Source organism: Shewanella holmiensis (genome assembly GCF_025370255.1).
Taxonomy (GTDB): Bacteria; Pseudomonadota; Gammaproteobacteria; order Enterobacterales; family Shewanellaceae; genus Shewanella; species Shewanella holmiensis.
In genome coordinates, this window is record NZ_JAMTCD010000003.1 from 173015 (window position 1) to 230685 (window position 57671).

A 57671-nucleotide genomic window follows, 5' to 3' on the forward strand; every position below is an offset into this window, starting at 1 on the left:
GATGACAGAACTTGAGAGCATGCAAGTGCTGAAAGTGTTAGCCGATACCACAAACGTGCTTGCAGAAGGTGAAGTTTTACAATTAATGAATTGTAACGACCCAGACACCACAGAAGAAATCTATATGCGGGTCATTTATTGCAAAACGGCAAAACTTTTTGAAGCGGCAACTCTTTTAGCCGCTGTACTCGCCAATGTGACTCCCGAATGGCAACAAGCACTTGGTGATTATGGTAAATTTTTGGGAACGGCATTCCAGTTAACGGATGATTTACTGGATTACACCGCAGATACTGACGAGTTAGGAAAGAACATAGGTGACGATTTAGCTGAAGGAAAACCAACCTTACCGTTAATTTATGCCATGGAGCATGGTAATGAGCAGGCTAAAAAACTGATTAAAACTGCAATTGAAAACGCAGACGGGACTCAGGCGATTGATGAAATCGTTGCCGCATTGCATGCTTGCGGCGCACTTGATTACACCCAACAAAAAGCTGAACAAGAAGCGCAAAAAGCCATTGACTCACTTTCTGTACTGCCGGACACTGACTACAAACAAGCATTGATTTCATTAGCGCATTTATCGGTTAATCGTAAAAACTAACCAATAATTGCATAATAACTAAAAGCAGTCGCTAAGGTGGCTGCTTTTTTGTATCTTCCTAGTACTTGCCAAGCTATACCTGCCAATCAATTGGCGTGGTTCCATTTTTAATGAGCAATTCATTAATTTTAGAAAAGTGATGGCAGCCAAAAAAGCCTCGATATGCAGACAAAGGTGATGGATGAGGTCCTGACAAGACAGTATGCTGCTCAGCATTTATTAAACGCCCTTTCTTGATTGCATGACTCCCCCATAATACAAATACAATTGGTTTTTCTGAACGGTTTAACAAGTACAAAACATTATCTGTAAAGGTTTCCCATCCAGCTTTGGCGTGTGAATGCGCTAACGACTGCTCAACGGTTAGCACCGTATTTAACATTAATACTCCCTGCTCAGCCCATTTGGTTAAGTTGCCATGTGATGGCGTAACAAAATCATCTATATCTTGATTCAATTCTTTGTATATGTTGGCCAGCGACGGGGGGATTTTAACGCCTGTTTTAACAGAAAATGCCAACCCATGGGCTTGTCCCTCTCCGTGATAAGGATCTTGCCCGATGATCACCACGTTTACCTTGTCTATAGGGGTTAACTCAAAAGCACGAAAAATATCGCCTTTAGGAGGATAAATTATTTTACCTAAAGCATATTCCTGAGTTAAAAAATCATTTAACTCAACAAAATATGGCTGTTGCTGTTGATTTTGAATAAATGTCTGCCAATTTCCCAATCAAATTCCCCCTCGATAACTCATTGATAAATTGCTAATTATTTTCAGCTATTCTAATATAAAATCATTATAAAGATATTAACGGTAATTATAAAACTTATGCCCTTTTATCGTCTTAAACAAAATGGTTTTACCCTAATAGAATTAGTCGTAGTAATTATTATACTGGCAATTCTTGCCGTCATTGCTTTACCTAAATTTATCAACTTACAGCAGGATGCACATGTCTCCAATGTAAAAGGTACAGGTGGTGCATTCTCTTCAGGTATTGGCCTTGCGCATGTTAAGTGGGCTGCCATGGGAAATTCGGGCCCCGCTAACAATTTACAGATTTATGAAAACGCAGGTGTTAACGGTCAACTTGACATGAACTTATGGGGATATCCAGCACAAAATTATCCGCCATTCGAAAGCTCGCCTCGTCTTGATAATAGTGCCGACTGCATCTCGGTATGGACAACCATACTTCAAGATGCACCAAGTATCTCGACCAGCCCCAGCCCAGATACATCTGATTACAGAGCGACTTATATAAATCCTGATCAGTGTCGATATTTTTATAATCAACTCAACACACTTTCTATTTATTACGACTCTCGTAATGGGCAGGTCATCACAGATTCGGATCCTGATAGCTAAGTTTTAACTGAATTTTAACCCAAAACTCGGTACACTTAGCTTTTTTACTGATCATCTAAAGTGAGCATTATGTCTGAACAATCTGCACCTCAAGAAGCCCAAAGCGCAACGACAATTTATCAACTAGCCGATCAATTTATTGCATTAGCGAACCAGCTTGGTCAATCAGAAAATGATATTGGCAAAGTCGGCACAGCATTACGTTATGCTGCTGCACGCTATAATGCCTTTGAAGCGGCGATAAAATCATCTGATTTAGCGGCAGAAAAAGAAAATGCCTTGGCCTGGTTTTCGAATGAATTTAAAGAAATGCTCAATGAAAATTTAGACGACCACATTAAACATCCCCCAGTCAGTAACCCTGAGCAAGAACCAGTAAAAGATGACAGTGTTCAAGTATTCAAGAACTAGAATCATTTTATCTTTGAAACAAAAATGCCATCGTAATGATGGCTTTTTTGTTTCTTAAATCGACTCAAACAAAACTAACGCTAAAAAATAGTTATTATCACTCTGCAGGCCAATGCAATTAACACGACACCTGATAACCTGTCGATCCACAAGGCCTTTTCACGCAGTTTGGGTAATATAGCTGAATGGGATAACACAATAGCAATTAACGTATACCACAGCCCGTCTATAACTAAAGGGGTTAGTACAATTAACGTTTGCCCGGTTATATTTTCAGCAGCCAAAACAAACTGACTAAATAAAGCTAAAAAGAATAATAATATTTTTGGGTTGAATATTGAAATAGCTAGGCCATCTCGAGCTGCTGTCCATAAACTGGTTTTAGTGCCAGCTTGCAGTTTTTGCTGCATTCCACCTTTTGACCGCAAAGCTTGAATTCCTATCCAAGCAAGATATAAAGCGCCTACAAGCGCGATGCCATTAAATAATAATGGTGAGGCTTTCAGTACTACAGCTAAACCAAGTAATGTGACTAAGGCATAAACACCAATTCCAATAGAATGTGCCCAGGCACAAACAATACCGTGCAAGCGGCTACCACCAAGCGTGTGCCTCACAACCATAGCTAAACTCGGCCCTGGTGACATAGCTCCCAAACAACATATAGCCAGCAAACCTAGCCACGTAGTAAAACTCATACTTCCCCTTAGTTATTTTTCAATTTGTGAAAGTACAACAAACTCAATGCTGATTAATCAAAACATATTAAACAGCTATTTGTACCTTATATCAGTGAATTATTTACTTAAGAAAACTTACAACAGGTTCACTATTAACGCTTAACTTCGCATGATTATACCCGAGTTTAGCGTCTGATTTTCATCATATAAATACTCGCTTTTCATTTCGTTCATTCATCGATTAGTCACAATTGAGGTTAAAATAATAAATGACATTAACACCAAATTAAGTAAATCTTGATATGCTAACCCCTCTATTTACTCAATAAGTATTATTATGTCCATTATCGCGTCTTTATTGCTCATTTTATTAATGCTGGCTATAGCGGGTTTATTGTTTGCAAAATACAAAGGTAAAGCGATCCCAATGGCTGTGATTGTAGTACTTGGAGGGTTAGCCATCTGCCTTGCGAGTATCATTGCCTTTGTCCATAGAGGCGAAAATTATAATGCGTATCAAAAACTGCATTGGCAACCATTAACGCCGGAAAAAATTGCTCCCTATGTAGAACAAGGGTATACAGTTTTTGTGGATATTACGGCTGATTGGTGTGTCCCTTGTCAAGCCAATAAAGCTAACGTTCTGCATCGAGAGCAAGTGGTGAATACCCTATTGGCAGACAATATTGTGCTTATGCAAGGTAACTGGTCAGAAGCTGATAGTGTGATCGAACAGTACATGGGTATTCAGGGCGCTGCGGGCACTCCGTATAATAAAGTCTATGGCCCAGCCTACCCCCAAGGTATCGAACTCCCTAGAGAGCTTGCTATCACTCATGTTTATCAAGCGCTAGCTATGATGAACAAATAATATCAATCTTTTCACCAGAGTTCATATTGAGTGCAATGTCGAATTTGATACTTTCTTTGCGCAACACTGCAGGCCAAAAGATTAAAGGTTTGTTCATTATTCATTGAATGAGTGAACCTTTAAAGCTCTGCCTACCATCCAAAAGGTGATTAAACGTCTCTTTTGCCACACCTAAAGTTACCTTGTAAAGTGACCTTGTTATCTGCCGTTAGAATTAACGCAACGGTAAAATTAGCTTTGATATTACTCCTCTACGCTTTGATCATGATATTTAACCTCAACTCGGGGAAATAAACGCCAACAAAACAGCAGATTGCCTTGCTAGCTGCGTTTCATTAACGTGCAATAGGCCAGCTATTGAGGTGTTAATGTGTCTTGATTCCAAAAATGAAAAGTTTGCTACAAAATTAGCTAAATCTATTGAATTCAGCTTATTTAGCCCATCTATTAAGCGAGTTGAGGTTTTTTACAGAACAATGAAATCTACTTTGATTGACCAAATTATTGATTAACACTTGTCATCAGCAGCAATAAAAAAGACTGCCTCAGCAGTCTTTTTATTCAAACATTGAACGATTTCTAGAAACGGTAGTTTACTTTACCGTAGTAGTAGCCACCATTGTAATCAAATGGACCACTTTCATAGTAAACAGCACCTAACTCACCTAATGTACCATCTTTTAGCTTCTGAGCTTCTTGGTCGAATATATTATTCGCACCAACCGAGAAGGTTAAACTATCCATAACTGTGTAGCTCACTTCAAGGTCAAAGGTCACTGCTGAGTCAGCCATTTCAGACCCCCAATCAGAAGTGTCATCAGCGTGGGTGGCATAATATTCACCGAAATAATTAGCACGTAAGTTCATGCTTAAATCATCCCAATTTTGACCCCATGTCAAAGTACCACGATGTGCAGGAATACCATCCTCTAAACGGCGTACTTTACCTGGGTCTGTCGTTTCTTCATTGAACTTATCAACGCTAGTATCAGTCCAGCCATATGCTAGGCTAAATTTAGTGTCACCTGCGAACAACTCAGTATCATAAGAACCTACAATATCCACACCTTGAGTTGTAGTATCAAAGTCATTGGTATAGTAAGTGACTGCAGAAATCAGTTCAGGGAACTCAACACCTGCAGCTCGTAGAGCATCGTAATCTTTAGCTTCTACTTCAATCTGACTTGATTGAGCAAGACGACCTGTTACTTCAATATTATAATAATCAACGGTTAAGAAGAAATCACCACTTTGATAAACAGCACCTAAAGCATAGTTAATTGACTCTTCAGGCTTTAACACTTCGCCACCATAAAATGCCGCTAGCGGATCGGTAGGTGGGGCAATAAATGTCTGAATTAAATCACCATTAACAATAGAGGTTTGGGTGTTAACGACGTTTTCTTGCCCAACAGTTGGCGCACGGAAACCGGTACTGTGTGACGCACGAAACGCTAAATCATCGGTAGCTGAGAACTGCGCGGTGATTTTATAGTTCAGTGTATCGCCAAAGGTTGAGAAGTCTTCATAACGAAGTGCTGCACCAAGCAACCATCTCTCACCTAAATAAGCTTCAACATCAGTATAAACAGCAATATTGTTACGATCATTTTTTCCAGCAGACTCAGGACCAAAACCTTTAAAGCCGTGTGAGCCAATGTTGAAACCTTGATCTGCATATGGACCAGCTATCCAAGAAGCTTCTTCACCTTGGGTGATTTCGAAAGATTCTTCGCGGTATTCAAAACCTGACGCAAAGTTAAGACCATTCATTACATCAAACAAGCGAGAAAAGTCTAAGTTAACAGTTGTTTCAACTTGCTCGTAGGCACCCGTTTCAAAATCTGTAGGCGTATCTAGACCCATAGAAGGGTTTAAAGAGTTACGTAAACTGAAGGTTGCTTTGTTCGAGCCAGTACCCGCACTGGCATCATAATCCCATTCTGCAATTTCACCTTTAACGCCGGCGAAGAAAGACATATCGTCAATCGTACCCGCAAATTGAGGAGTATACCCGCCAGGGCGAATTTGGTTCATAGAGAAACAGTTAGGATCTGCTACCATCGCTTTATAGGCATCGGTATCTAACACATTCGGTACATTAGCTGGAACTACAGCACAAGTAGATTGGTCGCCATTAACTGCACCGACAAGCAATGTTTCACCGCCATCAACAGAGTATACGTTGCCACGGTTATGTGGGTTTCGGTAATAGAAACCACCAATTGCTTCGCGCGATGACACGTTACCAAATGCATATATGCTGTGTTTATCGTTAATATCGAATCCAGCGTTAATGAAGACAGTGTAATCGTCTTTTAACTCTGGGTTACCCCAAATTTGCGCCGGATTTTGAATGAACTCATTACCACCAGCAGCAATAGCCGCGGCATCTGGACGTTGTACGCTGCGACTTGTCGAATCTGCGGTTTTATATTGAGCACTTAAATTAATAAAGCCGTCATCCGTTAATGGTAAACCGATATTGCCATCAATCGTTGTAGCTGCGCCGTCGCCTTCATAATACTCGCCTTGGCTTACTGAAATTGAGCCACCTTCAGCACTGTCTTTTAAAACAAAGTTCATTACACCTGCAATAGCATCTGAGCCATATTGCGCAGCAGCCCCATCACGTAATACTTCAACTTGCTTTAACGCTGCACTTGGGATTACTGAAATATCGGGGCCCTGTGCACCATCGTTTACACCACCACCTTGGAAAGCAATAACCGATGCACGATGACGGCGCTTACCGTTAACCAGTAATAGAGTACTGTCCGAAGGCAAGCCACGTAAGTTAACTGGACGCACTAATGTTGCGGCATCACTAATAGGTTGTGCACGGGAGTTAAAAGAAGGCACTGATGTCACCAACATGTCAATCATGTCAGTCGAACCATTTTTCTTTAAATCATCACTGCTAATAATATCAATCGGTACCGGTGACTCGCCCACTGAACGGGGGGCTGAGCGAGAACCAATTACCGCAATTTTTTCTACTTTCTCACTCACGGCCTCTTCTTCAGCGGCAAAGGCTTGTGAGCTTAACAAAGTACCAGATAGCGCTATCGAAACGGCTAAGCTTAATGAGCTTTTACCGAATTTACTTTTATGATTAATTGTCATTATATGTTCTCAGTCATTATTATTTTGTTTAATGCTTGATGACTATTTCCAAACACATCCTGTGTGAGAAATCGTCTCTCCCAAAGATAAAATCATCATTACAGCTACATTTTTATAACAATATTTACACAAATGCTAATACTTATTGGTGATTTATAGACAGAATTAATAATTAACAAAGAACAAAACACAACCAAATAGCAATTAATCACACAAAAATCAACAACCTAACAGAATAAAAAATAATTCAACTATTTTGAGTTAATTTCAACAGCAAACGTGCGTATTAAAATATTTACACATAAGTGTTACCTTATATTTATTTAAATATGCTCAATAAATCAACTATATAGTTGTATTAGTACAGGATGCTTTACTGGTCATTTGGCGATGACTTAGCCTAAATTCAAAGCGGAACCAAACGTCAATGAAACTCCATCTTAAATAGAGTAAATACTCTTAAATACAATGGCATACTTATCTCAAGACAATCACACAAAACAGCAGTTTTCCATTGACCTGAAACCTAAAAACACACTAATCTAAACACTCGTTTGATTTCTTAACACCCAAGATAATTACAATATAAAAGGTGATCTTTATGGCTTACGATGCAGATTCAACACTTGACCTAAACAATTATTCCTCAATTGTTGATTTAATAGAAAAAAGTTGTGCCAAATACGGCAATAAGACTGCTTATGCTTGCCTGGGCAAAGACACCACATTTAATGAAATAGAAACACTGTCACGAGATTTTGCCGCTTATCTTCAAAACTGCACTGATCTTAAACCGGGTGATCGTGTCGCGATCCAGTTACCTAACATCACTCAATTTGTTATTGCGGCTTATGGCGTTATTCGTGCAGGTTTAGTGATCGTCAATACGAACCCCCTCTATACCGAGCGCGAGTTAATCCATCAATTTAATGATTCGGGAGCAAAGGCATTAGTCGTGCTATCAGATCTATTACCATCATTAGCCAAAGTGGTTAAATCTACGCCGATTGAACATGTTATTTCTACCCATGCTTTAGACCTAATTTCACCACAAGTGCAACCTAAGACGGCGATGAACAATGTAGAGTTCAATACTGTGCTGAAGTTAGGTAAACAACACACCTTTGTACCTGTAAAACCAAACCATGAAGACTTAATTGCACTGCAATACACGGGGGGCACGACCGGGTTATCCAAAGGCGCTATGCTAACGCACCGTAATTTGTTGGCGAACTCAGGCCAGGTGAAATCAAGAATTGCAAGTACAATGACAGAGGGACAGGATATCTTTGTCGCGCCATTACCGATTTATCATATTTATGCTTTTATGGTGAATCTTGTATTGTATTTTGAATCTGGTGGTTGCTCGGTATTAATCCCTAATCCACGTGATGTTGGCGGTTTAATCAAAACGATGAAGTCTTATCCATTTACTGGATTTGCGGGGCTAAATACGCTCTTCATAGGTTTGTGTCACCAACCAGAATTTAAAGCACTCGATTTTAGCAAAATGACGATTACAATCTCAGGCGGCACCGCATTGACAAGTGCGGCGGCCAATTTATGGCAACAAACCACGGGTTGTATGATTTCTGAAGGTTATGGCTTATCTGAAACCTCACCGGTAGTGAGTTTAAATGCTCCGGGCCACCAGCGTCTTGGCACCATTGGCAAACCCGTGTTAGACACTAAAGTTAAAATCTTAGATATGGATGATAACGAAGTCGCTACGGGCACAGCGGGAGAACTGGCCGTCAGTGGTCCTCAAGTCATGTCTGGTTATTGGAATAAACCTGAAGAAACAGCCAAGGTTATGACGAAAGATGGTTATTTCAAAACTGGCGATATTGCGATAGCCTCTGAAGATGGTTACCACTCGATTGTCGATCGTAAAAAAGACATGATCATTGTTTCTGGTTTTAACGTTTATCCCAATGAAGTGGAAGATGTGCTTTCAGGGCATGAACTGATTATGGAATGTGCTGTGGTAGGTGTTGCTGATGATCATTCTGGAGAAGCGGTAAAAGCCGTAATTGTACTTAAAGATCCAGACCAAGATCAGGATGCAGCAAAGTCAGCCATTAACGCTTATTGCCGTACCCAGCTTACCGCTTATAAAGTACCGAGAATTATTGAGTTCACGCAGCAGTTACCTAAAAGCACCGTTGGAAAAATCCTTCGAAGAGAGCTAAGAAAATAGCCACTCGGTTTTTCTGGTTTCGGGATAGTCACACTTCAGTAATAGGCTGATGAAACGCCAAGCCCGTCACTCAAACCCATAAAAAAGATGCTTAGGCATCTTTTTTTATGGGTCAGTTACCTAGGGCAGGTTGATCTTTGCGGGTGGAGTGTTGTTCGAGATAAAAACGAATTAAGCACTCTATTGGTTTACAAAAAGTTCACTCAACAAAGCGTAATTAGGTTTCAGGCTGCTCTGACAATAATTGTAAATTAGCAAACTCGCGATAAAGCTCACTCGATTGCAAAAGTTGATTGTGGGTCCCCGCTGCAACTAACTGACCTTTGTCTAACACTAAAATACGATCAACGTTAATCACAGTGGCTAACCTGTGAGCAATAATCAATGTAGTACGCCCCTGCATTAATGTCTCTAGCGCTTGCTTTACCTTAACTTCACTCACCGCATCAAGTGCACTTGTGGCTTCATCTAACAATAAAACCGGCCTATCCGCCAAAATAGCTCTGGCAATCGCAATTCGTTGCTTTTGCCCTCCAGATAAACGCACTCCTCGCTCACCTAAATAGGTTTCGTAGCCCTGTGGGAAATCAACAATAAACTCATCAGCTTTTGCCGCAATACAGGCCTGCTTGACTTCCTCGGCTGTCGCATCAATTCGTCCATAACTGACATTTTCAAACACACTCGCAGCGAAAATTACCGACTCTTGAGGAACTAAAGCATATTGCTGACGCAATTGTGATAAAGACAAATTGGCAATATCAATCCCATCTAATGATATTAACCCCGACTTAGGTTGATAAAAGCGTAATAGCAACTCAAATAAGGTGCTTTTCCCTGCACCACTAGGGCCGACTAAAGCCACTCGTTCACCGGCTTTAATCTCCACATTTAAATGATTTATCACTGCATTACTGGGCTCTGATGGGTAAGCGAACACTAACTCAGATAGAGATAATGCACCATGTGTTTTACCCATTAACTGCTGCGGTTGTGCCAACTCAATAATATCTTTAGGTACCTGACTTAATTCAATTAAACGCTCGGTGGCGCCTGATGCCCGTTGAATTTCACTGAACACTTCACTAATTGTTGCCACAGCGCCTGCCACCATTACGGCATAAAACATAAAAGCAGAAAGCTCACCTGCAGAGATGTTTCCTAACATGACATCTTGCGCGCCAACCCATGTTACAAAAGCAATCGCCGAAATGCTTAACAGCATCACTGTTGAAATTAGCAATGCACGATACTTTATTCGCCCTTTAGCCACACTCATGACTGCCTCGACCCGAGTAGCAAAAGCCACGTTATCTTCAGCTTCATGGGTATAGGCTTGTACTGTATGTATTTCATGAAGCGTTTCATCAATATAAGCACCAAGATCACCAACCTTATCTTGGCTTTCTCGTGAAAAACGCCTCACCTTATTACCAAAAAAAGCCACAGGCCCTAATACTAGCGGCACCGCCAACAATACTAATCCGGTCAGTTTTACCGAGGTAAACCCCATCATGATAATACCGCCCAACACGGTAACAGACGAACGTAATGCCATTGATAAACTTGAGCCAACAACACTTTGAAGCAAGGTACTGTCTGCAGTAAAACGAGAAATAACCTCACCCGTACGTTGGGATGCAAAAAATGACGGTGATAACGTAAGCAAGTGTGAATAGACTTTTAATCGAATATCGGCGCTAACCCGTTCGCCCAACCAAGTCATCAAATAAAATCGACAAAATACTGCCGATGCACTGACGATAGTGATAGCAACAATGAGTAAAATAATTTCATTTAAGCGGGCGGCATTATCGGCAATAAATCCCTCATCAACCATCAACTTTACCCCTTGTCCCAGCGACAACCAGGCAAGCGACCCTATAAACAAAAACACAACAGCTGCGAAGACCTTCACTTTATAAGGACGCAGGAAACTCATAATCCAAGGGAGAACGCGATAGGATGAAGTGTGCGACGAAGCGTCAACCGACTGTGCCTTCGTGGTGATAAGAGTCAATTTAATAATCCGCTAAAAACTAAGTTAACCAGATAGTAACAACAAAACACCTTATTGTGGATGTATTATCAATAGCCCTCATTGAGTAAAGCTATGCAACCGCTGCTTATTGAATTAACGACCAAATAATGTGTTTGTTAACCTGGCAAGTTCTTATCGATTGCTTTTAACGAGCGTAAAAATATCCCTAAACCGCCCACACTCAAGACTAAAATAACGATCAAGTCGAATGCACTCATATGAGTAAAACGAAAATTAATTGAGCTTATAACGCCAAAAACAAGCCCAACTAAAGACCCAAAAGTGAGAATCCAGCCAAAAATATTTTTCGCATTATAAAACATCAACCCAACACCAAACATAAACGGGATCATAATCATCCCACTTGTTAGGTTCATGCCGCCAACACTATAAAGGCTATGACTAAAACCAAATGAGCTAGTGACCTTAATCGCTTTTAACAGCATATAAAAACCACCACACATCATAACCAAACCAATAAAAAATGACCCAATTCCACCGGATGTTCCACCTGCACCTTTCATATCAATCCTTTGTTTAATCTGTATTAATTTATTTATCTTACGCACAATTTACATAGACTAGCAAATAGTCATATCTGTATCCGCTGATTATCAGTTTTTCATCTAAGCCTATTTTATTAATGGCTAACCTCAGTAAGCACACGCCCTATTGCAAGGCTTGGTTGCATGAGGTTTGCCTTATTTAAAATTCTCGACGCAATATTAGAAAAGTAACCTCACTATCCATTCGCTGCCAAGATTATCGTAATCAGCTTAAGATATTTTGGCGTAAACAATAAAGTAGGCTCGTAGCTTGAATAAAATGAGCGCTAGCATTTAACCACGAAGATACGCTTAACTAACTAGGTTAACTTGAAACTTAACTGTCAGCATATCACTTTAAGATGGCATTAATTGATTTCAATCTTACGCTTGAACTGAGATAATTAGCGGCTTTAATGCTATAAACTTCTGGGTAAATTTATGACTGCTAGCCAATTCTCCTGCCAAGGTATCGTACTTTCACTATTTCGTTACCCTAAACAGCAAGAATCTAATCTGCAGGCATGGGATGCTGGCGACGAGCACCTTGTGAAACATCTGCTTGAGCTGCAGCTAGAACCTGTCAATACTGCGATTATTAATGACAGCTTCGGTGCCCTTCAGTGTGCATTAACTGCAATCAATCCAAATTGGCCGTTAATGGTTGAAACAGACGCAAAAACCAGTTTGTTAGGTGCGCAACAAAACTTACTCGCTAACCAACTCAGTAATGCCCATATCAACAACTTTAATAGCCGAGAATTACTGCCGAGCAATATTCAACTGGTGTTAATGAAGTTACCTAAAAACTTAAGTTACTTCGCCCATCAATTACAGCGCCTGTCACATGTATTGCCAAAGGGCGTACAAGTGTTAATTAGCGCTAAAGCCAAATCAATTAACAAAACAATTATTGAGTTGATTACCAAAAATTTAGGGCCGGCGTCAGCAAGTTTAACCTGGAAGAAAACGCGTATTATTACCTGTATTAGTGATGGGTTTGAGCGTGAATTACCTAAAAAGATAAGCTGGAATGTAGAAGAGTTAAACTTAACGATTGATAACCTTACTAACGTGTTTGCGGCTAACAAGCTCGATATTGGGGCGCGATTTATGTTAGATAATATGCCAAAAGGTGAATACCGTAATATCGTTGATTTAGGCTGTGGTAATGGCATTTTGGGTTTACGTGCTGCGCAGTTACACCCTAATGCAACTATCCACTTTGTTGATGACTCAGAAATGGCGGTAGAATCAAGTCGGATTAACTATCATGCAAATCAACTTCAAGCAAAAGCTGAGTTTCACTGGGATGATTGCTTAACCAATCTTGGTGATGAGACTCCCGACCTAGTGTTGTGCAATCCTCCTTTCCATCAAGGTGAAGCCATAACAGATCATATTGCCTGGCAGATGTTCTTAGATGCATATCGCAAACTGTCAACAGGCGGCGTGTTACACATAGTAGGTAATCGCCATTTAGCCTATCACGTTAAAATAAAACGTATTTTTAAAAATTGCACCACTATAGCATCAAACGGTAAGTTCGTTATTTTGCAGGCGATTAAACAATAAGCGACCGAGTAATTCACTCTTTCGCCTGTAAACGCTATACCTGTTGCTCTCTATCAGCAGGTTCATTTTCAAGTGAGCGAGCAGTTTGCGGCGGTGAAAACAACAGCTTAACTTTCTGCCTTCCACTTAATTTAGGATCTTTAAGGTCAGTCAGTAAATCTCGCCATTCTGCGAATGTTACTGTGATAGGGTTCAGGCTATTAACAGGCTTAGTGATGCCATATTCAACCGTGGCAACTTCTGGCTCAAATGTGCCAAATATCTTATCCCAAATGATTAACACACCAGCGTAATTTTTATCAATATACTGCGGATTACGCCCATGGTGCACCCTATGATGAGACGGGGTATTAAAAATGTACTCAATAACACCTAATGACTTAACGGCTTGAGTATGCACAAAAAATTGCAAACCTAAATTAAGCAATACCGCAAACACAACCCAGTTAGGGTCGAAGCCTATAATGACAAGTGGCAACCAAAACAGCCACATACCCGCTAATGGATACATTAGGCTTTGTCTAAACGCAGTGCTGAAATTCATGGTTTCTGAGCTGTGATGCACAACATGTGCTGCCCACATCCAGCGAATGCGATGACTTGCACGGTGAAACCAGTAATAACAAAAATCTTGTGCTATTAGCAAAACGATAAAACTCACCAATGTCATTTGTATATCAAACAAGCGCCAATCAAACAGCCACAAATACAGCTTGGCAATCAATAATCCGCTAAGCAGGTCGGCAAGTTGATGCATTGCCGCAAGTGCAAAGTTACACATTACTTCAACGCCATGGTATTGCGCGCTGGCAGGTAAACGATTTCGAACAAGCCATTCAAGCAAAATACACACAAAAAATAGCGGAGCAAGCACTAACAACAGCACTTCAGGGTGAGATATCAGCCAATCAAAATTCATTTAGTGTTCCGTTCATTATCCGTAAAGTAAAACTTCATTACCATTTTGCAAAATGGTCTTCCGCTAATCCGAGTTGATTATGCAATTGATATCTTTTACCGTTATTATCAGTCAACACACCGCTGTAATACCCGATATATTGGCGGAAGTTATTTTTTATAAATCCGAGGTTTAGTTTTTCTTTACGGCAATTAAGTGATCTAAAGGTTAAATCAACTTGGCCATCATTTGTGGTTATTTGCCAAAAATCATCACTAATATGACGATTAAACATAAAGTTAGCAGCACCTAAAAAATGCCGTTGACCATTCACCCACATCACATTTTCAGTATTTCCAGTTTCATTTACACCTGCCGCTAAGTTTAATCCTATAGTACCTTGCGGCGTCATAGCGTTTATCGAAGCCCACCGCCAGGCCGTTTTCGCCCGCATGTAACCTGCTGAAAAATCATAACTTGCCAAAGCATGTTGTAATGGTTGTGGCTCACTAAAAATGGTCAGCTCACCAGCAACTGTTAGTGCATTGTGTTTTTGGGTATAGGTCCAGCCGTTATAACCCGTTGGAGTTGATAAGCTCAGCGGTAAACTCAATGGCGGAGCAGACAAGGTCAGTTTGGCTTGAATATTAGTTAGCATAATATTGACGTGCCAATGACCCTCTTTAATTTCAAACTGGAAATGATGCAGCTTACTGCCAACCCTAGCTATCCCATTTTGAGGCGATGCACTTAACCGGCAACCTAAGCCAAATGGTCTTAACCACTCAGACTGCACTAAACGATTCGATTTAATGTCATAAAGATAACAAAAGCTCGACGCAGCATAACGAATATCCGCGATTGCCAAGCCTAAAATATACCGTTGAGTAACAATACTCACAAATTGAAACTGTTTAAAATCAAAATGCTTTGCCATTACCGATGCAGGTTTGTCCATTTCGTTATGGTACTTAAACGCCTTTACATTGAGGTTTTCAACGCTGCCATCAAATAAACCAAAAGTAGGTTGGCCATCAGGGCCGATTAAATTTACCGGAGCCAGTTGCGGTTGCACAAGCTGCATAATACATCCATACCATTAACATCATTATTGCTGTTAACTTGACCTGATCAATGCCGATTGTCAATCAACATAAAGCCAACCTAAGACAATTCCAGCCCTGTTAAAAAGAAAGATTTCTGGTATCCTTTAGGCATCTGTATTTGTTAACACAATGATTTTTAAACTCACCATGAAAAAAATAATTCCAACTGTATTGAGCATTCTGTTATTAAGCGCTTGTGCTAGCAACGAGCCCACTCACATTGCATTAAATCCCACTCTGGGCGCAGTAAGTTTGCATACCAACAATGACACGGCTATCAGTTTTGAAATGGTTGATACTCGCTCAAAAAACTTTATTGTTCAATTTGATCAAGCGCCAAAGCCACCTAGATTAGTCAGTGCCAGTGAACCTGTTCGAGTGCAACTTGATGCTTTGTTTCGTGCTGGCATGCGAAAAGCGGGTTATGTGATTGATCCCGCGGCAAGTAAGCAAGTGCAATTCCAGCTGGAATATTTACTGACAGATGTAACAGATAACACTATGAATTACGAAGCTAAAACGCGTCTGGTTATTAATGTGAAGGCGACTAATTCACGCCAAGAATTTACCAAAAGCTTTAGTGGAAATGGCTATCTCAAAGGTGCATTTAGTCCTGACTTCGCCACAATCGAATTAGACATTAACAAATTAATCGATAAATTAACTACAGAAATTCTAAATGATGATGAACTGCATCAGTTCTTAAATAATTAACGGATAAACATTCAATAGATAAACGCTGACATCAAATATAAGAAAAGGAATACCCATGTTTGCTAGATTAAATGCCATTATCGCAGTTGTCGCAATTGTGCTTATCAGCTTGAGTCATGCTCAAGCCGCCGTTGATATTCAACCCGATACGCTTTATCCCAAAGTAGCATTTGACACCTCTATGGGTAAAATTGTTGTTGAACTAGACCGTACTAGAGCTCCCAGAACAGTGGATAACTTTCTGACTTATGTGGTAAAAGGTGAGTATAACAACACTATTTTTCACCGAGTGATTGCTGAGTTTGTTGTACAAGGTGGTGGATTAACGCCTGCATTAGCAGAGCTTCCTTCCACTGATGCTGTTGTTAATGAGTCTGGAAATGGTTTATCTAATGGATTAGGCACAATTGCGATGGCACGCGATAACGACCCGCACTCAGCCACTCGTCAATTTTATTTCAATGTTGGTGACAACAAAAAACTGGATCCGTCAAAACGTCGTTGGGGATATACGGTATTTGGTGAGGTAGTTGAAGGTATGGACGTACTAGAGGCCATATCTTTAGTTCCAACGGAGCATAATAAAACCTTAAACTGGCCTGATGTTCCTGTTAATCAGGTTATTTTAAATAAAGCGACCTTGTTAGCACGTTAAATCATTAGCTCGATAGTCATTATTTCACTAAAATTGATCCGCTTTATGTCACTCGATAGCGCATTCCTATTCCGAAAAATGCGCTATCGACAAAAACCTTACTTTCTTTATTGTTATTTTTATTGCTATCACCGCTTTAAATCTTTTTTCCATCTGTAACCTATTAAATTAATTCGTTAATCTACCTAGTTTTAACAAAGATTAATTTTTCAGTCCTTGCCTATCGATTTACACTTTTAAGTCTATACTCTAAAGGTAGTTTACATGCTGTTTCCTACACGCATTCATTTCAAGGACGTTCATATGACAGCTAACGATTTTATTGAAACTAAAGCACCACAACTGGCTTTTTACGGTAAAGCCTTCTTAGATAACCAACTAGAATATAAAGAAATTCAACTTTACATGTGGGATGTTCTTGAAGAGTGGCAACACTTAACAGAGATTTCCCCTGCGATGGAATGCCCACAAACTGACACTGAAACCGTATTTTGGTATTTATTACATTGCTTCGACAAATGGCCTGATTGGGCACTTCGAGGTAATCAATTGCTACGCAGCCAAGTGAATGAATGTTGCGATTACATCAATATTGGCGGTACGTTTCCACAAAGTTGTGTCGGTGTTCGGCCCTAGCCATTTGGGTACGGTTATAATAACAACACGCCACTTTTGATACTCACTCACAACAACGAGCCATTGATTTAAGCTAAATTAATAATCAATGGCTTGAACCATTCAATCACACCCCGTAAGCTAGCCCTATTGCCTCTTTAGTCTTGAATTCATGTCGGATATATTAAGTCGTTGTCGTGACCTAGTTGCTGTTTATTATCATAAACGGGTACTTATTTTATTATTGCTTGGCTTTTCAGCGGGCTTACCGTTAATGCTAGTTTTTTCAACCTTAAGCTTTTGGTTAAGAGAGGCTGGTGTTGATAGGGCTGCCATTGGCTACTTTAGCTGGATAGCACTAACATATGCCTTCAAATGGGCTTGGTCGCCGTTAGTTGATCGCATGTCGTTACCTATATTTACCGCTTTTTTTGGCAGGCGTCGAGGATGGATGATCTTCGCCCAACTGTGCTTAATTGGCTCGATCATAGGCATGTCGATGAGTGATCCTTTAGAGGATCTAGAACGACTTGCCCTTTGTGCCCTGCTATTAGCTTTTGCTTCTGCTACCCAAGATATTGTTATTGATGCATTTAGAATCGAGTCAGCCCCTGAAAAAATGCAAGCTGCATTAGCAGCCGCTTATCAGGTTGGTTATCGCAGCGCCATGATCGTCGCCACCGCAGGTGCACTAACTATTGCTGCTTGGGTATCGTCAGATAATCAAGGATACAATCTTGAATCTTGGCAAACTGCGTATTTCATTATGGCGTTGTTAATGGGAGTCGGTCTGATAACAGCATTGTTTGCCAAAGAGCCGCTTGTTGATACTAAAGAAGCCGATGAAGAAGAGCGCTTGCTACAATTGCACTTTTCTGAGCGTTATCCTGATAAAGTTGCTAAGGCTTTTGCATGGATCTACAGCGCCAGTGTGTTGCCATTTAGTGATTTTTTTAGACGTTATGGCAAAACGGCCATTTTGATATTGTTGCTGATATCCTGCTACCGAATTTCCGATATTGTCATGGGCGTTATGGCCAATGTGTTTTATGTGGATATGGGTTTTAGCAAAGAAGAAATCGCTTTTTTAAGTAAAGTATACGGTTTAATCATGACCTTACTCGGAGCAGGGGCGGGTGGCATTTTAGTGATGAAATACGGCACGATGCGGATTCTGTTTTTAGGAGCCTTACTAGTTGCCTTAACCAATTTATTGTTTGCGTGGCAAGCCCACATTGGTTACAACGTATCATTTTTAACCTTTGCTATTTCGGTGGACAATTTTAGTGCCGGCATTGCAACTGCAGCCTTTATTGCCTATTTATCAAAATTAACCAGCAGCGGTTATAGCGCAACTCAATATGCGTTATTGTCATCGATTATGATTTTATTCCCCAAATTTATTGCTGGGTTTTCAGGGGAGTACGTCAATGCATTTGGTTATGTAAACTTTTTTATCGCAGCCAGTTTAATCGGCTTTCCGGTATTGTTATTGATAAGCTTACTTAATAGAGCCAACATCATAGAAGAACAACGCATTGAAGCTAAAGCTAAAGCTAAAACTGAAGCTGAAAATGAGCAGGAGTCAGATAAGAAATAATACGGTGTAAACGCCACAATTTTAGTGAAATTTATGACTCGGCTTTATGAAGATACAATCTAACTTCAATCCGCTAGTGGCAAGCGAAAAGCTGACTTAATGATCATAAAGTAGCCTTGTATTATTGAAAGCTAGAACATAAAAACCGACACTTTAATGGTCGGTTTTTTTTGTTTAGCGCCCAAGCTAGGGTCTATTGGTCTTTCAAGCTCGTTTTGATAGCAAATTATTGACCATTTATACAAGGTTGGGGCTTTGCAATTCAATTATTCTTCTTGATATATATATCACGCCGTAAAAATTGCCAACAAACGCAGTCTGAGGGATTCAGCTAAAAACGAATTAAACTGTGTTGAGTGAATTTTACTATGTTGCTAGGCTGCACTCCACTCTACATGCTTAATTCGTTTTTTCTCGCACAATATTTCACCGAAAAAGATCAACAGCCGCTAGTCTTTAAAGTTATTAAACTGGAAAGGTTGGTCTAATTCAGATTCACGGGCGATACGCATAACAGCTTGCAGATCATCACGCTTCTTACCAGTGACTCGAATACTGTCACCCTGAATGGCTGCCTGCACCTTTAATTTGCTATCTTTAATCAGCTTAACCAATTTTTTAGCCGTTAATGCTTCAATACCTTCTTTAAATTTCACTTTTAAGGAAAAAGTTTTACCACTGTGAACCGCTTTTTCATCCACCTCCATTGAGGCGGGATCAACATCGCGTTTGCTTAATTGCATGCGTAACATGTCAACTAACTGTTTACACTGAAATTCATCTTCAGCAGATAATGTAACCACTAAATCTTTAAGCTCAACATTGGCATTTTTGCCTCGAAAATCAAAGCGCGTGTCTAATTCACGTTTAGTATTATCGACTGCATTGCGCACTTCTTCTTTTTTAACTTCAGACACAATATCCATTGATGGCATAAGAAACCTTAACTAAAACTGGGGAAATTTAATCTATTTTAACGCAATAATGGGCTTTTAGGCGAGATAGACACGGAATATAGATGACTTTAAGCACGAGTTTTCTTATGATGGGGCAAATTTTTGCTAAGCCTCAAGGCAGATGTAACACTTGTGATAAATTATCGGAACTTTTTTAAGCTAGCGTTACTGGTAGCGGTTTTAGTAACCAGCTACTTAGTTTTCTCAAAACCTAATTATCCGCAAACGTTCCAACATATGGATAAAGTTGGCCACTTAGGTAGTTTCTTCGGCTTAGCATTCCTGGCGCATTATGCATTTAAACCCAAATGGTATTATTTGTTCGGGGTATTGGCTGGCTATGCCATGTTAATTGAAATTGTTCAATCCAGATTACCTTATCGCAGTGCTTCAATTGGTGATGTTATCGCTGATTTAGCAGGAATAGTGTTGTTTTACCTACTTAACTTCAGCTTTGTGCAATATAAAAAGCTTAAAGCTAAGTCTAGTCACCCTAAGTAATCGGCCCAATTCTGATGACAAAACATAGAATTGGCGTCGTTGGTGCTGGTGCTATTGGGCAATTAATATTCCAGCAATTATCAACAAGTACATCACCCCTACCGAATAAACTCTCGGTACAATTAATTTGCCGCGAATCCGAATCGCAGCAGCAAACCTTATTTTTTACCAATATAAATCATGCTGTTCAGCACAAAATGATTACGGTACTTGGGCAACACACCCCTAAAATCAAAAAACTTGATGTCATTATTGTGTGCGTAAAAGCCTATCAAGTTGATGATCTGATCGATGCCTTACTACCAACGCTGGCACAAAACTGCCATATTATCTTATTACACAACGGCATGGGGCCTCATATCTCTTTAGCCCGAAAACTATCAGATTATCCGCAAATGGGGTTAAGTTTAGCAACAACCTCTCAAGGGGCTCTTCGCTCGGCTAAATGGCAAATTACTCATACTGGTATAGGGCAAACAACCCTAGGTCATTATTCAGGATTAGCACTTAAACAACCACTTAAAGAAGCTATTTTAGAGGCGATCCCTAATGCCAGTTGGCATGATCATATTCTTAGTGCTTTATGGCAAAAACTCGTCATAAATTGCGCCATTAACCCACTAACCGCATTTTATCAGTGCAAAAATGGTCAATTAGCAAATGATGAATATAAAGCCGAAATTACGCAGATTATTACAGAATGCATTATCGTCGCTAAAGCCGATAATGTTGAACTTGATGATCTTGCTTGCCATGAACTTGTTTATCAAGTGATAACGCTAACCAGTAATAATCTGTCTTCAATGTACCAAGACATTTATCATCAGCGTCAAACTGAAATTGACTATATTAGCGGTTACATTGTCGCTCGAGGTACGCACCATAATATTAATGTGCCGGCCAATACTCTTAATTTACAGCGTATAAAAAGCCTTGAAACAAAATATCAGCAATAAAGCTAATTCCACATGACTAAAATTGCCGCAACGGCAATCAGCAGTAACCCCAGCATATCGTTCACTTTCACCTTTTGCTTAAGCCAAAAACTGGCGATCAACATCATGAAGAACACCTCTATTTGCCCAAGTGTTTTTACATAGGGTACAGCCTGTAAAGACATTGCCGTAAACCAACCTATTGAGCCAATACAACTGGTTATACTGATCAGTAAAGTTAATTTAGGCCGTTTAAATAAATCAGTTAACGTCAGTTTGTCATAAACCAACAAATATCCAACCAGTAAAAGCGTTTGCAAGCTGATCACCGCCAACAATACCCAAGCAGCACCATGAGGGAAAGGCGCATCAAGTTGTAAGCTAGCTTCTCGTACCCACAGCGACGTCAACGCAAAAGCGCTACCACAGGCTAAACCAAGTAATACTGTTTTGATGGATAACTGCTTAAAGCCTTGCTTAGCACTTAATAGCATAATGGCGATACCGCCTATAACCACGCCCAACCAACCGAGTAAAGTCAACTGGGTGCCAAAGAACAACACGCCTAAAATTGCCGCGACCAATGCCTCACTTTTTGCCAGCCCTGCCCCGACCGCAAAATTTTGCATTTTAAACAGTTTAACCATCAAACCTGTGGCCAAGATTTGCATCAAAGATGCACCAATCACAAATAGACAAAAAGAGAAATTAAAATAGGGGATCTCAGTGGGTTGCCACTGATACAAACTGAATAGATAAAAAAGCGCTATAGGACCAGCCCAGATAAAGCGGGCCAATGTGACACCAGCAATGTTAACCTCTTGGCTTAATTGGCTTTGAAATGCATTGCGCCAAGCCTGCATAAAAGCGGCAAGTACCGTAAAAGCTATCCACATTACCTATTCGTCCTTGTGCATTTATCTATAAAAAAGCCCTGAATGTTCAGGGCTTTAGATAGTAGATTACTTACTGGTATCGATATAATCAAACGATTTAACTAAATCATCAACCGCTTTCATTTGATAGAGATAATTTTCTAATTGATGTAATGGTAAAGCACATGGACCATCGCATTTAGCGTTGTCAGGATCAGGATGCGCCTCGATAAATAATCCCGCAATACCTAACGCCATACCACTTCTGGCCAGTTCTGTCGCTTGAGCACGACGCCCGCCAGCTGAATCGGTTCTGCCACCGGGACGCTGCAGCGCATGCGTTGCATCAAATATCACCGGATAACCAGATTGCTTCATTTCGTCCATACCCAGCATATCAACAACTAAGTTATTATAACCAAAGCAACTGCCACGTTCACAAAGTAAAATATTATCATTACCCGCTTCGTTAAACTTTTTAACGATATGACGCATTTCATGTGGTGCTAAAAACTGCGGTTTTTTCACATTAATAATGGCGCCAGTCTCTGCCATAGCAACCACTAAGTCAGTTTGACGAGCTAGAAATGCTGGTAACTGGATCACATCAACCACTTCGGCAACAGGTTTACATTGATACACTTCATGCACATCGGTAATGATAGGGACATTGAAGGTGCGCTTAATTTCTTCAAAAATTTTCAAACCTTCTTCCATACCTGGGCCACGATATGAATGAACGGATGAACGATTCGCTTTATCAAAAGAAGCTTTAAACACATATGGAATACCCAATTTTTGGGTCACTTCAACATAGTGTTCAGCTATCGACATGGCTAAGTCACGCGATTCAAGCACATTCATGCCACCAAATAAAACAAAGGGTTTATCGTTGGCAACTTCAATGCCATTAGCTAATTCAATGATTTTCTGATTCATTTAACCTTCTTAGCGAATTACGCGCCAATAATTTGTAAAAACTGACCACATAGCCAAGCCATGTAAGTACCTAATGCATAACCTAATACTGCCAGTAATACCCCAACCGGGGCGAGAGCTGGATGGAATGCTGCAGCCACGACCGGCGCAGAAGCTGCACCACCAACGTTAGCTTGACTGCCTACCGCCATATAAAACAATGGCGCTTTAATTAATTTAGCGACTAAGAGCATAAATCCTGCGTGTACCAGCATCCATACAATACCCACTAAAAAGTAAATGGGGGTATCCATTATTTTAGTCACATCCATATGTAAACCAATAGTCGCAACTAAGATGTATAAAAATGCTGTTGCCACTTTAGATGCGCCTGCTGCTTCTAAGTGCCTCACAGGGCTAAATGACATAGCTAAGCCGACTGTCGTCACTATCACCACTAACCAAAAAAACTTTGACGTTAAACTGTAATCTGCAGTCCATGGATAATTGGTTTCAAAGAACGGCCCTAAAAAGTCAGCAGCCAAATGGGCAAAACCGGTAATACTAAAACCAACAGCAACGATCATCATTAAATCGCGTTGACTAGGAATGCGAGCATTTTCTGCCTGATACTTTTCAACCTTAGCTTTAAGCACTTCAATGGCACGGGTATCTGCGCCCGTTTTAGCATCAATCTCTTTGGCTTTAGATGCCATAAATAATAGCACTGCCATCCAAATATTGGCGACAATCACATCAACAGTCACCATCACAGAAAATATTTCACCGCCAACATCATAAATTTCTTTCATAGCAGCTTGGTTAGCTCCACCACCAATCCAGCTACCCGCAAGTGTTGTCATTCCCCGCCAAACCGCGTCTGGGCCATTGTTACCAATTAGCGTAGGGTCGATAAATGAAACCAGTAACAAAGCAATCGGCCCACCAATAACAATACCGACAGTACCAGTTAAAAACATGATGACGGCTTTAGGCCCCAGACCTAAAATAGCCTTTAAATCAACGCTGAGAATTAGTAGCACTAAGCATGCAGGTAAAAGATAGCGCGATGCAACAAAATACAATTGCGATGCATGACCGTCAACAACCCCAAATGTATTCAGTAGAGAGGGCAAGAAGTAGCACAATAACAGTGCAGGTATAAACTTATAGAATTTTTGCCAAAAAGGATGTGGCGAAGAACTAGTGTAAAATACAAAACCCAAAATGGCAGCGAGCAAACCCAGTGCGGTGGCGTCATTCGTGACCAGTGCAGACGTCGTCATGCAATTCTCTCCCTTGCAAATGCAGTGTAAAAGCGATTTTCGCTTAAATTATTTTATTATTTTTTTACTGTTTATTTTTATTCTAATGGCTAAACAATAATCACCATATGGGTGAAATAAGATTATTTAGCCAATAAAGTCAGTTGATATTTTATTGTAAACTGGCTTCATACTTAACTGTATGTGGCTTTACCACACTTTTATCAAGGCGAGATGCTGACAACAAATTGCAAACACCAAATGATAAAAGAGTGACATGCTAAAACCACGTCCTTTTCAAATACAGGTATTGGTACCTCTGTATATTAAAAGGAGGATATCATAACAAATCAGGCTCAAAAGAGCCTGATTTGTTAATGATAAATTTGTGAATGTTGGCTAAGTTCCTTTAACTGCATTTTAACCAATTCAATGACAGGATCATGCGGACTATTATCAATAAAATGCTGCAGATCTGACATAGCCACTTTTATACAGCCTAATTGCTGAGCAATAAAAGCACGTTCCCGGTTAAGGTGCACATCGTCAGGATGCCATTGCAACAATAAATTACAGCATTCCATTGCCTGCTCATATTTTTGGCTAACAATACAACCTGCTTTTAATTCATGAAGCATACGGCTAATTAAACGCTTTAACGTGGCAGGCTTAATATGGCTCGGCTTCAATTTCGCCGCATTACCAAGCTCGCCACGCACTAAAGAGTGTAATTGATGTCGACTTAGCTCTTTACCTGTTAATGGATCAAAGTAACTGATTTTATCATTCAATAAGCTACGCAACACCGTTTGCCCTGGCAGTAATACGGCATCTAAAGGTAAATCTAGCTGCTTTGCTAACAGCACCAATAAAGTGGCAAGCGTAGTACTATTACCCTGTCTTTTTAACACGCAATAACACAGATCAGCCGCTTCCACGCTGAAGTAATCATCCCGTGCTTGAAAGCCTAAATCATTATAAAACCAATTAAATAGTCTTTGTAAGCGCGCATTTTGATCGACTACATAATGGCTCAATACTGAGCCTGCAATTTCATACCATGCCCATAAGGCCGGTTGTGCGCGAGAAAAACCTAAATGTTCAGAAAGCTCAAATGCAGTTTCAGGTATAGAAACTGCATCATCAAGTTGAAGTTTTGCCATTAAAAATCAATTAACCCATTAATACGACTTGTTTAAAATGAGCCAGCTTGGCCGCTAACACTAACCAACCGATTGCACCAATAAAGGCGAAAAACTTGAACAGTTTATTTCGGTTAGATTTAAGTGCCATGATCCCTAATACAATATATGCCACAACACAGATGATTTTTTCGGTCATCCATGGATCCACAAACGGATACTGCTTGATCATAAAGCAAAGTGTAAAGCCTGACACTAATAAGAAAGTATCAATTACATGCGGTGCCACTTTAAGAAACTTTCTATCCATAAGCGGTGATTGACGAATATGCAGTACAAAGCGCAAAATAAAAAACGCAACGCTCAAAGCAATAAACATTAAATGTGTATGTTTTACCGCCGGATATAAACTGTAAAATGTTTCCATTATTGTGTTCTCAGTTAGGCATAAATAAAATAGCGGCTAGTTTACTCGATAAACTAACCGCTTTCCAATAGCATTGGGTTCGATCACTAATCAGTCCATGTACCTATAGTGCAGCGATCGTTACTGCCAAAATCACGCACTGTCGCGACCTCTTTGTAACCTAAATCAATCAATTTCTGTCTCACCTTTATCGCTTGTTGGTAGCCGTGTTCAAGCAATAAAAAACCACCAGTCAATAAATGCTCACGGGCTTTATCAGCGATATGATAAAGATCGGCATAACCCTCATCGGCAGCCGTTAACGCACTTTGCGGTTCAAAGCGAACATCGCCCATGTGTAAATGTTCATCTTGCTCGTCAATATAAGGCGGATTAGAGACAATCAAATCAAAGTCTCTATCTTTGACAGCACTAAACCAATCAGATTGTAAAATCTCGACTTGTTCAAGATTCAAATTTGCGCGGTTTGCTTTGGCTAGCGCTACCGCCTCAGGAACTTTATCTATCGCGGTAATGCGCCATTTAGGATTTTCATGGGCAAGAGATAATGCAATAGCACCAGTACCTGTGCCTAAGTCCAACACTCTAGCATTAAATCGCACATCAAGATTGAGGGCGGTTTCAACTAAAATTTCAGTATCTGGGCGCGGAATGAGTGTCGACTCATTAACAATAAAAGGTAACGACCAAAATTCACGCTCGCCGATAATATGCGCAACTGGCATACCTTGTTGGCGTTTTTTGATCATTTGCTGAAAGTTTTTAAATTGCTCGACCGTCAATGTCTTTTCAGGCCAAGTATATAAAAAACTACGTGATTTATTGAGGCAATGAACCAGCAATGCCTCTGCATCCACATGAGCAGATTCAGAGGTTGAGGCCAGTTGTGAAAAAGCCCATTGTTGGGCTTCAACTATTGTGGAATAGGATGACTGGGGCAAGAGATGTCCTTAGTCGCCAGACAAGGCTGCAAGTAAGTCCGCTTGATGCTCTTGCATAATGGGATCTAACAAAGCATTCAAATCACCTTCCATCACTTCACCTAAGCGATAAAGTGTTAAGTTGATGCGATGATCACTGACTCGACCTTGTGGATAATTGTAAGTTCTAATACGCTCAGAGCGATCGCCACTTGCCACTAGACTGCGACGAGTAGACTCTTCTTCACTGCGACGTTTTTCATCTTCAACGGCTTGAATGCGAGCAGCCAAAACACTCATCGCCTGGGCGCGGTTTTTGTGCTGCGAACGTTGATCCTGACATTCAACAATAATACCCGATGGAATATGGGTAATACGAATAGCTGAGTCAGTTTTGTTAACGTGCTGCCCACCGGCACCTGATGCGCGGAAAGTATCGACTTTTAAATCGGCTGGATTAATTGAAATCGCTTCAGCTTCAGGTACTTCGTGCATAACAACCACAGTACAGGCTGAGGTATGCACCCGACCTTGAGATTCTGTTTCAGGTACGCGCTGTACGCGGTGTCCACCTGACTCATACTTCAAGCGGCCATAAACGCTTTCGCCACTCACTTTAACAATAATCTCTTTAAAGCCGCCGTGTTCGCCTTCATTGACGCTCATGACTTCCATCTGCCAGCGGTTTGCTTCAGCATACTTGCTGTACATACGATATAAATCGCCAGCAAAAATAGCGGCTTCATCACCACCAGCACCCGCACGAATTTCCATGAATGCATTGGTATCATCGTTTGGATCTTTTGGCAGTAACAGAATTTGCAATTCATCTTCTAAACGGGCTAATTCAACTTTAGCCTGTTTGATTTCTTCTTGGGCCATTTCACGCATTTCTGCGTCATCTTCTTCAAGCATTTCTTTTGCAGACTCTAGGTCTACTTGGGCCTGTTGAAAATCTTTGAAACCCTTGACGACATCTTCAAGTTGAGAATATTCTTTTGATAGTGCGCGAAAACGCTCTTGATCGGCGATAACGCCAGCATCAGATAATAAAGCCAATACTTCTTCATTTCGCTCAAGCAAGCCTTCAAGCTTGCGGATAACGGATTCTTTCATTTAGCTCGCTAACCTTAATTTTTATCGAGTCCGAGCGCTATTCTTAATTGTCCTAACGTATTCAGATCGCCTTGACGGCTTGCTGCCGTAAGTGCTTGTGTGGGTGCGTGGATCAGGCGATTGGTTAATCTGTTCGCTAATTCCAATAATACTTGCTCGCCATCGCCACCTTGAGCCAATTTGTTCAAGGCACGTTCAACTAACTCGTCTTTAATTGCCACACTTTGGCTGCGATACTCACGAATACTGTCAACAGACTCTAAAGAGCGAACCCATTCCATAAATACATGGGATTGTTCTTCAGTGATTAATTCAGCTTGCTCGGCCGCTTCCTTTCGGGAAGCCATGTTCTGTTCAATGATACTATGTAAATCGTCCACAGTATAAAGGAAAGCGTCGTCTAACTCACCGACTTCCGCTTCAATATCTCTTGGCACGGCAATATCAACAAGCAACATAGGTTGATGACGACGTTGTTTTAGTGCCTTTTCGACCATGCCTTTACCTAAAATAGGTAATGGACTGGCGGTAGAGGATATCACAATATCCGCCTTAGCAAGGTAATCTGGAATTTGCTGCAGGGTAATTGCTGTCGCATTGAACTCTTCACACATGGCTTGTGCACGTTCGATAGTGCGATTAGCCACAACAATTGATGCCACGTCATTGTCTTTTAGGTGTTTTGCTACGAGTTCAATCGTCTCTCCCGCACCAATCAACAGCACTTTTGTGCGACTTAAACTAGAGAAAATGTGTTTGGCCATACTGACAGCAGCAAAGGCAACTGATACCGCTGCAGCGCCGATTTCAGTTTCAGTACGGACTTTTTTAGCCACTGAAAAAGTATTTTGAAATAATCTATCGATGGTAATTGCGGTTGTTCCCGCTTCTTTGGCTTTCGCAAAAGCTTGTTTTACCTGGCCTAGAATTTGCGGTTCACCTAAGACCAAAGAATCTAATCCTGACGATACTCGCATCAAATGTTTTACCGCAACTTGCTCTTTGTAAGCGTAAATACAGGGCATTAATTCTTCATGGCTTAAACCATGATAATCCTGCAGCCATTCTATAATGTCGGCTTCGCTGGCATTATTACAGTAAAGTTCGGTACGGTTACAGGTAGACACGATCACAGCTTCACCCGTTGAGGTACGGCTGGCCAAGCTTTTCATCGCATCGTGTATTCTGTCTGGCGAAAAAGCGACTTTCTCACGCAAATCTACCGTGGCGGTTTTATGGTTTATCCCGATTGCTACTAGGCTCATCTGACTCGTTCTAAGTTCTTCTCGGTATCGTTAATTAGGCCATTCTACTTAATCAGCTCAATTAAAAACACAATAGGGTTAACAAAACCGAATATATGTCTAATTTTTTCTTTCTGGTAACAATATCTTAATTTGAATCGCAAAAGCATTTTTACAACTTTGCCAATGAGCAGTATTATAAAGACATCCTCTGTTTTGTATACGAGTCACTTTTGCAACGTTTTTTTAAATCACAATATTATGCGATAGCATCTGCTCTACTGCTGTTAAGTGCTTGTAGCACGTTACCGACTCAAGAATACCAGCCTATTAACGTGGCAAATACCCAAGAAGCGAGTAACTGGGAGCTTCAGGGCAAGATTGCATTCAAATCTTCAACCGACAAGTTTAGCACTAACTTATATTGGTTCCATCATACTCAGGGTAATGAATTGCGCCTAACTACACCACTGGGGACCAATGTACTGACCTTAAAAAATGATCAAGGCCTTGCAACATTAAATGTTGATGGTAAAACCTACCATGATAATAACGCCCAAGCCTTGCTCGAAGGGGTGAGTGGCATCACCATTCCTTATAATGATATTCCGTTGTGGCTAACAGGTAGAATTGGTACCCACGACAAAGTTATCAGCTATAATTCTGCAGGCCAAATTAAGCAATTCAGTAGCCCTGATGCCCAATCCGACTGGAAAGTAAGTTTTATTAACTGGCAACAGCAAAGCGGGGCTTTGGTGCCGAGACTGTTAAAAATAGAACGAAATGATGTGCAAATTAGAATCCAAACCAATTTATGGCAGGCATTAGACGCCAAAGTAAAAAGCCCAAATGTGAATCAATAGGATAATAAATTGAAAACCACTCTCCCAGTGTCCAAAAGTTGGCCCGCACCTGCTAAATTAAATTTATTTTTACACATAACTGGCCAACGCGAAGATGGTTACCACGAGCTGCAAACTCTGTTTCAATTTATCGATCATTGCGACTACCTTGATTTTCATATCACTGAAACACCAGAAATTCGTCTCCATTCAACTATGTCTGATTCTGTCCCTGACAGCGATAACTTAATTCTTAAGGCTGCAAAATCGTTAAAAGATTACAGCGGATATCATGGCGGTGCAGACATCTGGCTAGATAAATTATTGCCAATGGGTGGCGGTCTTGGTGGCGGCTCATCTGACGCTGCAACCACATTAGTTGCACTTAATGCACTGTGGAATACTCGCTTGCCGAATGACAAACTGGCGGAGCTAGGATTAGCGCTAGGTGCTGATGTACCTGTATTTATTAATGGTTTAGCGGCTTTTGCTGAGGGGGTTGGTGAGAAACTTCAAAGCGTTACCCCTCCAGAGCTTTGGTACTTAGTGATCACCCCTGACACCCACGTTTGTACTCGCAGTATTTTTCAACATTCCGATTTACCCCGTTGTACACCAAAGCTTCACTTGGACACATTAATGTCCAATAAATGGACAAATGATTGTCAAAATTTAGTTATCAAAGAGCACCCTCAAGTTGCCAATGCCTTAAGCTGGCTGGTAGAATATGCGCCGTCGAGAATGACCGGAACAGGCGCATGTGTGTTTGGGGAATTCAAGCATTCGCAACAAGCATTAGACGTATTAGCGCAATTACCGGCTGACATGAAAGGCTTTGTCGCAAAAGGGCTCAATACTTCTCCGCTGTTAGCGCGTTTAAGTAAGCTCGATTAATATTCTTCTGAGTCAATTTTGAGTGCAAACACATAAAATTGATTTAGCCACTAATTTAAGCAAACACCTGAGGTTCATAAAGTGCCCGACATCAAGCTCTTTGCTGGTAACGCTACCCCAAATCTAGCCGCCAAGATTGCCGACCGTTTATTTTGCAAACTTGGAGACGCAGTTGTAGGCCGTTTCAGCGACGGTGAAATCAGTGTTCAAATTAACGAAAACGTACGTGGTGCAGATGTATTTATCATCCAATCTACTTGTGCACCAACCAACGATAACCTAATGGAATTAATCGTAATGGTTGATGCGCTACGTCGCGCTTCTGCTGGCCGTATTACCGCTGTAATTCCTTACTTTGGTTACGCTCGTCAAGACCGTCGTGTACGCAGTGCTCGTGTCCCTATTACCGCTAAAGTGGTTGCCGACTTCTTATCAAGTGTCGGTGTTGACCGCGTGTTAACCTGTGATTTGCATGCTGAGCAAATTCAAGGTTTCTTTGATGTGCCTGTAGATAACGTATTTGGTAGCCCTGTGTTACTTGAAGATATGTTAGCGAAGAAATTAGATAACCCGGTTGTGGTTTCACCAGACATTGGTGGTGTTGTTCGTGCACGTGCCGTTGCTAAATTATTAGATGATTCTGATCTCGCCATCATCGATAAGCGCCGTCCACAAGCAAACGTTGCTCAAGTCATGCACATCATTGGTGATGTTCAAGGCCGTGACTGTATTATTGTTGACGACATGATTGATACGGGTGGCACTTTATGTAAAGCCGCTGAAGCGCTAAAAGAACACGGTGCTAACCGCGTGTTTGCTTATGCGACTCACCCAGTATTCTCTGGTAATGCTGCCCAAAATATCGCTAACTCTGTGATTGATGAAGTGATCGTAACCGATACTGTACCGTTAAGCCCTGAAATGCTTAAAGTCGGTAAAGTTTCCCAGCTAACTATGTCAGCTGTACTTGCTGAAGCAATTCGTCGCGTCAGCAACGAAGAGTCTATCTCTGCAATGTTCCGCCACTAAATATCACGCTCAGTAAACATTTACTGATCCCGTTTTATGAATGCCGTTTGTATTACTACAAACGGCATTTTTTATGGATAAAATTCGTCATTATCGCTTTTGCTCATGGGATTAAGACGCTTTTAAGATTGGATTGTTACCTTGTCGGCACAAAAATAATAGACACAATTTATTGAAGGTTTACTCATATGCACAAGGCATTACTGGCAGTATCAATAGCCGCATCTTTTATGGCGACAGGTTGTTCAATCGCAAATGACACATCAGCAACTCAAACCACTGTCGCTCAAAATGTACAGATGCTAAATCCATTGTTAACACCCAGCACTTTACAGTATCAAGCCCCCGACTTTAGCATTATCAAAGATGCCCATTTTCAACCCGCATTAGAGCAAGGCATTAAAGAGCATTATCAGCAAATTCTGAATATTGCTAATAATAGTGAAGCGCCAACCTTCAGCAACACGATTGTTGCGATGGAAACAAGTGGTGAATTACTGAATCGTACTTCGCAAGTTTTTTACAATCTAACGGGCTCAAATAGCAATCCAACATTGCTTAAGATCCAAGGTGAAATGGCGCCAGTTATGGCCGCTCATTCAGATAACATTCATCTTAACAGTGCACTATTCTCGCGTGTTGACAGCCTTTATCAGCAACGAGATTTACTCAATTTAACCGCCGAAGAAGTGCGTTTAATTGAGGTGTATCATCAACGTTTTGTGTTGGCTGGTGCAAAATTAACCGACCAACAAAAAGCACAGATCCGTTTACTAAACGAAGAGCAATCCACTTTAACCAATGAGTTTAGCCAGCGATTACTAGCATTAACCAAGCAAAATGCCGTGGTGGTTGATTCTGCTGATGAATTAGCAGGATTATCAGACAGTGAGATACGAGCTGCAAAAATGGACGCAGAGGTTCAAGGTCATGCCGGTAAATACGTCATCAATATCACCAACACGACACGCCAACCTGTATTAGCCAAACTTGAAAATCGTCAACTTCGCGAGCGTATCTGGTTAGCATCAGCTAACCGTGGTTTAAGTGGTGAAAATGAAACGGCATCATTAGTGTCACGTTTAGCACAACTTCGCGCCGAGCGAGCTAAATTGCTAGGTTTTAAAAGTTGGGCTGATTATCAATTAGCGCCGCAAATGGCAAAAACGCCTGAAGCGGTTTACAGCATGTTTGGTTCTATGGTGCCTGCTGTTGTGGCCAATACCGAAAAAGAAGCCGCTGATATTCAAGCGATGATCACCAAAACCGGTGGTGACTTTACGTTAGCCCCATGGGATTGGGAATTTTATGCAGAAAAGGTACGCCAAGATAAATTTGATTTAGATTCTGAAACAATTAAACCGTATTTCGAATTTGATCGAGTATTACAAGATGGGGTGTTTTTCACCCTTGAAAAACTTTATGGCGTCACTCTCAAGCCTCGTCCAGATTTGCCTGTTTACCATGAAGATGTCAAAGCTTACGAAATGTTTGATGTTGATGGTAGTTCAATGGCCATTTTCTATGCCGACTACTTTGCCCGTGAAGGGAAGCGTGGTGGCGCATGGATGAGCTCGTTCGTAGGTCAATCGACATTACTAGACACCAAACCTGTGGTTGTTAATGTCATGAACATTAAAAAAGCTCCAGAGGGTGAACCGACATTTGTCAGCTACGATGAAGTCACGACCATGTTCCATGAGATGGGTCATGGCACCCATGGTATGTTCTCCAAAGTGAAATATCCAAGCTTAGCGGGAACCTCTGTATCACGTGATTTTGTTGAATTTCCATCAACATTTGAGGAAGACTGGGCTGCACATCCTGAAGTGTTAGCCAATTACGCTAAACATTACCAAACCGGCGAAGTGATCCCAGAAGCCCTGCTGCAAAAGTTACTGAATTCACGTAGCTTTAACCAAGGATTCGACACCTTGGAATACATGGCTGCTGCATTGGTGGATTTAGAATGGCACTCACTGCCAGCTGATGCACCACAGCAAGATGTTGCAACCTTTGAAGCCGCTGCACTCAAAAAGCATGGCGTTGACATTGCTGCGGTACCACCACGTTATAAATCAAGCTTCTTTGCACATTCATTCCCTGGTGGCTATTCTGCTAGTTACTATGCCTATATGTGGAGTGAGATTTTAGCTGCTGATGCCTTTGCTTATGTACAAACACAAGGCGGCTTAAACCGTGAAATAGGCATGAAGTATCGTAAAACGATTCGTGAAGTAGGCAATAGCGTGCCACCAATGGAAGCTTACCAATCCTTCAGAGGACAAGCACCAACCACAGAAGCATTACTTAAGCGTCGTGGGTTAAACTAACACGCATTAAAACGACAATGCCGCTAATCTTAGCGGCATTTTTTTATCTTGATGACGCGCTGGTAAGTAAAAATTAACTCACCTCAGCCCTTTGGGTAACACATTCATATGAGCCCATTTCAAATTCTCGGCAAATCCAGGGACGGTTCTCATAAATCGTGCACATCATGGTTTCTCTATCTAATGCTGAGCACCAACCATCAGACAAACGTAACATGGTTTCCCCGCCCCACTTATCAAACTCGATATATTGCTTAGGTACACCCGTTTCAGAAATAATCATGACTTCTAAGCGGCAGCAGCATGCCTGGCAATTTGAGCAACTCACAGTTTCAGTAGTAATGTCTTTTATTTCAATCTTCATGTCAGTCTAGGTTTACACTCGTTACACAGCATCATGGTTGGTATTAACGGTATATTTGGGCTTTCTGGTTCGGCAATGAACCTTAAATCTAAATGCCATCTTCCATCCGCAATAAACCGCTCAAAAAACACTACAAAAGAAAGTAGAGTCACTAAGAAGTATGACTACAGGCTACAGGAAAAGGCTAATTATTATCACAAATGTTTTATACAAATGTGGTTTATCATAAGATTTGAGAATAACAATAAAGATAAAAATGGCTGGGGTACCAGGATTCGAACCTGGGAATGCCGAGATCAAAACCCGGTGCCTTACCACTTGGCGATACCCCAATTATTTTTTATTTCGAAAGGAAGTACTTTAGAAGAATTTGATGGTACGGGAAGAGAGACTTGAACTCTCACACCTTGCGGCACCAGAACCTAAATCTGGCGTGTCTACCAATTTCACCATTCCCGCATCAAACTTTTTACGAGTATACCCTAATTTAAACTAGAGTAAACTTTGAAATTAACTAACTGAACTGGCTTCACCATTCCACCTAGAAAATATGGTAGCAATGGCGGGACTTGAACCTGCGACCCCAGCATTATGAGTGCTGTGCTCTAACCAGCTGAGCTACATTGCCACATTTTTTTATTACAAAAAAATGGCTGGGGTACCAGGATTCGAACCTGGGGATGCCGAGATCAAAACCCGGTGCCTTACCACTTGGCGATACCCCAATAATCTTGAAAGATTATCAAACTAACTTTAAAAAGGTCTAACTATACAGCTAAATATGGCTGGGGTACCAGGATTCGAACCTGGGGATGCCGAGATCAAAACCCGGTGCCTTACCACTTGGCGATACCCCAAACAAACTTTTGTGAAAAACCCGCAATAAGCCAGTCTTTCTAATAAATGGTACGGGAAGAGAGACTTGAACTCTCACACCTTGCGGCACCAGAACCTAAATCTGGCGTGTCTACCAATTTCACCATTCCCGCACAACTGTTCATGTTTTACATCTTGAACTCACCAAAGGTGAAGATGGTAGCAATGGCGGGACTTGAACCTGCGACCCCAGCATTATGAGTGCTGTGCTCTAACCAGCTGAGCTACATTGCCACTATATTTTCGCTGCCCTCTTAGCGAGGAACGGGGCGTATTATGCTTATTCGATGTATCTAGGTCAACTGCTTTTTTTCGCTATTTTCATCATTCTTGCTCATTCGGCTATTACTTCACCAAACTGAATAATGTTCCAACGAATTATTGCCCTAAAAACCGCTTTTTTATACGTCCACAAAAAATATCAATACAATTTGAAATTGTGGCGCAACTATTTCAGCCAACTTACCGCGTATAAAAACTATACAGACACGTAAATTAATGAATAAGCAACGCCAAATTTCATTATACGTTGAACAAGAAATGCATTACATCGCCATCTTTAACGACGTATGTTTTGCCTTCTACACGTAATTTACCCGCTTCTTTTGCACCCGCTTCACCTTTGAAGGTGATAAAGTCTTCGTACGCCATAACTTGAGCACGAATAAACCCTTTTTCAAAGTCGGTATGAATAACGCCTGCAGCTTGTGGCGCAGATGCTCCGACAGGCACTGTCCATGCACGCACTTCTTTTACACCTGCGGTAAAGTAAGTTTGTAAATTAAGTAAGCTATAACCACCACGAATAACGCGGTCAAGACCTGGCTCTTCAATGCCTAAATCAGCCATGAACTCTTCACGTTCATCCGCTTCCATTTCAGCTAACTCTGACTCAATAGCAGCACACACGGCCACAACCACAGCATTTTCTTTTGCCGCGATCGCTTTAACAACATCTAAATGCGGGTTGTTTTCAAAACCATCTTCAGACACGTTAGCAATATACATGGTTGGTTTTAAGGTCAAAAAGTTTAAGTAAGCAATCGCTGCTAACTCTTCTTTTGCCAAATCTAACGAACGTAGCATATGGCCGTCATCTAAAGTTGGACGCATTTTTTCTAATACTTCCACTTCAAATTTAGCGTCCTTATCGCCACCTTTCGCTTTCTTTTGCTGACGGAATATCGCGCGCTCTAGACTGTCTAAATCCGCTAATGCTAATTCAGTATTGATCACTTCAATGTCGCCAGCTGGGTCAATTTTATTAGCAACATGAACAATATTTGGATCTTCAAAACAACGAACAACATGACCAATAGCATCGGTTTCACGAATGTTCGCTAAAAACTTATTACCTAAGCCTTCACCTTTCGATGCACCCGCAACCAAACCTGCAATATCAACAAATTCCATTGTGGTCGGTAATATACGTTGGGGTTTAACAATGGCGGCTAACGCATCAAGACGCGGATCCGGCACTGGCACAACACCGGTGTTTGGCTCAATAGTACAAAACGGGAAGTTTGCCGCTTCAATACCTGCTTGTGTAAGTGCATTAAACAGCGTTGACTTACCGACGTTTGGCAAACCAACAATGCCGCATTTAAAACCCATATGCATACCTTTATATGTAAAATTATCACACTGATAATGACGTTCGAATTGGTATCGTTAAGCTATTCAGCTTTAAACGAATGTAGTCTGGTCATGGCTTTCGCCATGTTTTCTTTGTATAAAACATCTGTCGCACGTACGGCCTCATCTATCGCCGCAGTAATTAACTCTTGTTCGGTTGCAGGCGCCTTGCCTAACACATAACCGCTGACTCGGTTTTTATCACCAGGATGACCAATACCAATCCGTAAACGGTGAAAACCTTTGTCGTTAGCAAGGCTAGAAATAATGTCTTTTAAACCATTATGGCCACCATGCCCGCCACCTAATTTAAATTTTGCCACACCAGGAGGCATGTCTAACTCATCATGGGCCACTAGAATTTCTTCAGGCAAAATACGAAAAAAGTTCGCTAATGCCGATACGGATTTACCGCTTAGATTCATAAAAGTCGTTGGAATTAACAAACGCACATCACGATGATTAATCGTTATCCTTGCGGCTAATCCAAAATATTTACTTTCTGCCACCAATTGCACATTATTGACTCGCGCGAGTTCTTCTACATACCATGCACCAGCATTGTGGCGGGTTTGCGTATACTCAGCACCGGGGTTTGCTAGCCCTACAATCAGTTTAATGTGACTCATTTCTACCTAAATCTTTTATGAATAACCTGTAATGCATGTCGCACTACAGCCTTAAAACGCGGCATTTTAACACTCAATTTGGTTAGCAACAAACACCCATTCACATAAGCATTTTTTTACCTGTCATTTTCTAGTTTAAACCTAATGCATACCTGAGCACTTTTTGCTTAAGGGGACTGTCAAGATTGGCTAACTTTAATGCACTATTACGCAGTAATTTTAGTGGCAGTAAATCATTGCTAAAACCGGCATAAAACATGTCCATTGCGCTCATCATCAATTGATTATCTGCATATCGTGAATGTTGGTAACGCTGCAATACCGCATCATTCCACCATACCTCACCATTACCGATTGCGCTGGCGATGTGAGTAATCAATGCATCAACATCTTTAAAACCAATGTTCACTCCTTGTCCTGCTAAAGGATTAATGGTGTGAGCCGCATCGCCCAGTATCACTAAGTTAGCTTGATAATATTGTTGTGCATGGCGACGAGTTAAACCAAAACTGCCCTTGGCTTGTACGCTAAAATTTGGATCTAATCTTTTGGGGAAATGCGCTTTAATTTGTTCTGCTAATTGTAAATCACTCAGTTGCATCAATTGTTTAATTTTTGCCGCTGAGTCATACCAAACTAAAGACGCATGGTTACCCGGAAGGGGTAATAAGCTACGTGGACCTTGCGGGGTAAATTGCTGCCAGGTAACTGATTGCTGTGGCGATTGCGTCTCAATATTAATCAGCATGGCTGATTGAGCATAATCCCATCCAGTAATACCAATACCAGCCCATTGTCTGACTTGCGAATTGGCGCCATCCGCTCCGACAAGTAACAATGCACCTAACCTTGTGCCGTCATCAAGTAGCACTTCAATGGCATGACGATGATCATTTGACGCCTGTACTCGGGTAAATTGAGTTACCTTAGCGGGGCAAAATAAGGTGACATTCTTTAACGCTTCAATTTGCTTCAACAAACATAATTGAATTAAGCGATTCTCAAAAAAATAACCCAAAAGTGGCTCGCCCACCTGCTCAGCTGTAAACTGAGTCATGCACCCTTCCATCTCCCAGGTTTCCAGACCAGTATAAGGAACATGGCGAAGTGTTAGCAGTTCATCCATAACCCCTAGGCGTGCTAATAATTGCGCCGATGCAACACTAATAGCGGAAACTCGTACATCTAGAGGTTGCGCTGCGTCAAAAGCTTGTGGCTGCCTTGATTCAATCACAGCCACTGACAATCCTAATTGCCCTAAACCTACCGCAACGGCTGCACCGACCATACCGCCGCCATTGATCACAACATCAAAGTGATGAACAGAAGTATTCGTGTCAGAGCTATCTTTGACGGATGAAGATTGGGTATGCGGCATAACACTTCCTTGAATAAAAAACTTCAGCCAAATATGCTCACTCGCAAAATTGACTAAATTGTGAACAAATATTGCTATTACGGGGTTTAGCCACACTTGGTTACAAAGGTGACATATTTAACACGTACTTTAGGCATAAGATTAATCGGTCTCACTTCTACGAGCACTCAAAATGCTCAAAGTAGATAACCCATGTTCCACGTTCAATCGGCCAATGATGGCTAAATTAATGCGCGATAGCTTACAAACCTTAGTTTACAAGCGATGCGCTAAGCGAGGAAGTTATGAAACGTTATCAAAATAGAATCAATCGATTTTCAACCACTCTAAACATATGCGTTATCGCAACAGGCATGATGTTAGCAAGCACAGCCATTGCCGACACTAACACCACCTCAACCACACAATCGGCAACGAGTCCGAACATTGAAATCATTACGGTAACCTATCGGAATGCGTTCGATTATGCCTTATATCAACAAACCACGGAAATGCTGGCAAACTTTAATCGCGATCTTGAGCAGAAAATTGTATTCGAAGCGCGTAACCAGTCACAGGATATGGCATCTGAATTTGGGGTGTTTACCGTGCAAACTGCACCTAAATTAATCCTATCTCAAGATGCGATTAACTCATTAGCAAAAGTAAGGGTATTATCTCAGCCAGACTAATATTAGCGAAACTCGTACAAAGGCTAGCCACAGGGGCTGACAACAGGTAAAATATCGCGCTATTTTTACTATAGGTTACCGGCGAGCAGTGATGAGTAAAAAACTTCATATTAAAACCTGGGGCTGTCAAATGAATGAGTATGACTCTTCAAAGATGGCTGATTTATTAGACGAATACCAAGGCTATACCTTAACCGAGGATGCCAGTGAAGCAGACGTATTGCTGCTAAACACTTGTTCTATTCGCGAAAAAGCGCAGGAGAAGGTTTTCCATCAATTAGGCAGATGGAAAACCTTAAAAGACAAAAATCCCAATTTGATTATTGGTGTGGGTGGCTGCGTAGCATCTCAAGAAGGTAAAGCCATTAAAGATCGCGCCCAATGCGTTGATATTATTTTTGGCCCACAAACCTTACACCGTCTTCCTGAGATGATAGATCAAATTCAACGTGGTGAAAAAGCGGTTATTGACATCAGTTTCCCTGAAATTGAAAAGTTTGACCGTTTGCCTGAGCCGCGAGCTGAAGGCCCTACGGCTTTCGTATCAATTATGGAAGGTTGCAGTAAGTATTGCTCATTCTGTGTGGTGCCATACACCCGCGGAGAAGAGGTCAGTCGTCCTGTCGATGATGTGATTCTTGAAGTGGCGCAACTTGCAGAGCAAGGGGTACGTGAAGTCAACCTATTGGGCCAAAACGTTAACGCGTTCCGTGGCGCAACCCATGATGACCAAATTTGTACTTTTGCAGAACTGTTACGCTTAGTTGCCAGCATTGATGGCATTGACCGTATTCGTTTTACCACAAGTCACCCAATTGAGTTCACACAAGATATTATTGATGTATACGAAGATACACCTGAACTAGTCAGCTTTTTGCACTTACCTGTGCAATCAGGCTCTGACCGTATCTTGACCCAAATGAAACGTGGCCATATGGCGATTGAATACAAATCGATTATTCGACGTTTACGCAAAGCCCGTCCCGATATTCAAATCAGCTCTGACTTCATTATTGGTTTCCCTGGCGAAACTCAGCAGGATTTTGAAGACACCATGAAGTTGATTGAAGATGTCAGTTTTGACCACAGCTTCAGCTTCATTTACAGCGCCCGTCCAGGCACACCTGCCGCTGACTTACCTGATGATGTATCAGAGGAAGAGAAAAAGCAGCGTTTAGCGATTTTGCAAGACCGTATAACCCAACAAGCAATGCGCTATAGCCGTCAAATGTTAGGCTCGGTGCAACGGGTATTAGTTGAAGGCCCATCGGTTAAAAATCCAATGGAATTACGTGGTCGAACTGAAAACAATCGCGTAGTTAACTTTGAAGCGCCGCATTCAAGCATCGGTGGTTTTGTGGATGTAGAAATTGTTGATGTGTATACCAACTCTTTACGCGGAGAATATATTCGCGGTGAAGCAGAAATGGATTTACGTCGTAGTTTACGTCCATCAGAGATCCTTGCAAAGCATAAGCAAGATGATGAATTAGGCGTGACACAATTTAAACCTTAAGCATGGTTTAAGCGTATTGAAATACTATAAAAGGTGGCTGGTCCACCTTTTATTTTTTTACGTATCAATAGCGGGTGCTAGAAAAAAGCTGAGTACCTACGTACACTGTTTTTAATTACAGAAAATAACTGTTATCGGAGCCTTATTTGTCCACTAAAGTGACCACCATGAACTTGTATCTTGAACCCTCAGATACACGCCGCTTAGTTTCACTTTGCGGCCCATTTGACGACAATATTAAACAGATAGAACGTCGTTTAGGTGTCGAAATTATTCATAAAAATAATCATTTCACCATCGTAGGCTTACCGCGTAATGCATTAAGTGCAAACAATTTACTTAAACAGCTATATATTGAAACCCAAACAGTAAAAGGCAGTACCCCTGATTTAGAACCTGACATGGTGCATTTAGCCATTCAAGAAGCCATCGCCCTTGAAGCTGATGACGGTATGGATGACTCAGGCATTAATATCAAAACCAAGCGCGGAGTCATTAAACCTCGCACCCCAAATCAAAGCGTGTATATGCATAACATTACTCGCCATGATATTAGTTTTGGTATCGGCCCTGCTGGTACAGGTAAAACCTATTTAGCGGTAGCTGCAGCGGTCGATGCTTATGAGCGCCAAGAAGTTCGCCGAATTTTACTCACCCGCCCAGCGGTTGAAGCAGGTGAAAAATTAGGTTTTTTACCGGGTGATTTGAGTCAGAAAGTCGACCCCTATTTACGCCCTCTTTATGACGCTTTATTTGAAATGATGGGTTTTGAAAAAGTTGAAAAATTGATTGAGCGCAGCGTAATTGAAGTCGCGCCATTAGCTTACATGCGTGGTCGAACATTAAATGATGCATTTATTATTTTAGATGAAAGCCAAAATACTACAGTAGAACAAATGAAAATGTTCTTAACCCGTATCGGCTTTAATTCCCGAGCGGTGATTACCGGTGACATTACTCAAACCGACTTACCACGCGGTCAAAAATCAGGCTTACGTCATGCTATTGAAGTGTTGAGCGAAGTGCCTGAAATCAGCTTTAACTTTTTCATGTCACAAGACGTCGTCCGCCATCCAGTAGTGGCACGCATTGTTGAAGCTTACGAAGCGTTTGAGCAAAAAGAGCAAATTGAAAAAGCGGCAAAAGAGAAAGCGTACCAAGAACGTGAGCAAAAACGCCAACTCGCAGCCCAAGATAATTCGAGCCACCCCAAATGAGTATGATGCATTTAGATTTAGATCTGCAAATTGCAGTAGACGCTAACAACTTGCCCACTAAAGCCCAGTTCGAATCATGGGTGCGAGAAGCTGTTGGCCAAACAATGCCTGAGGTTGAACTAACTATTCGATTAGTCGAATCAAGCGAAAGCCAGCAACTAAATCATACTTACCGAGGTAAAGACAAACCAACAAATGTGTTGTCTTTTCCTTTTGAAGCCCCCGCTGAAATCGATCTGCCACTATTGGGTGATTTAATCATCTGTGTAGATGTAGTAGAAAAAGAAGCGCAGGAACAGAATAAATCGTTAGAAGCCCACTGGGCGCACATGGTAATACATGGTTGCTTGCATTTGCTGGGCTATGACCATATTATCGACGAAGAAGCAGAGGAAATGGAATCTTTAGAGACCCAACTCCTTGAACATTTAGGTTTTTCAGACCCCTATAAGGAAGCATAAATAGATAGATTTCCAGGCGATGGCCAAAGCCCGTCCAGTTAACTATTTAGGAACTATTATGAGTGACGATATCCCCCCGAGTACAAACGCCTATAAGAAAAGTTGGTTCGATAAATTTAATCAACTATTCCAGGGCGAACCTCAAAATCGCGAAGACCTAGTGGACGTGATTTCAGGCGCAGAACAACGCGACTTGATCACCGAAGATACCCGCGAAATGATCAAAGGTGTGTTAGAGGTCTCTGACCTTCGCGTGCGCGACATTATGATCCCACGCTCACAAATTGTTACTCTCCAAATCGACTGCTCAGTCGATGAGCTGTTAGAAACAGTTATCAGCTCAGCTCACTCTCGTTTCCCTGTGGTCAATGAAGACAAAGATCATATTGAAGGTATTTTGCTAGCAAAAGACCTACTAAAATATGGTTTTAAAAATTCAGATGTCCCTTTCACGCTATCTCAAGTTATCCGCCCTGCAGTGGTTGTGCCTGAAAGTAAGCGTGTCGATGTGTTATTAAAAGAGTTCCGTTCACAACGTTATCATATGGCGATCGTCGTTGATGAATACGGCGGTGTATCAGGCCTTGTCACCATCGAAGATATTCTTGAAGAAATCGTTGGCGAAATTGAAGACGAATTTGATCACAGTTCAGTGGAAGACACTGAAGTGAAAAAAATTAGCAACACCGTCTATATTGTCAAAGCGCTAACTGAAATAGATGATTTTAATGAAGCATGCGGTACACACTTCAGCGATGAAGAATTTGATACCGTCGGTGGTTTAGTGTCGCACGCATTTGGTCATTTACCCGAACGTAACGAAACCATCATGATCGATAATATTGAGTTTAAGGTAACGAATGCAGATACGCGTCGTTTGATCCAATTAAGAGTCAAATTGCCCGACCCTGACAATCTAAATAACTCTGACGATTAATCGATAAACATATAAAAATGTCATCAATGAAGCAGCTTTAATGATAATTAAGCTGCTTTTTTATTACGATCTCATTTAAAATCGGCCTACTTTGTCATTTAGCCAAAGCAAATTTGACATATTCTAAAATCAAGCATCCTCTATCACGAGGACGGTTAAACCACGCGATAAATAAGGCAAGTTGTGCTGAATAAATTATTACCTCATTCTCAATCTAACTTAATCAGTCTAATCTGTGCATTTGCCGCAGGTGCAAGTACTTCACTGTCATTTGCGCCCTATGGTTTATGGCTGTTTATGCCTATCGCACTCACATTTGCGTTATGGCAAAGTCAGCAACTCATAGGCAAGCATGCGTTTCGTTACTGGCTTAGTTTCGGCTTTGGCACCTTCGCCGTTGGGATCAGTTGGGTGCACGTTAGCATGGCCACGTTTGGCGGGCTGCCCTTAGCTGTATCATTAGCACTAATGGCGATTTTGTCCCTGTATTTAGCACTTTATCCCGCATTAGCGGGTTACTTACTCAATAAAATTATTCCTCCTCAATCGGCTTCCGCCAACTATGGGGTGTTAGCGTTTAAATATTTAGGTCTCTTTCCTGCATTATGGATACTCACAGAGTGGCTACGCGGCTGGGTGTTAACCGGTTTCCCATGGCTGTGGGTGGGTTACAGTCAAACCAATGGTCCATTGAGCGAATTAGCCAGTATCATTGGGGCACTTGGACTCAGTTTTGTGCTAGCAATCATTGCTGGCGCGGTAATGCTCACAACACAAAAGCGCATATTGCCTGTTGTAGCTGTGTTATCAGTTGTGATAATTGCTACGTTCATCACCCCATATATTAATCCCGTAGCGCCAACAGGAAAATCGGTGAAAGTAGCATTAGTACAAGGTAATATTGCCCAAAGCATGAAGTGGGAACCCGATGCGTTATGGCCAACCATGCTCAAGTTTATGGATTTAACCCGCAATCATTTTGACGAAAAATCGAGTGTCGATATTGTTATTTGGCCAGAGGCGGCTATCCCCGCACCCGAAGCGATGGTTGAAGACTTTTTATTTAATGCTAACCAGGTAGCTAATTTAAACAACACAGCGATCATTACAGGCATTATTAGCCGAGAAGAGCACAACTTTTATAACTCTTTAATCGTCTTAGGTAATCATCACAGTAAGCAACAACCTAGCGCTGACTATCAAATTAACGGAGATAATGAATTCAGAAAACACCACTTGTTACCTATTGGTGAGTTCGTCCCTTTAGCCGATTTACTAAGACCATTAGCGCCTTTTTTTAATCTGCCTATGAGCTCTTTTCAACGCGGTGATTTTATTCAACCGAATTTATCTGCAGTAGGCTATAAAGTGTCTCCGGCAATTTGTTATGAAATCGTTTTTCCAGAACAAGTCAGAGACAATACCCAAGCCGATACGGACCTATTATTAACTGTCTCTAATGATGCCTGGTTTGGTAGCTCAAACGGTCCTTTGCAACATATGGAAATTGCCCAAATGCGTGCAATTGAAATGGGTAAACCTTTATTGCGTGCCACCAACAATGGCGTAACGGCTATTGTTGATCCCTATGGCAACATCATTGACAGCTTGCCACAATTCGAAACGGCTGTATTAGTCAGTGACGTCGCACTTTATCAAGGCGAAACTTGGTTTAAACGCATTGGACAGTTACCCTTATTAATTCTATGCTCAATGTTAATCTTCATTGCTATATCATTAGGATACAGAGGTCGTCGTGCCGTTTAACCTTAATTTACCCACTCGCTTAAGCCACCATAATCAACGAGGATTTACCTTAATCGAGTTGGTTGTTGTCATCATTATCTTAGGCATTTTAGCGGTTGTCGCAGCACCTAAGTTTTTAAATTTAAGCACTGATGCACGCATTAGTACTTTGTCAGGACTATCGGCATCGGTAAAAACAGCCAACTCATTGGTGTATGCAAAATCACAAATGCCGAGCCTGCAAGTGCAACCCGTTGCTGGACGCGAAGATTTAATCGATATCGATTTAGAAGGTGATGGTGTTTTTGAAACCCGTTTGAAATGGGGCTATTTAGATAATACTGACATTGAAAAATGGATAGATCTTGATGACAGCTTCACTGTTCAATATCAAGGTATTGCAGATACTTATATCGGTTACGACCAAGATGAAAATGGCCAAGTCACCAATGACAATTGCTACTTTCACTATACACAAGCGGCCAATGCCACTACCCCACCGGATTATGCCATTGTCAGCAGCGGCTGTTAAAAAGGCGGTTGCCACAAAACAGTCTTACATTAACGGCCCGCTCCATAAGGTGAGTCATTTAAGCCCATGAGCTGATATCAGCATAGCGACTTTGTGGCGTAGGCATAAACTTTGCTCGTCAATCGCCAATCGTTACTCAAGACTCAAGACTCAAGCTTGTGGATGTAATCTTAACTCTGGTTAAGAAAGTTGCTAATTCAGTCGTAATCATCAAATTTATATTTTACCGCTTCAGCCGCAGACCTTTAGTGATAGCAAGGCGAATTTACACGTCAATAGCGCGTCTATGACTATTAAATTCAACATGATTAGCGCTGCAAATGCGGTTTAATATGCATTTTTTATTTCAAGCTGACGTGACCTAAAGCAACATCTACCAGCTTACCCAAAACTGACTCAACTTGATTTCTGCTTTAAATATTTTTGCACAAAAATGAACCGCCCAATCGTTTGCTGCGTAATGAAAGAGAACAAACACGCCATGATATTTGGGAGTTAAAAATGCAACTATCGGAAATAAAGCAAGCCATCGAAGTCCAGCCATTACATCCGACTATCATCAGCTATGCTGATTCAAATCATTACTTATTGGGTGTAAAAGATGATAATGGCAACTTTCGCAGTGCCCGCAGTAAAGATGGCAAACTATTGAGTCTGAACTCCATAAAGCAAGCAGAAGAATTACTGAAGTTACAAGGTATTCGTTACGCCATCATCGAAATGCAAACCGCCTACGATGAAATGATTGGCAATAGCAGCAACAGCCATTGCCACTATCGCGTTAATTTTTAGCTCTTTGCTATTAAGGTGACAATGGCTCTAAGGTGACAATGGCTCACGTGAAAATGTGTCACTGTCACATTGCGGGCAGTCAGGTATCACCCCTGGGAAATCAATTTGCATTTGATGTCCACAATTATCACAGGTCAACATACCCTGATTGATAATTTCGCCAGATTTATAACAACCATGGTGCTTAAAATCCTGCTGCAACTCGTGCCACTGCACCTGACTTCTGTCAGTGATCTCACTTAACCATTGCCATAAGGTGTTTTCTAAGGCGATAGCTGTAGGACTAAAACTAATATCGTCTGCAGTTTGCTCTTTTAAATAGCTTGCGATGTCACGCTTTAAAAATTCTTCTACTAAAGCTAACTCTTGCTCATTAGCCTGTGATTTGAGCTGTAAATAGTTTTTTCCTTGGATGATAGACTTAAACAAACTTTTAGCAGTCAATGAGTTATCTTGCTCAAATTGCTGTTTAACTTGTTCAATTAATGCCTGATATAAGGCTAATAATGCTGAACTTCTTCCACTCATATTCAATACTCCTTAAGACGAACCTTTTTAAAGCATCACTTCTAGTTTATTCTATGCAGTTATTCATCACGCGAATGCGCGTTAGATCAAACAATACGTGCAAATCCAACAATGGGCGGCATGGCCGGAAATAGATTGATGCAAGAGCAATATAATCCTTTAGAGATTGAAGCCTTAGTGCAAAAGCACTGGCAAGACCAAAAAACCTTCGAAGTTACTGAAGATGAGACCAAAGAGAAGTTTTACTGCCTCTCTATGTTCCCTTATCCGTCAGGCCGCCTTCACATGGGACACGTCCGTAACTACACCATAGGTGATGTTGTCGCTCGTTACCAACGTTTACAAGGAAAAAATGTCCTGCAGCCGATTGGTTGGGATTCATTTGGCCTGCCTGCAGAAAACGCAGCGATCAATAACAAAACCTCACCAGCACCATGGACTTATGAAAATATTGAGTACATGAAGAACCAGCTTAAACTATTAGGTTTTGGTTATGACTGGAGTCGTGAAATTGCCACCTGTACCCCTGAATATTATCGCTGGGAACAATGGTTTTTCACTAAACTGTATGAAAAAGGTTTAGTTTACAAAAAAACCTCATCGGTTAACTGGTGTCCAAACGACGAAACCGTACTGGCAAATGAGCAAGTACAAGATGGTTGTTGTTGGCGCTGTGATACTGAAGTGGTTCAAAAAGAAATTCCACAGTGGTTTATTAAAATCACTGATTACGCGGAAGAGTTATTGAACGATATCGATACGCTCGATGGCTGGCCTGAACAGGTTAAAGCGATGCAGCGTAACTGGATTGGACGCAGCGAAGGCATTGAAATGACCTTCCAGGTGGAAAACAGCCAACAAAGTTTTGATATTTACACCACTCGTCCTGATACCGTAATGGGTGTGACCTATGTAGCGATTGCTGCAGGCCACCCTTTAGCGGTTCAAGCCGCAGAAAACAATCCTGCTTTAGCGGCGTTTATTGAAGAATGTAAAAATGCTGACACCACTGAAGCCGCGATGGCGTCTATGGAGAAAAAAGGCGTCGCGACAGGCTTAAACGCTGTGCACCCTATCAGTGGCAAACTGGTTCCTATCTGGGTCGCTAACTTTGTTTTGATGAACTATGGCACTGGCGCTGTTATGTCAGTTCCAGCACATGATCAACGCGATTATGAGTTTGCTAAAAAGTTTGGCTTAGCCATTGAAGCTGTAATCAAGCCTGTTGATGGCGAAGTTGATATCAGTGAACAAGCTTTTACTGACAAAGGTGTGTTATTTAACTCTGGTGAGTTAGACGGTTTAGATTTCCAAGCAGCATTTGAAGCCATTGACACTAAACTCACTGCCGAAGGCAAAGGTAAGCGTCAGGTGAACTTCCGTTTACGTGACTGGGGCGTTTCTCGTCAACGTTACTGGGGTGCACCGATCCCTATGGTGACCTTAGAAGACGGCACCGTCATGCCTACGCCAGAAGACCAACTGCCGGTTATTTTGCCAGAAGACGTGGTAATGGATGGTATCCAAAGCCCGATTAAAGCAGATAAAGCCTGGGCTGAAACCACGGTAAATGGCCAAACAGCATTCCGCGAAACCGATACCTTTGACACCTTCATGGAGTCATCATGGTATTACGCTCGTTACTGTAGCCCACATGCAGACCAAATGTTAGATCCCGCGAAAGCTAATTACTGGCTACCCGTTGATCAATACATTGGCGGTATTGAGCATGCTTGTATGCACTTGTTGTATTTCCGCTTCTTCCATAAATTGCTACGTGATATGGACTTAGTTAGCTCTAACGAGCCAGCTAAGCAATTATTAACCCAAGGTATGGTATTAGCTGATGCTTACTACTACACCAACGACAAAGGCGCACGCGTTTGGGTGTCGCCATTAGATGTGGTTGAAGTAGAAAAAGACGACAAAGGCCGTGTGACTAAAGCTATCGACAAAAACGGTAACGAGTTGGTTTATACCGGTATGAGCAAAATGTCGAAGTCTAAAAACAACGGTATTGATCCACAGGTCATGGTTGAAAAGTACGGTGCTGACACTGTCCGTTTATTCATGATGTTTGCTTCACCACCAGAATTAACTCTTGAATGGCAAGAGTCTGGCGTTGAAGGGGCGCATCGCTTTATCAAGCGTTTCTGGAAACTGGCTAGCGATCATATTGCAGCAGGGACAACAGAAGCATTAGATATTAAAGCGTTAAGCGGTAGCCAAAAAGCGCTTCGTCGTGAATTGCACAAAACGATTGCTAAAGTTAGTGATGATATTGGTCGTCGTCAAATGTTCAACACGGCCGTTGCTGCGGTAATGGAGTTGATGAACCACTTGCAGAAAGCGCCACAGGAGTCTGCTCAAGACCGTGCGTTAATGGCAGAAGCATTGTCAGCAGTAACACGTTTACTCTACCCTATCGTGCCACACATCAGCTTTAACCTTTGGAAAGAGCTAGGCAATAACAGCGATATTGAAGATAGCCGCTGGCCTGAAGTTGATGAGTCAGCCCTAGTTGAAGACAGCAAACTGATTATTGTACAAATTAACGGTAAGTTACGTGCAAAAATCACTGTCGCAGCCGATGCAACTCAAGAACAAGTTCAAGCCCTTGCAATGGAAGATGAACATGTTCAAAAACACTCTGAAGGACTCACCATCCGCAAAGTGATTTATGTTCCTGGTAAGCTACTCAATATTGTTGCTAACTAGCATAAACAACACTCATTGGCGGCGGGTTCGCTAATGAGCGTTATTGCCTGTCTTGTGTGAAGATGCAAGATGGGCATTCATTTTAATTGCCATGGTATTCATGGCTGTAAAAGGACGTAGATAACACTTATGTTGGCAAAACGTATTGGCTTAGCGTTACTCTCTCTCACTTTACTTGCCACTGCTGGCTGTGGTTTTAAATTGCAGCGTAGCTACTCAATCCCCGTTGAATTACAACAATTACATTTAAGCAGCACTGATCAGTACAGTGAACTCACACGTTTAGTAAAAGACAGACTTCGCATTAACCGTGTCACCATGGTATCGGCTGCAGAAGATACACCTACGCTCAGACTCGTAAATGATTCATTAGAACGTGCCACTCTGTCCCTCTACCCTACCGGTAACGTGGCTGAATATGAATTAATTTACCTAGTTACTTTCACAGTGGCTTTGCCTAAAGGAGAACCGGTTGAATATTCCACTGAAGTTCGTCGAGACTATCAAGACGATCCGCGAACTGCATTGGCTAAAAGCCGTGAAATGGAAATATTAACCCGTGAAATGCGCGTTCAAGCCGCTGACAGTATTATTCAAATCCTTGCTTCAATCGGGAAAGAATAAATGCGGGTTTATCCTGACCAGCTTAAAAACAATCTAGCCAAGTTACCGCAAATTTGCTTGCTGTTTGGGGATGATTTATGGCTGGTTGAAGATTGCAAAAAACAGCTCATTAGCGCGGCCAAAAAACAAGGCTTTGACGAGCGAGTTCAGCTGATTCAAGATCCGCATTTTAACTGGCATGATTTGATCCAAGAATGGCAGTCGATGAGCTTGTTTGCCAGTAGACGCATTATTGAACTGCATCTGCCTAATGGCAAACCAGGTACCGATGGTGCCAATGCCTTTCAAACCATATTGCAACAAGCTAATCCAGATATAGTGTTGATTATTCAAGGTCCTAAAGCAGGACTTGAACAAACCAACAGCAAGTGGTTTAAGTCGTTAGATAGCCAGGGGTTATATATTCCCTGCGCTACGCCCGAAGGGAAACAATTCGAGCGCTGGTTAGATAACCGCATTCAGCATTACAAATTAACCTTGCACCATGATGCTAAAGCGATGATGTTTAACCTATTTGAAGGTAATTTATTGGCTGCTGAGCAAGCCATGCAAATACTGCAATTGGTGAATCCCAATAACAATATCAGTGCCGAGCAACTCAGCGATTACTTTGAAGACCAATCGCGATTCAGTGTTTTTCAGTTAACCGATGCCATTTTAAATAATCATCAAAAACAAGCACAGCACATGCTAGCCCAATTACAGGGGGAAGGCACTGCTATGCCCATTTTGATGTGGGCCATATTTAAAGAAATCACTTTGTTACTTAATCTTAAATTGGCCCAAAACCAAGGTGAACCTTTAACAAAACTGTGGGGGCAATACCGTATTTGGGACAAACGCAAACCCCTGTATCAAGCGGCCTTAACACGGTTAGAGTTACATCACATTGAACACATGTTGAGTATAGCATCCACTTTAGAGCTAAATTTAAAGCAACAGGGTATTGAAGATTGGATAGGCATGAGTCACTTGTGCATTTTGTTTGACCCGCGTGCCCATAATCGTTTAGCTCATATCGAGCTTGGCTAGCCTTTAAGGATTGACTATGCGCATCGGCATTTTAGGTGGCACATTCGACCCCATTCATTTAGGCCATATTCGTCCGGCACTCGACATTAAACAGCAGCTGCAACTTGATGAAGTGTGGCTAATGCCCAACCATATTCCGCCTCATAAGCAATCCACTAACGTCGATAGCCAACACAGATTAGCCATGGTGGAACAAATTTGTCAGCAGCACAAAGACCTGAAACTGTGCGACATAGAAATTAAGCGGCAAACGCCATCATACACAGTGGTAACACTGCAACAATTGCAGCAAGCTTATCCGCAACATCAGTTTTATTTCATCATGGGGATGGATTCATTTATCAATTTACCTCAGTGGCATTTATGGCAACAGTTGTTTGAACTGTGCCATATCGTGCTGTGCCAGCGTCCGGGGTGGCAACTGGACAATAACCACCCGATGCAAAAAGTGCTGCAACAAAAAACTCGCCGCTATTCAGCACAATTCAACATATCTAATGGGAACTTATCAGTTGGCTCAATCATTCCAGTAGATACCATCTTACAAGATATCTCCTCTACCGAAGTGCGAGAAAAACTGCTAAACCATGAAGATGTATCAAGTTTGATCGCCCCTTGTACTAAAACCTATATTCAGCAACATCAGCTTTACCTCACCTAACTCAAAATCGCCAGTTGTTTTACACCACAAGCCAAATCTAAAAGGATTATCATAAAGCGCGTTGCTTAATTGCTTCCAATGGATGAAATTGAGTATAATGCTCCGTTAATTTTGACTAGTGAGGTAATTCGAGTGCAAAGCACCGAACTGAAAGATTTCGTCGTCGATAAAATCGAAGACTTAAAAGCAAAGAACATTGTAGTATTAGATGTTAAAAATCAATCAACTATCACCGATACTATGGTGATTTGTACTGGTACATCTAAAACCCACGTTCGCTCAATTGGCGAACACCTTGTGGTTGAAGCAAAAAAAGCCGGCATGCAGCCATTAGGTGTTGAAGGCCGTGATAGCAGCGAATGGGTATTAGTAGACTTAGGTGAAGTCATTGTTCATGTGATGCAAGAGCAGACTCGTGAATACTACGACCTAGAAAAACTTTGGGCTAACCCTAACGCCTAATGAAGTTACAACTGATTGCCGTAGGCACAAAAATGCCCGATTGGGTTACCCGAGGTTTTGAAGAGTATCAACGTCGTTTCCCTAGGGATATGCCGCTTGAACTTATCGAGATCCCTGCGGGTAAACGGGGCAAAAATGCTGATATTGCGCGCATTTTGCAAAAAGAAGGTGAGTTAATGCTCGCCGCGATAGCAAAAGGCAATCATATTGTAAGTTTAGATTTGCCCGGTAAAAATTGGACTACGCCCGATTTAGCAGAGCAAATGACAAAATGGCAATTAGATGGGCGTGATGTAAGTTTGCTGATTGGTGGGCCAGAAGGACTTGCCCCAGCCTGTAAAGCCGCAGCAAATCAAAGCTGGTGTTTGTCAGCCCTAACATTACCGCATCCGCTTGTACGTGTATTGATAGGGGAAAGCCTCTACCGTGCATGGAGTATCAATAATAATCACCCTTATCACCGCGAGTAATCAAGGTGAAAATTCATTAAAAGAATTTCATGGTTGTTGACATAACAACACCATTAAAGCGACGCTAAGGTTTCGCTTTACCAACGCTGGAGACCCAAGTGCCGCCAAAGAAGCGCATCACCATGCATGACCATGCCGCCGAGGCCTCGTTATTCAAACGCCGTGCATTTTTCACTTTTATTTGCGTCTTCGTATTACTGAGCGTGCTATTTTCTAACCTGTATCAATTACAGGTCGTCTCCTATAAAGACTACGAAACCCGTTCTAATGACAACCGTATTCGGGTTGTGCCTACCGCACCTAGCCGTGGGCTGATCTTCGACCGTCATGGCCAACTTTTGGCCGAAAACCAGCCATATCACTCATTAGAAATGATCCCCGAAAAGATAAAAAATCTCGACGAAACCTTCGACGAGCTCAATAATATTATCGAAATAGACGCTGATGAACGCGAACAAATCAAAGAAACGCTCAAATTTCATCGCCGCTTCAAACCGCTCACCATCAAAGGTAAATTAACGGAAGAACAAGTCGCGACGTTTTCGGTAAACCAACATCGTTTCCCGGGTATTTATGTCGAAGCTGGTTTGAAGCGTCATTATCCCTATGCTGATTTAATGACCCACGTACTGGGTTATGTTGGTAAAATTAACACCCGCGACAAAGCCCAGTTAGAACAGAGTAATAACTGGAAAACCTACGCCGCCACAAAAGATATTGGCAAGCAAGGCATCGAAAAATTCTACGAGGGCTTATTACATGGTTTGCCTGGACATTTAGAAGAAGAGGTGAACAACCGCGGCCGAGTCATCCGTACTTTAAAAGTCACCCCACCGACGCCAGGTAAAGATATTTATTTAACCTTAGACTTAAAATTGCAACAAAAAGCCATGGAATTATTGGCAGGTAGACGTGGCTCGGTAGTGGCGATGGACCCTCGTGACGGTGGCATTTTAGCTATGGTGTCAAGTCCAAGTTACGATGCTAACTTATTTGTTCATGGTATCAGTAGCAAAGGCTATAGCGATCTGCTAAACGATAAATCACGTCCTCTTATTAATCGTGCCACTCAAGGACAATATTCTCCCGCATCAACCATTAAACCCCTAGTGGCATTATTGGGATTAGAAGAGCGCGCCATTAACGATAAAACCCGTGTATGGGATCCTGGCTTTTGGCAAATTCCAGGCGTGGAACGTAAATGGCGAGATTGGAAACGTTGGGGCCATGGTTGGGTTGATGTTTACCATGCGATTGTCGACTCGTGCGATATCTTCTTTTATGAATTAGTCTACAAGGTTGGCATCGATAAAATGGCCGATTTTATGGGGAAATTCGGTTTTGGCGAACGCACCAACGTCGACATCTATGAAGAAGTTGCTGGCATTATGCCATCACGCGACTGGAAACGACTTCGCTACAACCAAGCTTGGTATATTGGTGACACTATTTCAGTCGGCATCGGTCAGGGTTATTGGACAAGTACCCCTCTGCAACTGGCTAATTCAACAGCTATTTTAGCCAATAAAGGGCGTCGTTTTACCCCACATTTATTAAAAACATTCAAAGACGACACAGTAAAAATTGATGCGCCTATAGATGAGCATGAACCCATTATTCTGAAAAACCCTAAAAACTGGGACATCATTAACGAAGCTATGCGCCAAACCGCCGACAAATCGCGCTTCACCGATGCCACCTACACTGCAGCGATGAAAACCGGTACCGCTCAGGTGTTCTCTGTTGGTCAGGACGAAAAATACAATGCCGAAACGGTTGCCGAACATTTAAGGGACAATGCGTTAATTGTGGCTTACGCGCCATATGAAAACCCGCGTATCGTCCTAGCTGTAGTGTTAGAGAATGCCGGGTGGGGAGGCGCAAATGCTGGGCCGCTCGCGCGTGCATTATTAGACGAATATATGCTTAGAGATGAATGGGTACTGCCAAATGAATAACCAGATGCATAGCAATACTCATCATCAGAAAAAAAATATCTGGCAAAGGCTGCACATCGATTTACCTCTGTTATCGGGTATTTTGGTGTTAATGGCCTTTGGCTTGTTTGTCATTTATTCCGCCAGTGGTGAAAGCGCAGCTATGATGGAGCGCCAATTAACCCGTATTGGTTTGTCATTAGTGATCATGTTTTCGGTTGCACAAATCAACCCTGAAGTGCTTAAGCGCTGGGCATTACCCATTTATGTTGCTGGAATTATCTTGCTGCTCGGAGTGCACTTTTTTGGCACTATCAATAAAGGGGCGCAGCGTTGGTTGAATCTTGGGTTTATGGAGTTTCAGCCGTCAGAGTTAATGAAGCTGGCCTTCCCCATTATGATGGCTTGGTATATCAGTAAGTTCCCTTTACCGCCTAAAAAACGTTATCTGGCAGGCGGTGCGATTATTTTATTAATCCCTACGCTATTAATAGCTAAACAACCAGACTTGGGCACATCGATTTTAGTCGCGGCATCAGGCGTATTCGTGTTGTTTTTGTCAGGTATGAGCTGGCTGATTGTGGGCAGTATTGTCATCGCTGGATTGATTTTCTTACCGATTCTTTGGTTCTTTTTAATGCATGATTATCAACGCACCCGCGTGCTAACATTATTTGATCCAGAAAAGGACCCCTTGGGTGCAGGCTACCATATTATCCAATCAAAAATTGCTATCGGTTCAGGGGGCGTGTGGGGCAAAGGTTGGTTAGATGGTACTCAGTCTCAGCTAGAGTTTTTACCTGAAAGGCATACAGACTTTATCTTTGCCGTTATCGGTGAAGAGTTTGGCCTGATCGGCAGCTTATTTCTATTAACTATTTACCTGTATATTATCGGTCGCGGACTGGTAATTGCTTCTCGCGCACAGACAAGCTTTGCTCGTCTACTCGCGGGCAGCATTACATTGACATTTTTTGTGTATATCTTTGTTAACATTGGCATGGTTTCAGGTATATTGCCTGTGGTTGGCGTGCCTTTACCCCTTATCAGTTATGGGGGGACGTCAATGATGACACTAATGACAGGCTTCGGCATTTTAATGAGTATCCAAACTCATAGACGATTTATAGATCGATAGGATCCATTGATGAAATTATCTACCCGCTTATTTAGCTCCGTCGCGTTAATTGTTGCTGCTCATATCGGTACAGCTTCAGCCAACACCGATGTTGATGCACTGAAAAAACAATTTATCGCCGACCAAATTAAGCAAGGTTTTAGCCAGCAGGAAGTCGAAGCATTCTTAAACCAATCGACTTATACCCAAGAAGTGATCGATGCGATCACCAAGCCTTGGGAAGCTAAACCATGGCACCAATATTATCCGATATTTTTAACAGAAAAACGTTTAGCCAAAGGGTTAGAATTTTGGCATGAAAATGCGGACACCATAACCAAAGCCGCTGATAAATTTAATGTCGATCCGCAAATCATCGTTGCCATTATCGGTATTGAAACCTTTTACGGTGGTTACATGGGTAACTACCGTGTTCAGGATGCCCTGTATACTTTAGGTTTTTATTACGCACCGCGTGCCACCTTTTTTAGAAGTGAATATGGCAATTTAATGTCACTGATAAAAGAAGAGCAGCTCGATAATGACACCTTAAAGGGATCTTATGCTGGCGCTATGGGTTATGGTCAGTTCATTCCATCCAGTTACCGTCATTACTCGGTCGACTTTAGTGGTGACGGCCGTCGTGACTTACTCACCAGCAAAGCCGATGCGATTGGCAGTGTGGCTAATTATTTTCATCAACACGGTTGGAAAAGAAATGAGCCAGTCGTGCTAGCCTTAAGCAATAAAAGCGATAAAGCACCAAAAGCCAAAGTATGGACAAACGAAAGACTGCATTACAAAGCATCTGATATTCTATCACCTAACCTTAGCCTCGCGTCGGCAAAAGATATTGATGTGTCACAAAAGGCGATGCTGGTAAAATTAGAACAACCTAACGCAGATGAATACTGGCTAGGGTTGAACAATTTTTATGTCATAACTCGATACAACC

General features: G+C 41.6%; 54 protein-coding genes and 7 tRNA genes (2 of these 61 running past the window's edge). 33 read left to right on the forward strand and 28 right to left on the reverse strand.

Translation table 11 applies throughout. The features are described 5' to 3' along the window. Window positions 1-607, forward strand: the 3' portion of a protein-coding gene (ispB, locus tag NE535_RS03895; protein ID WP_261297373.1) for an octaprenyl diphosphate synthase. It extends 365 nt beyond the left edge of the window; 607 of the gene's 972 nt are visible here — the last part of the coding sequence; the start codon falls outside the window, past its left edge; the stop codon is at window positions 605-607. A 73-nt stretch (window positions 608-680) separates the two neighbouring features. Here the strand turns inward: ispB and ung are convergent, their stop codons facing one another. Beyond that, window positions 681-1340: a uracil-DNA glycosylase gene (gene ung / locus NE535_RS03900; RefSeq protein WP_261297374.1), complete on the reverse strand. Its 660-nt coding sequence runs from the start codon at window positions 1338-1340 to the stop codon at window positions 681-683. A gap of 99 nt (window positions 1341-1439) precedes the next feature. Between ung and NE535_RS03905 the strand changes: the two genes are divergently transcribed. Then, entirely contained in the window at window positions 1440-1979 is a 540-nt protein-coding gene (locus NE535_RS03905; RefSeq protein WP_261297375.1) for a prepilin-type N-terminal cleavage/methylation domain-containing protein, read from the forward strand. A gap of 69 nt (window positions 1980-2048) precedes the next feature. Further along, a complete protein-coding gene (locus NE535_RS03910) occupies window positions 2049-2390 on the forward strand; it encodes a DUF3144 domain-containing protein (RefSeq protein WP_261297376.1) in 342 nt (113 codons plus the stop codon). An 80-nt stretch (window positions 2391-2470) separates the two neighbouring features. On the opposite strand, the gene NE535_RS03915 is transcribed toward NE535_RS03910, so the two are convergent. After that, a complete protein-coding gene (locus tag NE535_RS03915) occupies window positions 2471-3088 on the reverse strand; it encodes a LysE family translocator (RefSeq protein ID WP_261297377.1) in 618 nt (205 codons plus the stop codon). Window positions 3089-3407: 319 nt separating this feature from the next. On the opposite strand from NE535_RS03915, the gene NE535_RS03920 reads away from it, so the two are divergent. After that, window positions 3408-3941, forward strand: a complete 534-nt coding sequence (locus NE535_RS03920) for a thioredoxin family protein (RefSeq protein ID WP_261297378.1) — start codon at window positions 3408-3410, stop codon at window positions 3939-3941. A gap of 579 nt (window positions 3942-4520) precedes the next feature. On the opposite strand, the gene NE535_RS03925 is transcribed toward NE535_RS03920, so the two are convergent. Then, window positions 4521-7067, reverse strand: a complete 2547-nt coding sequence (locus NE535_RS03925) for a TonB-dependent receptor plug domain-containing protein (RefSeq protein WP_261297379.1) — start codon at window positions 7065-7067, stop codon at window positions 4521-4523. 601 nt (window positions 7068-7668) lie between these two features. Here NE535_RS03925 and NE535_RS03930 point away from each other — a divergent pair. Next, a complete protein-coding gene (locus tag NE535_RS03930; RefSeq protein ID WP_261297380.1) occupies window positions 7669-9267 on the forward strand; it encodes an AMP-binding protein in 1599 nt (532 codons plus the stop codon). Window positions 9268-9484: 217 nt separating this feature from the next. On the opposite strand, the gene NE535_RS03935 is transcribed toward NE535_RS03930, so the two are convergent. Together NE535_RS03935 and NE535_RS03940 are read right to left on the reverse strand one after the other, a co-directional pair. After that, the gene (locus NE535_RS03935) at window positions 9485-11278 is read right to left on the reverse strand and encodes an ABC transporter transmembrane domain-containing protein (RefSeq protein ID WP_261297430.1); all 1794 of its coding nucleotides are present in this window, start codon (window positions 11276-11278) and stop codon (window positions 9485-9487) included. A 146-nt stretch (window positions 11279-11424) separates the two neighbouring features. Then, window positions 11425-11832 (reverse strand): hypothetical protein, encoded by a 408-nt coding sequence (locus tag NE535_RS03940; protein WP_261297381.1) that lies wholly within the window; start codon window positions 11830-11832, stop codon window positions 11425-11427. A 462-nt stretch (window positions 11833-12294) separates the two neighbouring features. On the opposite strand from NE535_RS03940, the gene NE535_RS03945 reads away from it, so the two are divergent. Next, window positions 12295-13428, forward strand: coding sequence for a methyltransferase (locus tag NE535_RS03945; protein ID WP_261297382.1), 1134 nt, complete (start codon window positions 12295-12297; stop codon window positions 13426-13428). Window positions 13429-13462: 34 nt separating this feature from the next. Here NE535_RS03945 and NE535_RS03950 read toward each other — a convergent pair whose 3' ends face one another. Both NE535_RS03950 and NE535_RS03955 read right to left on the reverse strand, forming a co-directional pair. Then, the gene (locus NE535_RS03950) at window positions 13463-14347 is read right to left on the reverse strand and encodes a sterol desaturase family protein (protein WP_261297383.1); all 885 of its coding nucleotides are present in this window, start codon (window positions 14345-14347) and stop codon (window positions 13463-13465) included. 37 nt (window positions 14348-14384) lie between these two features. After that, window positions 14385-15410, reverse strand: a complete 1026-nt coding sequence (locus NE535_RS03955) for a DUF2804 domain-containing protein (RefSeq protein ID WP_261297384.1) — start codon at window positions 15408-15410, stop codon at window positions 14385-14387. Window positions 15411-15579: 169 nt separating this feature from the next. Between NE535_RS03955 and NE535_RS03960 the strand changes: the two genes are divergently transcribed. The 4 genes from NE535_RS03960 (at window position 15580) to NE535_RS03975 (ending at window position 19016) form a co-directional block, all read left to right on the forward strand. Then, window positions 15580-16146, forward strand: a complete 567-nt coding sequence (locus NE535_RS03960) for a YajG family lipoprotein (RefSeq protein WP_261297385.1) — start codon at window positions 15580-15582, stop codon at window positions 16144-16146. A 55-nt stretch (window positions 16147-16201) separates the two neighbouring features. After that, on the forward strand, window positions 16202-16801 hold the full coding sequence (locus NE535_RS03965) for a peptidylprolyl isomerase (RefSeq protein WP_261297386.1): 600 nt from the start codon (window positions 16202-16204) through the stop codon (window positions 16799-16801). Window positions 16802-17104: 303 nt separating this feature from the next. After that, a complete protein-coding gene (locus tag NE535_RS03970; protein WP_261297387.1) occupies window positions 17105-17437 on the forward strand; it encodes a hypothetical protein in 333 nt (110 codons plus the stop codon). A 151-nt stretch (window positions 17438-17588) separates the two neighbouring features. Beyond that, window positions 17589-19016 carry an AmpG family muropeptide MFS transporter gene (locus NE535_RS03975; RefSeq protein WP_261297388.1) on the forward strand — a complete coding sequence of 476 codons (1428 nt, stop codon included), beginning with the start codon at window positions 17589-17591 and terminating at the stop codon, window positions 19014-19016. A 449-nt stretch (window positions 19017-19465) separates the two neighbouring features. On the opposite strand, the gene NE535_RS03980 is transcribed toward NE535_RS03975, so the two are convergent. Continuing rightward, window positions 19466-19951, reverse strand: coding sequence for a YajQ family cyclic di-GMP-binding protein (locus tag NE535_RS03980; RefSeq protein ID WP_261297389.1), 486 nt, complete (start codon window positions 19949-19951; stop codon window positions 19466-19468). A gap of 153 nt (window positions 19952-20104) precedes the next feature. On the opposite strand from NE535_RS03980, the gene NE535_RS03985 reads away from it, so the two are divergent. Both NE535_RS03985 and NE535_RS03990 read left to right on the forward strand, forming a co-directional pair. Continuing rightward, window positions 20105-20473 carry a VanZ family protein gene (locus tag NE535_RS03985; protein WP_261297390.1) on the forward strand — a complete coding sequence of 123 codons (369 nt, stop codon included), beginning with the start codon at window positions 20105-20107 and terminating at the stop codon, window positions 20471-20473. A gap of 14 nt (window positions 20474-20487) precedes the next feature. Further along, the gene (locus tag NE535_RS03990) at window positions 20488-21429 is read left to right on the forward strand and encodes a ketopantoate reductase family protein (protein WP_261297391.1); all 942 of its coding nucleotides are present in this window, start codon (window positions 20488-20490) and stop codon (window positions 21427-21429) included. Window positions 21430-21431: 2 nt separating this feature from the next. Here NE535_RS03990 and NE535_RS03995 read toward each other — a convergent pair whose 3' ends face one another. From NE535_RS03995 to hemA, 8 genes are all read right to left on the reverse strand, one after another. Further along, a complete protein-coding gene (locus NE535_RS03995; protein WP_261297392.1) occupies window positions 21432-22304 on the reverse strand; it encodes a DMT family transporter in 873 nt (290 codons plus the stop codon). A 66-nt stretch (window positions 22305-22370) separates the two neighbouring features. After that, window positions 22371-23222 carry a 3-deoxy-8-phosphooctulonate synthase gene (gene kdsA, locus NE535_RS04000; RefSeq protein ID WP_261297393.1) on the reverse strand — a complete coding sequence of 284 codons (852 nt, stop codon included), beginning with the start codon at window positions 23220-23222 and terminating at the stop codon, window positions 22371-22373. Between the two features lie 17 nt (window positions 23223-23239). Continuing rightward, window positions 23240-24487, reverse strand: a complete 1248-nt coding sequence (locus tag NE535_RS04005) for a DUF819 family protein (RefSeq protein WP_261297394.1) — start codon at window positions 24485-24487, stop codon at window positions 23240-23242. Between the two features lie 353 nt (window positions 24488-24840). Then, complete coding sequence (locus tag NE535_RS04010) at window positions 24841-25629, reverse strand: transglutaminase family protein (protein ID WP_261297395.1); 789 nt, start codon at window positions 25627-25629, stop codon at window positions 24841-24843. A gap of 10 nt (window positions 25630-25639) precedes the next feature. After that, window positions 25640-26035, reverse strand: coding sequence for a SirB2 family protein (locus NE535_RS04015; protein ID WP_188840497.1), 396 nt, complete (start codon window positions 26033-26035; stop codon window positions 25640-25642). Between the two features lie 86 nt (window positions 26036-26121). Continuing rightward, window positions 26122-26976 carry a peptide chain release factor N(5)-glutamine methyltransferase gene (gene prmC / locus NE535_RS04020; RefSeq protein ID WP_261297396.1) on the reverse strand — a complete coding sequence of 285 codons (855 nt, stop codon included), beginning with the start codon at window positions 26974-26976 and terminating at the stop codon, window positions 26122-26124. 9 nt (window positions 26977-26985) lie between these two features. After that, on the reverse strand, window positions 26986-28071 hold the full coding sequence (prfA, locus tag NE535_RS04025) for a peptide chain release factor 1 (RefSeq protein ID WP_261297397.1): 1086 nt from the start codon (window positions 28069-28071) through the stop codon (window positions 26986-26988). 14 nt (window positions 28072-28085) lie between these two features. Further along, window positions 28086-29336: a glutamyl-tRNA reductase gene (gene hemA / locus NE535_RS04030; protein WP_261297398.1), complete on the reverse strand. Its 1251-nt coding sequence runs from the start codon at window positions 29334-29336 to the stop codon at window positions 28086-28088. A 212-nt stretch (window positions 29337-29548) separates the two neighbouring features. Here hemA and lolB point away from each other — a divergent pair, with 212 nt between their 5' ends. From lolB to NE535_RS04050, 4 genes are all read left to right on the forward strand, one after another. Beyond that, window positions 29549-30178 carry a lipoprotein insertase outer membrane protein LolB gene (lolB, locus tag NE535_RS04035; protein WP_261297399.1) on the forward strand — a complete coding sequence of 210 codons (630 nt, stop codon included), beginning with the start codon at window positions 29549-29551 and terminating at the stop codon, window positions 30176-30178. Window positions 30179-30187: 9 nt separating this feature from the next. Next, window positions 30188-31051 carry a 4-(cytidine 5'-diphospho)-2-C-methyl-D-erythritol kinase gene (gene ispE, locus NE535_RS04040; protein ID WP_261297400.1) on the forward strand — a complete coding sequence of 288 codons (864 nt, stop codon included), beginning with the start codon at window positions 30188-30190 and terminating at the stop codon, window positions 31049-31051. Window positions 31052-31132: 81 nt separating this feature from the next. Further along, window positions 31133-32080, forward strand: coding sequence for a ribose-phosphate pyrophosphokinase (locus tag NE535_RS04045; protein WP_261297401.1), 948 nt, complete (start codon window positions 31133-31135; stop codon window positions 32078-32080). Window positions 32081-32268: 188 nt separating this feature from the next. Continuing rightward, complete coding sequence (locus tag NE535_RS04050) at window positions 32269-34413, forward strand: M3 family metallopeptidase (protein WP_261297402.1); 2145 nt, start codon at window positions 32269-32271, stop codon at window positions 34411-34413. A gap of 73 nt (window positions 34414-34486) precedes the next feature. Here the strand turns inward: NE535_RS04050 and NE535_RS04055 are convergent, their stop codons facing one another. The 11 genes from NE535_RS04055 to NE535_RS04105 all read right to left on the reverse strand — a co-directional run bounded on the left by NE535_RS04055 (window position 34487) and on the right by NE535_RS04105 (window position 39295). Continuing rightward, entirely contained in the window at window positions 34487-34777 is a 291-nt protein-coding gene (locus NE535_RS04055; RefSeq protein ID WP_261297403.1) for a YkgJ family cysteine cluster protein, read from the reverse strand. A gap of 257 nt (window positions 34778-35034) precedes the next feature. Next, window positions 35035-35109: transfer RNA gene (locus NE535_RS04060), tRNA-Gln, on the reverse strand. Window positions 35110-35151: 42 nt separating this feature from the next. Continuing rightward, a tRNA-Leu gene (locus NE535_RS04065) sits at window positions 35152-35236 on the reverse strand. A gap of 92 nt (window positions 35237-35328) precedes the next feature. Further along, a tRNA-Met gene (locus NE535_RS04070) sits at window positions 35329-35405 on the reverse strand. Between the two features lie 22 nt (window positions 35406-35427). Beyond that, window positions 35428-35502, reverse strand: a tRNA-Gln gene (locus NE535_RS04075). A gap of 57 nt (window positions 35503-35559) precedes the next feature. Then, window positions 35560-35634, reverse strand: a tRNA-Gln gene (locus NE535_RS04080). Window positions 35635-35681: 47 nt separating this feature from the next. Next, a tRNA-Leu gene (locus NE535_RS04085) sits at window positions 35682-35766 on the reverse strand. A 44-nt stretch (window positions 35767-35810) separates the two neighbouring features. Further along, window positions 35811-35887 (reverse strand) — tRNA-Met (locus tag NE535_RS04090). A 288-nt stretch (window positions 35888-36175) separates the two neighbouring features. Next, complete coding sequence (ychF, locus tag NE535_RS04095) at window positions 36176-37267, reverse strand: redox-regulated ATPase YchF (RefSeq protein ID WP_261297404.1); 1092 nt, start codon at window positions 37265-37267, stop codon at window positions 36176-36178. A gap of 62 nt (window positions 37268-37329) precedes the next feature. Beyond that, a complete protein-coding gene (gene pth / locus NE535_RS04100; RefSeq protein WP_261297405.1) occupies window positions 37330-37917 on the reverse strand; it encodes an aminoacyl-tRNA hydrolase in 588 nt (195 codons plus the stop codon). A 130-nt stretch (window positions 37918-38047) separates the two neighbouring features. Further along, window positions 38048-39295 carry an FAD-dependent monooxygenase gene (locus NE535_RS04105; protein ID WP_261297406.1) on the reverse strand — a complete coding sequence of 416 codons (1248 nt, stop codon included), beginning with the start codon at window positions 39293-39295 and terminating at the stop codon, window positions 38048-38050. 284 nt (window positions 39296-39579) lie between these two features. Here NE535_RS04105 and NE535_RS04110 point away from each other — a divergent pair, with 284 nt between their 5' ends. From NE535_RS04110 to NE535_RS04145, 8 genes are all read left to right on the forward strand, one after another. Continuing rightward, complete coding sequence (locus NE535_RS04110; RefSeq protein WP_261297407.1) at window positions 39580-39966, forward strand: hypothetical protein; 387 nt, start codon at window positions 39580-39582, stop codon at window positions 39964-39966. A 91-nt stretch (window positions 39967-40057) separates the two neighbouring features. Continuing rightward, complete coding sequence (gene miaB, locus NE535_RS04115) at window positions 40058-41482, forward strand: tRNA (N6-isopentenyl adenosine(37)-C2)-methylthiotransferase MiaB (RefSeq protein ID WP_261297408.1); 1425 nt, start codon at window positions 40058-40060, stop codon at window positions 41480-41482. 146 nt (window positions 41483-41628) lie between these two features. Next, window positions 41629-42699 carry a PhoH family protein gene (locus tag NE535_RS04120; protein ID WP_261297409.1) on the forward strand — a complete coding sequence of 357 codons (1071 nt, stop codon included), beginning with the start codon at window positions 41629-41631 and terminating at the stop codon, window positions 42697-42699. Between the two features lie 2 nt (window positions 42700-42701). Further along, window positions 42702-43160 carry an rRNA maturation RNase YbeY gene (gene ybeY / locus NE535_RS04125; protein WP_371931132.1) on the forward strand — a complete coding sequence of 153 codons (459 nt, stop codon included), beginning with the start codon at window positions 42702-42704 and terminating at the stop codon, window positions 43158-43160. A 58-nt stretch (window positions 43161-43218) separates the two neighbouring features. Further along, entirely contained in the window at window positions 43219-44097 is an 879-nt protein-coding gene (corC, locus tag NE535_RS04130) for a CNNM family magnesium/cobalt transport protein CorC (protein ID WP_261297410.1), read from the forward strand. Window positions 44098-44280: 183 nt separating this feature from the next. Continuing rightward, window positions 44281-45864, forward strand: a complete 1584-nt coding sequence (gene lnt, locus NE535_RS04135) for an apolipoprotein N-acyltransferase (RefSeq protein ID WP_425347439.1) — start codon at window positions 44281-44283, stop codon at window positions 45862-45864. After that, entirely contained in the window at window positions 45854-46375 is a 522-nt protein-coding gene (locus tag NE535_RS04140; RefSeq protein ID WP_261297411.1) for a pilus assembly FimT family protein, read from the forward strand. The genes lnt and NE535_RS04140 overlap by 11 nt, the downstream gene beginning before the upstream one ends. Before the next feature lie 501 nt (window positions 46376-46876). Then, on the forward strand, window positions 46877-47167 hold the full coding sequence (locus NE535_RS04145; RefSeq protein ID WP_261297412.1) for a DUF6482 family protein: 291 nt from the start codon (window positions 46877-46879) through the stop codon (window positions 47165-47167). 27 nt (window positions 47168-47194) lie between these two features. Here the strand turns inward: NE535_RS04145 and NE535_RS04150 are convergent, their stop codons facing one another. Further along, complete coding sequence (locus NE535_RS04150; protein WP_261297413.1) at window positions 47195-47695, reverse strand: zinc ribbon-containing protein; 501 nt, start codon at window positions 47693-47695, stop codon at window positions 47195-47197. Between the two features lie 138 nt (window positions 47696-47833). On the opposite strand from NE535_RS04150, the gene leuS reads away from it, so the two are divergent. The 9 genes from leuS to mltB form a co-directional block, all read left to right on the forward strand. Beyond that, entirely contained in the window at window positions 47834-50413 is a 2580-nt protein-coding gene (gene leuS / locus NE535_RS04155) for a leucine--tRNA ligase (protein ID WP_261297433.1), read from the forward strand. Between the two features lie 129 nt (window positions 50414-50542). Further along, window positions 50543-51037: an LPS-assembly lipoprotein LptE gene (locus NE535_RS04160; protein WP_261297414.1), complete on the forward strand. Its 495-nt coding sequence runs from the start codon at window positions 50543-50545 to the stop codon at window positions 51035-51037. Then, complete coding sequence (holA, locus tag NE535_RS04165; protein ID WP_261297415.1) at window positions 51038-52069, forward strand: DNA polymerase III subunit delta; 1032 nt, start codon at window positions 51038-51040, stop codon at window positions 52067-52069. Window positions 52070-52085: 16 nt separating this feature from the next. Further along, complete coding sequence (nadD, locus tag NE535_RS04170; RefSeq protein WP_261297416.1) at window positions 52086-52730, forward strand: nicotinate-nucleotide adenylyltransferase; 645 nt, start codon at window positions 52086-52088, stop codon at window positions 52728-52730. Between the two features lie 132 nt (window positions 52731-52862). Beyond that, window positions 52863-53192: a ribosome silencing factor gene (gene rsfS, locus NE535_RS04175; protein WP_188840475.1), complete on the forward strand. Its 330-nt coding sequence runs from the start codon at window positions 52863-52865 to the stop codon at window positions 53190-53192. Further along, complete coding sequence (gene rlmH, locus NE535_RS04180; RefSeq protein WP_188840474.1) at window positions 53192-53662, forward strand: 23S rRNA (pseudouridine(1915)-N(3))-methyltransferase RlmH; 471 nt, start codon at window positions 53192-53194, stop codon at window positions 53660-53662. Before rsfS ends, rlmH begins: the two co-directional genes overlap by 1 nt. 98 nt (window positions 53663-53760) lie before the next feature. Then, window positions 53761-55620 (forward strand): penicillin-binding protein 2, encoded by a 1860-nt coding sequence (gene mrdA / locus NE535_RS04185; protein WP_261297417.1) that lies wholly within the window; start codon window positions 53761-53763, stop codon window positions 55618-55620. Then, window positions 55613-56737 (forward strand): rod shape-determining protein RodA, encoded by a 1125-nt coding sequence (gene rodA, locus NE535_RS04190; protein WP_425347440.1) that lies wholly within the window; start codon window positions 55613-55615, stop codon window positions 56735-56737. Before mrdA ends, rodA begins: the two co-directional genes overlap by 8 nt. A 9-nt stretch (window positions 56738-56746) precedes the next feature. Beyond that, window positions 56747-57671, forward strand: the 5' portion of a protein-coding gene (mltB, locus tag NE535_RS04195) for a lytic murein transglycosylase B (RefSeq protein WP_261297418.1). Its footprint extends 71 nt past the window's final position; 925 of the gene's 996 nt are visible here — the first part of the coding sequence; it begins with the start codon at window positions 56747-56749; its stop codon lies off the right edge, out of view.

Coding starts and splice junctions, on each gene's coding strand:
- NE535_RS03905 (WP_261297375.1), top strand. CDS start 1,440: ATGCCCTTTTATCGTCTTAAACAAAATGGTTTTACCCTAATAGAATTA.
- NE535_RS03910 (WP_261297376.1), top strand. CDS start 2,049: ATGTCTGAACAATCTGCACCTCAAGAAGCCCAAAGCGCAACGACAATT.
- NE535_RS03915 (WP_261297377.1), bottom strand. CDS start 3,088: ATGAGTTTTACTACGTGGCTAGGTTTGCTGGCTATATGTTGTTTGGGA.
- NE535_RS03920 (WP_261297378.1), top strand. CDS start 3,408: ATGTCCATTATCGCGTCTTTATTGCTCATTTTATTAATGCTGGCTATA.
- NE535_RS03925 (WP_261297379.1), bottom strand. CDS start 7,067: ATGACAATTAATCATAAAAGTAAATTCGGTAAAAGCTCATTAAGCTTA.
- NE535_RS03930 (WP_261297380.1), top strand. CDS start 7,669: ATGGCTTACGATGCAGATTCAACACTTGACCTAAACAATTATTCCTCA.
- NE535_RS03940 (WP_261297381.1), bottom strand. CDS start 11,832: ATGAAAGGTGCAGGTGGAACATCCGGTGGAATTGGGTCATTTTTTATT.
- NE535_RS03945 (WP_261297382.1), top strand. CDS start 12,295: ATGACTGCTAGCCAATTCTCCTGCCAAGGTATCGTACTTTCACTATTT.
- NE535_RS03950 (WP_261297383.1), bottom strand. CDS start 14,347: ATGAATTTTGATTGGCTGATATCTCACCCTGAAGTGCTGTTGTTAGTG.
- NE535_RS03955 (WP_261297384.1), bottom strand. CDS start 15,410: ATGCAGCTTGTGCAACCGCAACTGGCTCCGGTAAATTTAATCGGCCCT.
- NE535_RS03960 (WP_261297385.1), top strand. CDS start 15,580: ATGAAAAAAATAATTCCAACTGTATTGAGCATTCTGTTATTAAGCGCT.
- NE535_RS03965 (WP_261297386.1), top strand. CDS start 16,202: ATGTTTGCTAGATTAAATGCCATTATCGCAGTTGTCGCAATTGTGCTT.
- NE535_RS03970 (WP_261297387.1), top strand. CDS start 17,105: ATGACAGCTAACGATTTTATTGAAACTAAAGCACCACAACTGGCTTTT.
- NE535_RS03975 (WP_261297388.1), top strand. CDS start 17,589: ATGTCGGATATATTAAGTCGTTGTCGTGACCTAGTTGCTGTTTATTAT.
- NE535_RS03980 (WP_261297389.1), bottom strand. CDS start 19,951: ATGCCATCAATGGATATTGTGTCTGAAGTTAAAAAAGAAGAAGTGCGC.
- NE535_RS03990 (WP_261297391.1), top strand. CDS start 20,488: ATGACAAAACATAGAATTGGCGTCGTTGGTGCTGGTGCTATTGGGCAA.
- NE535_RS03995 (WP_261297392.1), bottom strand. CDS start 22,304: ATGTGGATAGCTTTTACGGTACTTGCCGCTTTTATGCAGGCTTGGCGC.
- kdsA (WP_261297393.1), bottom strand. CDS start 23,222: ATGAATCAGAAAATCATTGAATTAGCTAATGGCATTGAAGTTGCCAAC.
- NE535_RS04005 (WP_261297394.1), bottom strand. CDS start 24,487: ATGACGACGTCTGCACTGGTCACGAATGACGCCACCGCACTGGGTTTG.
- NE535_RS04010 (WP_261297395.1), bottom strand. CDS start 25,629: ATGGCAAAACTTCAACTTGATGATGCAGTTTCTATACCTGAAACTGCA.
- NE535_RS04015 (WP_188840497.1), bottom strand. CDS start 26,035: ATGGAAACATTTTACAGTTTATATCCGGCGGTAAAACATACACATTTA.
- prfA (WP_261297397.1), bottom strand. CDS start 28,071: ATGAAAGAATCCGTTATCCGCAAGCTTGAAGGCTTGCTTGAGCGAAAT.
- hemA (WP_261297398.1), bottom strand. CDS start 29,336: ATGAGCCTAGTAGCAATCGGGATAAACCATAAAACCGCCACGGTAGAT.
- NE535_RS04050 (WP_261297402.1), top strand. CDS start 32,269: ATGCACAAGGCATTACTGGCAGTATCAATAGCCGCATCTTTTATGGCG.
- NE535_RS04055 (WP_261297403.1), bottom strand. CDS start 34,777: ATGAAGATTGAAATAAAAGACATTACTACTGAAACTGTGAGTTGCTCA.
- ychF (WP_261297404.1), bottom strand. CDS start 37,267: ATGGGTTTTAAATGCGGCATTGTTGGTTTGCCAAACGTCGGTAAGTCA.
- pth (WP_261297405.1), bottom strand. CDS start 37,917: ATGAGTCACATTAAACTGATTGTAGGGCTAGCAAACCCCGGTGCTGAG.
- NE535_RS04105 (WP_261297406.1), bottom strand. CDS start 39,295: ATGCCGCATACCCAATCTTCATCCGTCAAAGATAGCTCTGACACGAAT.
- NE535_RS04110 (WP_261297407.1), top strand. CDS start 39,580: ATGAAACGTTATCAAAATAGAATCAATCGATTTTCAACCACTCTAAAC.
- miaB (WP_261297408.1), top strand. CDS start 40,058: ATGAGTAAAAAACTTCATATTAAAACCTGGGGCTGTCAAATGAATGAG.
- ybeY (WP_371931132.1), top strand. CDS start 42,702: ATGATGCATTTAGATTTAGATCTGCAAATTGCAGTAGACGCTAACAAC.
- corC (WP_261297410.1), top strand. CDS start 43,219: ATGAGTGACGATATCCCCCCGAGTACAAACGCCTATAAGAAAAGTTGG.
- NE535_RS04145 (WP_261297412.1), top strand. CDS start 46,877: ATGCAACTATCGGAAATAAAGCAAGCCATCGAAGTCCAGCCATTACAT.
- NE535_RS04150 (WP_261297413.1), bottom strand. CDS start 47,695: ATGAGTGGAAGAAGTTCAGCATTATTAGCCTTATATCAGGCATTAATT.
- leuS (WP_261297433.1), top strand. CDS start 47,834: ATGCAAGAGCAATATAATCCTTTAGAGATTGAAGCCTTAGTGCAAAAG.
- NE535_RS04160 (WP_261297414.1), top strand. CDS start 50,543: ATGTTGGCAAAACGTATTGGCTTAGCGTTACTCTCTCTCACTTTACTT.
- holA (WP_261297415.1), top strand. CDS start 51,038: ATGCGGGTTTATCCTGACCAGCTTAAAAACAATCTAGCCAAGTTACCG.
- nadD (WP_261297416.1), top strand. CDS start 52,086: ATGCGCATCGGCATTTTAGGTGGCACATTCGACCCCATTCATTTAGGC.
- rlmH (WP_188840474.1), top strand. CDS start 53,192: ATGAAGTTACAACTGATTGCCGTAGGCACAAAAATGCCCGATTGGGTT.
- rodA (WP_425347440.1), top strand. CDS start 55,613: ATGAATAACCAGATGCATAGCAATACTCATCATCAGAAAAAAAATATC.